A 56964-nucleotide genomic window follows, 5' to 3' on the forward strand; every position below is an offset into this window, starting at 1 on the left:
AATCTGCCCTTTTGAAATGAGTTTTTAGCAGGATAATATAAATGTGTAATATCTAATCTTAAGTTTATGATGTTGAGTTGAACTGGTGGTTGCTAACTTAGCTGATATTGCAGTATTTTTTATGGGATAAAAAAGTGAATATTATACTACTTTGTAATTATTAACTATTATTTGACACAAGCCATCATTTAACAGCTAAAATTTGACATACTATATTTTATTATACCTACTCATGAATATAAATTCAAGGATATTATTGTGTAAAGAAAAAAGTGTATAAATCTGGAATATCTATAGGCTGCTGTTTTCGCTTTGGCGGTGTCGGCGGAAGGACTTCATTCATATAAGGTCCAATCATAGATACGGTATCTATAACTTCCATCCGGGATCTGATACTTCGATCCGCTGTTTTATCTAGTTCTATCGGAAGAATCACCTCAAAATGGCTTCCTTCTCCCAGTTTGCTCTCTACCTGAATGGTTCCGCCCATCATCTGGATGATATTGTGCGTGATCACCATTCTCTACCAAGTGTTCAAACTCTGTTTCATATTCCATCCATAATAAACTCATTTTCGGTCACTCCTCTTCCAAAACATTTTCATATAAAAAACGTCTTTCCTCAAACAGATGAAAAGACGTTTTTGCTCATATCATTATCTTATCAACAGGCATGGAGATGTTATCATTGGACGCAATAAGAGTGCTGTGCAAATTATATATTTCTCTAAACATGCGTCAATACCTCCTTGCTGACTTTTCTTATATATATTTATAAATGGTCATCTTTACTTTCTCAATATCCAAAGGTTTTGCCAGATGTGCATTCATTCCAACAGCAATACATTTTTCAGCGTCCTCCTGAAAAGCATTTGCTGTCATGGCAATGATTGGAATTGTCTCAGCATCAGGATGTTTCAGTGACCGGATTGTTTTTGTCGCAGTAAGCCCATCCATTACAGGCATCATGATATCCATCAGAATTGCGTCAAAATAACCTTCCGGTTTCTCTGAAACATCCTGACCGCCTGCAGTCCATCTTCTGCAACTGTCAGATTTGCACCTTCATCAGACAACAGAGTTTTCGCAATTTCTGCGTTCAGTTCATTATCCTCCACCAGCAATAAGTTTAATCCACTAATATCCATCTGTGCTGCTGTTTTCTTTACTGTATCTGGTGCGGAAGCAAGTTTAAACGAAATTCTGATAATAAAAGTTGATCCGATTCCTTCTTCGCTTTTTATTTTAATTGTTCCGCCCATTTTTTCAATCAGGCCTTTTACAATCGACATTCCCAGTCCAATTCCCTGTTGTGTACTTCCAGAATCATTCCTTTCCTGCGAAAACGGCTCAAATATATGCTTCAGATATTCCTTACTCATGCCAATGCCTGTATCTGTGATCGTCCATTCATATGTCGTAATTCCATCCACTACTTCTGTATAATCCAACACCGTTATTATCTTGCCGCCAATCCGGTTATACTTAATACAGTTTCCATAAATATTAAGAAAAATCTGTCTCATATGCACCGGACTTCCATAAATAAAAGGATATCGAAGCCCTTCTTTTTTTGAACGGAACTGCATTTGAATTCCTCTGTCTTTTGCCCGCTGTTCTATGATAGTCAGAACATCCTGACTTAATTCATCAAAGTTGATGATTTCCTGCGTTAGCGGTACATTTCCATCTTCGATTTTGCTCATCTGAAGAATATCATTAATAAGTGACAATAGATAATCTGCGGCTACCTGCATTTTTCCGAAATTTTCCAGAACCAATTCACTGTCATCAAAATGCTTCTCAGCAATCTTCAGCAATCCGATAATGCCATTCAGTGGGGTTCTCATATCATGAGACATCCTGGAGAGAAAATCAGACTTGCTTTTATTTGCTTTCTTTTCACTTTCCAATGCAATTGATTTGTGCATGAAGTCATTTTTATCCAGCATGAGATTCCAATGTTCAATGGTTCCGTCTTCCTTTATTACTTTCTGTCCACGATCTTCGATGTATTTGTATGTGCCGTCCTTACAGCGTATCCGGTAAATAGTAGCATAATGATCGGAATGCGTATATTGATTTAATGCATCTGCAAGTCCGACCTTTACGTCATCTGGATGAGCAAGACCGATAATATTACCGCCAGAAGCGTCCATCAGTTCCTTCGGTGTTGCGTAACCGAGCATATTTGCAAATTGTTCTGAAACATATTTAAAAGAATATTCCGGGTCATCATTACTGATTTTGACACCGCCAGGGATGGATACGGTAAATAACTCCAGCTGACTTTGCAGTTTCTTCGTTAATTCCTCGATCATAGCCGTATGCTTTTTCTCTTCTTCCAGAAGCTTCGCATACTCTCTGTTTGATTTTTCCAGTGCCCTCTCTTTTTCCTCTAAGCGATAATGTTCTGTACGGTCAAGAACATAATTGACTGCAATGATATCTCCGGTTTCTTCTTCCCGGTACAGGGCCATGTGATCTTCTGCAAGCATGGGCTCAAAAGTAGCAGTCCTGGTCCAATATCGGAATGATATATGCCGTTCACCATTTTCAAAACGCTTTAACAGTCGTTCTCTGTCAAACTCGTGCAGAAAATCTTGAAGACCTTCTTCAGGTATGGTCAATGCCTATGCATCCACCAGACTCTGTAAGCTTGAATTTTCCGGCAAACCTAATTGTTCATTCAGATTATATTTTTTTCCATTAACTACCTGATACATGGAACCACGTACAATATTCTTTGTGAGATTGATCACGCAGTATCCATCGGCAATAGCAAATACCGACTCTTCCAAAAAACGGTTATTAATCATATCCTGACTCATACTTGTTTATCTCCCTGTAAATTCTCTGATACAGATTATATCCTTATCCAAATATATCCGTCAACAAAGAGTTTTTACATTGTAGAATGAAAATTTACACGCTCATCAGTAGTATTTGCAGGATTTAAAAAACAGGAACATTTCATAAATTTCTCAGCTATATGGCAAGCCGAGAAGTCGGGAAAATAGCAATTCAGTAAATGTACTGAAAAAGAGTGGGGTGAGTGGGGATAGTTGCCAATATGGGGATGTTGGGGTAAAAGAAAAGCCATGGTTCGTGCCATGACCTTTCAAAAGAACATTTAATTTCCGCTTGCAACTCCGGCAAGTTTTACTGTCACATCATAAGTAGACGAATCATCTTCAACAGATTTTCCGTTGACGCAATCAGCGTCTGTTCCTTCCATCCAGATATACACATGAACGGCAATTCCATCATATCCTACATTTGTTGTATTTTTCTATTTTATAATGTCAAAATACCCGATAATTCCTATGCATACGTCTTTCTTCATAGGCGACCACAGCGTATGCAATTTCAGTTTATACATCTGACTATTATTTTCCAACGTCGCTTTTATCTGCACAGAGATTTCTTTATTTTGTACAGATGTCTGGTGTAACAAAACCCGAATAGATGCAGAAGATTCTTTAGAGCTGTAATTACATTTATAAATATGCCCCCGAATCCTATCTAAATATTAGGACATTTCAAGAAAAGCAGGAACTCTTCAAAGGAGTTTCCTGCTTATTTTTATTACCATTATTTTTTTACACCAATTAGTAATAGCCATCTATGATCAAACATGATTTGTGAATCTTTATTATATGGTGAAAAACCGGTTTTTCTACCGCCTTCTAATTCAGCTTTCATCAAATTTGTTATCTCTTCTTGCACATCTTCCGAAGTATCAGTCAGTTCCATCCAACTTTTTAGATTCACCGGCACCAGAGTAGTTTCTTCGCATTGCAGTGCAAAATCTTTCTTGAACATTTCTTCAAATTCTTCCCTGCTGAGGATTCTGGTATGAGAAGGATCACGCATATTTTCAATCTTATCATCAATTTCTCGTAAAGGCTCCTCGGCAGCTTCCATATCCCAGACCACCATCTTTCCCCCTTTTTTCAAGACACGTTTCATCTCTTCAAAAGGTTTCTCAGGATTGTCAAAATGATGGAAAGAAAGCCTTGTGATCACCAGGTCAAAGGTTTCGGGTTCGTATGGAAGTTTTTCGGCATTACCACTTTGAAAGTAAATATTTTCTATATGACTTTCTTCGGCAAGTCTGATTCCCTGTGCCAGCATTTCTTCCGTCATATCCAGACAGGTAATATCCTTTACATAAGGAGCCAGAGCCCTGCCACAAATACAGGTCCCGGCAGCTACTTCTAATGCATGTTCTTCTCCTGTTGCTGCGATTTTCTGAATCAGATAGTCTGTATATTCCACTTTTGACATATGATATGCTACAAATTTTTCAGCCTGTTTTTTGAATGACTGTCTGACTATATCATTATGATTCATTTCAAACGCCTCCTATCCTGTTCTTTGTTTTCTTATAATACCATAAAAACGGGATAAATGACTTAACATACAATATAAAATATATTATATTTAAAAAGAATATGTTAAAGCACAGTTTAGGTCCAATAAAATACTGAACGGAGGAATATAAAATGGGTGATGCAAGTATTATTGCAAGACTGCTTGCTAATGGTCATGTTCAATACGGCTGGAGTGGAAATGGAGGGTATTTTAGCATGGGAGGAATTAGATTGCTATTATGGTATCAAGAGCCTAAAAATGTAGAATATCTATTTTCACTTGGGCAGACATCATTAATCGGAAAGATTGGAAGTGAAAAAGGCGGTTTTAACTGGTATGAAACTCATTGCCCTACAGGAGAGCCGTTCTGGCTAGCTAATACGGAAAGAATGATTTTTAGTAGAATAGTTCTATAAGCAACTGCTGATGATCGTCACAAGTTGTTTTTGGGGAGTCCGTGGCAGTAGTTTGGGAAGCTGCTGTCAAAGTGTCCAAAAAGATTTCTCTTAGTATACTGTCACCCCCAGTGGTTACAGATATAATTTTTATAAAATACATTAAGGGCAGACACCAAAAACCGAGGTCTTTGATGTCTGCCCTCTTGTAATTAGAATGAATCACCTGAAGACATATTTAGAATGGATTACTTGAAGCCGGGGCTTTTATTGAAGTGATCAGATCCATCCATTTATACATATACCAGTTTCCGTCCTTAGATGATTTATAAACATCGATCCATTTACCACTGTCAGAAGCCTTGCAATAGATAAAGGCTCTATACTGATCAGGAGATGGTATGGAAGGATTTGCCGGAATGTATATCTGATCTTCATCTACTACAGAATCCTGAGTTAATGTAATTGAATAAGGCTGTGAAGGTGTGTAGTCATTCGCCGGAGTTGCACCATTTAAGAATGCATTTCCAAGATAGAGATACTGTTTACTCTTTTTCATTTGCTCTGCTAATCTCTGCTTCTCATAAACAGATAACTGCTTATTGCATAAATATCCGATCATTTCTTCGCAATCTGTCTGATTTTCCGGTTTCCAGGTCCGAAGTGACATGACATAAAGAGCGAGCACCTTATATCTCCCATCATCACCGCTGATGTTATACTGCTTCAATTCTTCCACGTTTGTTGGAATTGTGCTGAAAGTATAGGTATAAGTATTCAGAGGAATCTCAATCACTACAGATTCGCCAGCTTCATTCTTGACTGACCGCTGCCCTTTTATAACTGCTTTCGAAAGAACTGGTTCAGTCTGAGGCTTTGTTTCCATGGTAACTGTAACTGTGCATGTAAGAACAATCCCTGCATCTACTTTGATTTCTGTTGTTCCAACATTAATTGCATGTACCTTTCCCTGACTGTCTACCTCTGCAATATTCTTGTTTGAACTGGTCCATACGGGCAGATGCTTAGGATCCTGTACGCTAAGCTGATAATATTCACCTTTACGCATGCTTAAAGATGTTGCACTTAGTACTGGTGTTTTTGCTGGAGCTGTGGTAGGTGTTGCTGTAGGCTCTGCCGGCGGATTTACCGGAGCAGAAGGTGTTGTAGGTGCTGGCTTTGCAGGTGCTTTTTTACTCTTAACAGTAACCTTACACTTGTATGTTTTTTTGCCAACCTTAGCTTTAATATATGCAGTTCCTTTTTTCTTTGCTGTAACGACACCCTTTTTATTGACAGTTGCCACTGATTTCTTTGTGGAGGACCATTTCACTTTCTTTTTTGTGCCTTTTACCTTTAAACGGTATTTCTTGCCCTGGGTCAAGGTAAGCTTTGTTTTGTTCAGTTTGATCTTCGCGGCACTTACAGATGTGGTATCCACTGCCAGACACATTACTACAAGTAAGAATGTAGTAAGCAGTACGCTGGCTTTTTTTAATGATTTTTTACCATTTCTCATAAGCATTTTCTCCTTCCTTATAAGCAATACTGTCCTTTTTATTCTTATTATACATAGTTGCTTCTGATTTGCACTAGCACTTCTGACAGTAATCGAAAAGGATTATAAAAATGCTGCTATGCATATATCATTTATTCATCTGCCTGCTCTGCCAATTTATTTCCTCTACAACGTATAACAATCATATCGAATCGCTTTTCCGCTTAACGTATAAGAAGGCTTCCTTCCTGCCAGAAAATCACTTTTCAGCGGTCGTTTTACAATGATCTTATCCGGGTCTGCGCTGATAGCGGCGTCGAAAAGGTCGGTCTCTTGGGAGCATGGGGGCTCCAGCTTCTGGATGAGCTGCAGTTTTTTGTTGATCAGGCTGGACTTTTGTCTTGCGGGGAACATGGGATCCAGGTATATGACGTCTACAGGATCCAGGAGTGCGGGCATTAATTCCACGCTGTTGCCTTCTGTCAGTTTCATGCGGGCAGCGATCTCTTTCAATACGGGATGCTTCTTTGCCCGGCGCAGGGCATCCTTTAAAAGAACAGCAATCACTGGATTCTGCTCATACAGAGTTACCTCATACCCCTGGGCTGCCAGAAGAAATCCATCCTCTCCCATACCTGCTGTGGCATCTATTGCCTTGCGCCCTGGCTTTTCTGATTTGGAAGCCCGTACCAGCATTTCATGCTGTAATCTTCCGTTGGTCACCCGGTGAAGCATATTTTCGAAATCCCCCTGATAAGCCAGACCATATCCGGTTAAAGAAACACCTTTGGAATTAAAAAGCACCGTCAGGTGCTCTCCCGGCTTTTCAGAGATTGGGGTATTTGTGCGCCTGGAAAAAGCTTCAGCCATATCTCTTGCGCCACCTTTTTCAAGGCAAACTACAATTTTCTCACTCATGTTCTCTTCTCTTTCTTTGTATCATATAAGTATTATAATTGTTGGCTTCTTTCATTACATTTTCTCAATCAGCTTGGAGTACACATGTTCTACAAACCATGGTTCTGTAGATTTCTTCAGCGCTTCTTCAGGGGAAAACCAGGCGACACCGCTGTTCTCGTCGGCTTTTATGGAGACAGCTTCCTCAGAATCTGCTTCCAGCAGATATGTTACATTCAGATGTAAATGGCTGGACACATATTTGCCCTTTTTCACATGTCCATCTACTGTAAGGGATTCCAAAGAAAAAATCTCCTCAGATACAGGACTGACATGGGAAATCCCCGCTTCCTCTTTCACTTCCCGAAGGGCAACTGCAAGTAAATCTGTCTCCCCGTCCGCATGTCCTCCCAGCCAGGACCAGGAATTATAAATATTGTGATAGACCATGAGAATTTTGCTTTTATCCTGATTTACCACCCAGGCAGAAGCAGTCATATGTGCTACCGTGTTTTCTCTGGAAAAAGCATTGGTATTATTTCTGATCCAGTTCAGAATAAGCTGCTTATCCGTCTCTTCTTGTTCATTGAACGGGGTATAATACTCAATTTGGTTAAGTAGTTCCTGTCTGTTCATTATAGAGTGCTCCTTTTTATTGGTCTTATACAATAGTATAACATAAGCAGATATTTATTTACACCTGAAAAGGAAGTATCTTTGTTATTCAAAATGCTGTTTAGCGTTTTCAAGATTGGTCTTTCCATTTATCTTTAGCAACACCTTTGTTACAGTCAGCGCAGTGCCAGATTCGCTGCACAGAATTCTTGCCTGGGAGAGCGGGATATAGATCTGATTATCTTCTCCGGGGAGTATTGCAGCAACTTTACAGGGAAGACAGGACACTGGTGAAATATTATTCCCGGGATTGTCCATAGCCGTGAAACTACTGCTGGAAACGGAACTGCTGTATTCAGTAGAACTTTTATTTGAATCGATACTGTCTAAGCATTGCTGCTGTGTCACTCCACAGATTGCCTGGATAGCTGTCCTTCATGCACAGCACAGAAGTAAACAAAAGCATAAAACATGTATATAAAATCGTTACGAATGTAATATAGACAAACTGGCCTAAGAGCCATTTCTTCTTGGTGGTACGGATCAGCTGATAAGGAGTGACTGGTGTCATTTTCGGCAGGTCGGAGAACAGCAAAAGCAAAAGCATGGAACTTAGAAGCACTGCTGTTCCATCCCCGAAGGTCCACAGGAAAGGTTCAATTGCCTGTACAGGCGTATTGTAGTTATCCATAACAACCATGATCCTTCCTGTAAGCAGAAAACTGAGCACAAATTCCAGAAAGAGGGTAAAAATCACTTTGGGATTACGGAAAAAGCCGAAGAAATTGTAGCGAACAATTCCAAGTGTCTGCTTCATATCAGTATCCCAGACTACGGTCTATAATACTTCCGTCTACTGCATTGATGGTAAGAAAGCTCCAGGTAGGCCAATCTGTCGTATCTGAGTAGGTTTCGCCATCATATTCGGAGTCAATCTTGCGGGATCCGAAGAAATCCCAGACAGGAACCAGAAGACCGGTATGGGAATCTGTGGATGGCTCATAAATTCTGGCATAGCCAAGAACGATACGGTCAATATTGAATACCCTGGAATTTTCATAGGTAAGGTTGTCCGCGTTGGTGACGATCATCATTTTTTCGTAGATATTCATGATCTCGCTGAATGGAAGCAGGTTTAAATTCTCAGTCTTAGTTTCTCCGATGGTGTATGGATTACAATAAGTCATGCTGTCGATTCCGTCTGCATTTACATAAAAATAAAGGTTTTCGTAAGCCCAGGTTTCCATAGTACTGTCCATGTCTTCAAGCGCTCCACCTGCATCCATGGTATAGGTAAGTGGAGTTCCATTTATGGTACGGCTGTAGTAGATAACATAACCACTTCCGAGATAACTGGAGTTATCATCTGTTCCAATGGACGTCTGAATCGCATAATCCCATCCGCATTGGTTTAAATCGTCAAGGCCCATGGCATCTGCTTTTTCCTGGGCTAATTTCTTCGCGTCATCCAACGAAATTCCAATAGATTTTTCGGTAGGTTTTTCATATGGACTGCTGCTGGAATAATCGGACCAGACAGCGTCAGAAGGGATTTCTTTACCGTCTTTTTGGGCTATCTTCTGGATTCTTACTTCCAAAGAATAGGCTCCCCAGGAAGAGGTACGATAAGAATATTGGGAGCCGTCATCTAACTGGGCGATACCGGTAAAAGCATTGTCTTCCATAACTTCACCAGTATTGCTGTATGTCTGTACTCCCACGGCAGGTCTTCCTTCTACCAGATTTCTAGTCTCAGGTGCAGATTCATACTGGTTTTCCCAATAATCAATGTCATCGTAAATATCATATATGAGATTGCCATTATCATCGGTTCCCCAATTATTAGGATCCAGATTTCCGTTGGCAACATCTTCTTTTAATTCGTCGATTTTTTTCTTGATCTCATCCTTTGTCTGTACGTAATAGCTGTCTGCAGTGTAAATCTTCGCATTTGAGAAAAAGGCATCTGTGATACCATCAAGAAGATCCTGTGTGACTGCAGCTGGTGTAACAGAAATTGCAGATATCTTTTCCACATCTGGTATTTCTACTGCCGCATCCGTATTTACCACAAGCTTGGATGTGTCGTCTGTTACTTGACTTTTGTAAGTCTCAGGCGCATTGATCAGGTCGCGGATAGTGGTTCTGGCAGCTGAGGCATTATCCGGGTGAACGTCAGTGGAGGCAGCAGTATCACTTGTACCAGTATTTTCAGAAGCAGTTGTCTGATCAGCGGAGGAGGCATTTCCTGCCATATTGACATCCTTGTCATCCGCTTCTTTGTAAGAATCCAGTGCTTTATTTCCCTTCTGCCTTACAAGGGAAGATTCTGGTGTCTGTGCACATCCCGCTAACATTCCCATGCAGAGAGTAAGTCCAATCATTCTTTCTATATTCTTTCTCATTTGTTTGAAGTCTCCCTTTCGATGTTTGAACATAACCGGAGATTTAGGGGAACGGGTGTTTGATATTGCTCATAGTAATCACCGGTCATGTTCTGATATAGATTATAGTACTTGGAATTACACCAAATCTTCCGTAAATTGTAACTGAATTGTAATCTGGCAAGAATTTCTTTACCATTCAATGAATACACAGGTTCCCTTTCCTATTTCACTTTCAATTTTCATTTGAAATCCATGTATATCCGCGATTTTTTTACAAAGTGCAAGTCCCAGACCCACACTTCCATTCGCCCGGGAACGGGATTTGTCAACCATATAAAATGCCTCTGTCACTTTATCAAGGTCTTCAGCTGGGATTCCTTTGCCAAAATCCTGGACCATCAGTTTCTCAGCCGTCGCTTCCAGTATGAGTCTGGAATTGTCCGCGGAGGCTTTTACTGCGTTGTCAATAAAATTGTTTACCAGACTTAACATAAGATCTTTGTCAAAGTTTTTCTTCAGATCAGCAGGTTCACACTGAAGTTCCAGACAGATATTCTTCTCTTTCAGACGGCAGAGGTTAAGCTGTCTGGAATCCTCCAGAAAAGATTTCACTGAATTTTCTGTTGGGGCAAAACGTGCCTCCCCAGTTTCATATAATCCGGTAAGTTCCAGCATTTTTACCGAAAGTCGGGACAGCCTGCGGCATTCACTGGAAATATAGGAGAGAGCTCTCTCCTGCTGCTGTCTTTGCAGGCGCACTGTGAGAAGGGTATCTGCATATCCCAGGATAGAGGTCATAGGTGTTTTCAGCTCATGGGCAAGACTTCCCATTAACTGTCGTTGTGTATGGTTTACAGTGGAAAGGCATTCAATCTGTTCTTTAACCTTGGAGGACATCTGATTAAAGCTTTTGCCAACCTGCGCCAGTTCCGTATCTCCTTCCGCAGGAACTTGTATATCATAGTTGCCTTCAGATACAGAAACCGCAGCTTCCCTTAATTTTGTAAGGGGTGCCATAATTTTCCGCAGGCTGAAAAAAAGAATTGTTCCGGTTAACAGAAGAAGAACCAGCGTCAACATACCCGCCTGATAAAAAAGGATCCTGTTACTCTCCAGAACATCAGAAACGTCTTTATAAGTGACAATCTGATAATTCAGATTTGTAGTTGACTCTGTGGAGGAATAAAAAAAAAGCAACAGTGTTTTACCGTCGGCTTTGCTGATAAGGGGATCACAGATATAAGTATCCGCGTCATACCATTTTCCGTGTAATTCCACTTCTCCCAGTTGTTCCTGGATTCCCTGAACATCGAAGTCATAGGCGGTACCGTTGTAAAGTTCTTCATCATTCTGATATAGAACAGCACTGTCATGGAAAATCTGTCGGAAAGCGTAGATAAGAATTCGGTTTCGGACTTTCTCATCGGAATTAGCGGACTGACTGCTTGTAAGTCTTAATTTCTCCTCAAATTGTAAAAGATTATTCTGAAATTTGGTATATTCATAGTTATTGATATACTGAATACTCTGATTCTTCCAGCGATATGAAGTATAGAAAAAAACAGCGGAGGATAAAATCAGGATCACGCAGGCCACCTGTAAAAAGATTTTTGTAAAAAGCTTCAAAATTCCACCTCCAGTCGGTATCCAATGCGGGGAATGGTTTTGATCCTGTTCTGCCAGCCCAGCTTTTTGCGGATACGTCCCACATGTGCATCTACTGTTCTTGTTTCTCCTTCGAATTCTACGCCCCAGAGACCGGCCAGAAGCTGCTCTCTTGTAAGAGCTTTATTGGGATTGCGGACGAACATCATAAGGCAGTTGTATTCCATTGGTTTCAGGTAAATTTCCTCTCCATTTCTGGTAACGGTATGGCTTATGGTGTCTATGGTAATATTGTTAATCTGTATCTGCTCCTGTAAATTTCCATGACGTTCCAGTACTTTCTCCAGGCGGACCATCACTTCCAGCATCTCGAAGGGCTTTACAATATAGTCTTCGGCACCTTCTTTAAGGCCTTTTACTTTGCTTGTGATGTCGGCTCTGGCGGTGAGAAAAATGACGGGAATGCCGTAGTGATTCAGTTCTGGTAAAAGGGTATATCCATCTTTTCCAGGGAGCATAATATCTACAAGGGCGCACTGGAACTCATGATCCCAGGCAATTCCTTCGCTGGCGTCATTGCCGTCCAGGTAGCTTACGGTCTGGTAGCCGGTGACTTCCAGGTTCATGCAAAGTAAGTTATTGATTGCTGGTTCATCTTCTATTACAAGTATTCTGGCTTTCATTTCGGGTCCTTTCTTGTATACTCTGAAAAATAATCCTTATTTGATGTACTGGTTCTATTATACATGTTTTGGTAGTGATAAATGTAACCATATTGTAAAAAGCAGATATAGGGAAAAGTTGTGTGCGTTATTGATGGAAATGTGGCAAACTTTAAAGCTTTGTAGATATGGAGGCAGTCCTTATACAATCGCCCCACCTGAGATGGGTGGGGCGATTAAAAAATTATAGTATTTATTCAGCAGGTATTATTTCGCGAAGTGGTAACTGAGAAGTACAGAACAGTTACAAATTATTTACATGGAAATCAGTCCAAATGCATTTGCTACAGAGCTAAGCAGGATAATTGCTGCAAATATCGGGCAGAGGTATTTGATCATAAAGTTAAAAATCTTTTTCCTGCGGAAAGTTCCGCCTTCAGCTACTACTTCCTCCTCAATCTTTTCCACTCCCACTTTTCTGGAAATTAAAAGACAGGTTGCAAGTGCGGCAATTGGCATCATTACAGAATTGGTGAGGAAATCAAAGAAATCCAGAAACTGCATTCCAATGATTTTTACAAAGCCAAGCGGTCCATATCCAAGGGAAGAAAGAGTTCCAAGAAGAATCATGATCACACCAACAATAACGGTTGCTTTCTTTCTGTGCCATCTCAGTTCGTCCTGGAAGGTAGATACAGCGCTCTCCGTCAGGGCAATAGAGCTGGTAAGAGCTGCGCACAGCACCAGTACAAAGAACAGAATCCCAATGGGAGTTCCCAACCCCATACTGGCAAATACCTTTGGAATGGTGATGAACATAAGCGCCGGTCCTGCCTGTAAAGTATCCGGATCTCCACCGGAGAATGCAAACACAGCCGGAATGATCATCAGACCTGCCATAATGGCAATTGCAGTGTCAAACACTTCTACATTCTTGGTGGAACCTTCGATAGATACGTCCTTTTTCATATAAGAGCCAAAGGTTACCAGAATTCCCATGGCAATAGACAGGGAATAAAACATCTGACCCATGGCGGCTACCACTGTCATCCAGGAGAAATTCTCAATATTTGGTACCAGGAAATATTTCACTCCTGCAAGGGCACCTGGTCTTGTAACAGAGTAAACAGTAATAAGCACAGATAAAAATACCAGAACCGGCATCATAAATTTGGAAACGCGCTCTACTCCGTTTCGGACTCCTGCATATATGATTGCAACTGTTAAAAATGCAAAAATAAGGAAACAGACCTCTGTGGAGGTACCATTCGAAATAAACTCAGAAAAATATCCGTCTTCTGCCAGCTTCTGGCTGTTACCTTTTATATATTCGATCAGATATTTGATAACCCATCCGCCGATAACGGAATAGTATGGCACGATCAGGACTGGAATGATGGCATTGATCCAGCCACCAAAGGACAGCCATTTAGACTTGCCAAATTTTCCAAAAGCACCTACCGGACTTTTTCTTGTCATTCGGCCAAGGGCGGTTTCGGCGACAATCATGGAGTAGCCAAAAGTAAGTGCCAGAATAATGTAAATCAGTAAAAATATTCCACCGCCGTATTTTGCCGCAAGGTAAGGAAATCGCCATATATTTCCCAGTCCGACGGAAGCTCCGGCAGCAGACAGTACAAATCCCAGTTTACCGGAAAAAGTACTTCGTTCATGATGATGTTTTTCCATAAATTTTTCCTTCCAAATTCGTAAAATTTGTTTTTGCTTTTTATAAACTCCAACTCTTATGATGATAACATGGTTTTGTGTTAAAGGCAAACAATATATATAAAATAACAGCAATAACAAATAATACAAAAACGAGGGAGAAATTATTGATTTTAACAAAATAAGATCTTATAATTAAGATTATCAATTAACATATATATGTTATGGAGGGTGCGGATTATGAATGAAGAATTGTTTAACGAAGCAACGAAATCAAATGTTCTCACAAAGAAACTGATCGACCAGCTTCTTGAGAGCATGACCTACAGCAGCATTTCCTTTATCAACTGGACCATTGAGACTTTGTCTCTGATCAAGGCGCGTCTGCAGCGCGGAGACCGGATTACAGACGAAGTCAGCGGAGAGGTTTATACCTTATACTCTTTCCAGCAGTTTGTGGAGAAGAATTTTTCTACTTATATAGCAAGCCAGGTATTTAAAGAGACTTCTAAGCCGGAGAAAATTTACTTCTCTCTGAAACCGTGTGAAGAGGGATACAGTCTGGTTGCTGCTGATTCTGACAGTAATAAAACCTACTCCTGGATCTCAAGCCTGAGTAAACGTTTCTCATTGGTAGAAATGATCGCCACAGGAATTGTATATGTGAAAGATACACGTACGAATACTTATCAGCCATTTATTTCCGGAAATGGCAAATATTGTAAGTATGATAAAGAGAAGGGAATTCTTGTAGAAATTTAATTATATTAACTGCCAGAGCGTGTTTGAAAAGGGCTTTCTGCAAAAGCTCCCGCAAAGTGGGGCGTGCAGATTACGGGAATGATTTATCAAATACGCTTTAGGGTATCAGACATAACAGACGGACACAGATCGCAAGGACTGCTTTTCTGAAATTTCAGAAAAGCAGTCCTTGCAATCTGTGTCTATTTTATTACATTCTAAGTTTTTTATGAAACTCCCGAATAGTATCATTGCTGTTAAAAATAAACATTCCTGCAAATACCAGCAGGCTGATTCCTGTGCATACCACAGATGGGTATGGAAAACGGATCAGGTGAAGAAACATAAGGATCAGCGGTACGAGACCAGCAAAAGCAGCCTGAACAAGATAAAACAGATACTCTTCTTTTTCCAGCTTTTGTACTTTTACGATCACGGGTATAGAGCCAAGTACTGCAAGAGCGCCAAATGGAAGGACAAAATCCAGAGACCAGCCATGCCATCCGGTATATTTGTCCCACAGAACAGCGATAACAGTTACCAGGATCAACTGTATGATCTCGTTTTTTAAGATATTCCTCCGTTTGGCATAAGCAACTGCTACGATCAGCCATCCGCAAAGACAGCCAGCTGCGGCGAACCAGAACCAGTCCAGTTTTTCCCGTGTAAGGTAATTGATCATGCCGCAGAGAATTGCTGCTGCAATACAGACAAAATTGAAAACCTGCACGATTCTCTGCTCCTCCTTTTTCTCTTTCAGGGAACAGCCGGGGAAATTATTGGTTTTTTCTGTATAAGGAATTTCTTCTTTTTTCAGCATGTTCAGAAAATTTCGCTGAATATTATCCTTGGGAAGCTTGGAGGTAAATCCAAGAACCATTTCGTTTTCGTAAGAACAGGAACAAAGCTGCATGGAGTTGGTACTTGCGAAAATTCCGAAACGGTCAATGTACTGGTTATACTCCTTTGGAAAACGAAGAATTCCAATATTGGAATAAACAGCCGTAATGCTTCTAGAGCTTAGGTTTGCTCCAAGCATAAGGAAATATTTCTTTATTTCCAGGGGAACTGCACGGATGACCGGATTTTTCTCTAGACGGACATAGCTATTCATATGTCTGGCAATTTTCTCTTCTACCAGTTCCGCGGCAAACTGCTCTTTCACGTGAGCCAGAATTTCTGTAAAATCAGAAGTTTGGGAAAAATCATGTCCCACTTCTATCCAGCCAAAAAAATTTGCCATAGACTGTGAGGGAAAATAATTCCGCAGATTTACAGGAACCATAAGGGCAATGGGGCGATTTTGCCTGCTCTTGGGAATTTCCTCATGGATGGAACAAAGAAACATGGCTGTGATCAGAATGGTTATGGAGACACCGTATTCTTTTGCTTTTGCATGAAGCTCTTTTACCGGAAGTACAATCTCTGTAATATGCATATCCTCATGAAGCAGCCGTTCTCCCGGAAGTCTGACAGCGCGAGGTTTTTTCTCAGAATTTCCGGGAATATCCGAGGAATAATACTGGGAAAAGCTATCCTCCTCCTGATCACCGGGGGTGCTCATATCCGTGACTGGAAGAGAAGGCAGATCCTGTTTCGGGTGAGCCTTTTTCAGATAATTGCTTACTAGTTCCTGGAGAAAATGCATTGCCCCGGTACCATCTGTCAGTGCATGGAAAACTTCAAAATTGATTCTTTTTTCATAATAGCTGACCTGGAAAAGAAGATTCTTTTTGTCCGGAATATACAGCCTGCTGCATGGAGGCTTCTTCTCTTCCTTTACAATTGGACGAATATCCCTGTGTTCCAGGTAGAACCAGAATAATCCTTTTCGGAGAACCATCTGAAACAGAGGATATTTTTCCATGGTTTTTTCAAGAGCGGCCTGGAGAAGCTCCGGTTTTACATTTTCCTTTAGTTCACAGTAAAAACGAAATACTCTGGTATCATTTTTGCCAGTTACCAGAGGAAAAGCAAGGGCCGCGTTATCCAGTTTTCTCCAGTTCGAATATCCTTCTTTCAATTTTCACACTTCCCTTTTTAAGAATTCGTTCATATAAGAAAAACTTTCCTGCACATGGAAAAAGCGGATTCCAAGAGCAAAAAAGCCGTGAAGTGCATCTTTGATCCGGTGTACTTCTACATAATTACCAGCCTCTGCCAGTTTTTTTCCATAATCTTCGCCTTCATCACGAAGAGGATCAAACTCTGCTGTGAGAATCAGGGTTTCTGGCATATTAGAAAAATCTCTTGCCAGAAGAGGTGCAAAATAAGGGTTGACCCGATCCTCCGGACAGCTCTCATACAGATTCAGATAATCCTGCATTTTCACTGCAGTAAGCAGGTAGTCGGTGCCGTTCTTTTGCACAGAGGCATAGGGAGATGCGGTTGTATAGGTATTATATAAGGCTGGATAAATAAGAATCTGCCGGAATACCTGAAAGTCGCCCTTGTCTCTTGCCATAAGAGCAACTGCGGCTGCAAGATTTCCTCCGGCACTGTCACCCATGATAGTGATTTTACGGGGATCAGTATTCAGGATCAGCTTATTGGTGTAAAGCGCTTTCGCTGCTGCATAACAGTCCATCAGAGCCGTTGGAAAACGATATTCAGGAGCAAGCCTGTATTCCACGGATACTACAATATGACCGGTAGACTGGGACATTCTGGCACATACACGGTTATAGGTATCCACACTTTCTGTCACCCATCCTCCGCCATGAAAAAATAGAAGAACTGGAAAAGTATGGCCTTTTTCCACCCCGTTTGTCATGGCTTCTTCAGTAGGAAAATAAATCCGCAGAGGGATTTCGTAGTCCTCGTTGAAAATCTGGATATCCATTTTTTTCAGAAAAATATTCATGGCATCCAGCTTCTTAATGTCCACCAGTCTGCGGGAGGATTCCACTTCGATATTGCCGTAGGAAAGGGTGTGGAGAATTGCTCGCATGGTTTTGGAAATCATGGCCTGTATTCCTTTCTGGTTTTAAAATCAAGCTTCATCAGACTGTTCTGTTATGGAAAAATCAGTCTTCTGCATTAGCTGGCAGGCATCAGATAGAACGGAAGCCTTTTCCAATGATCTCGCTGCTGTTTACAATGGTAATAAATGCATGGGGATCAATCTGTCTTAAATGAATACGAAGACGGTTGGTCTCGCTTCGGGTAAGCACAGTCATCATTACCTTCTGCTCCTTCTTGGTATAGATGCCAAAGGCCTTCTGCTCTGTGGCAGAACGATGCAGGTCATTGATGATGAACTCTTCTACCTGCTCCGGATATTTGCTAATGATCGTACATACCTTTCTCAGATTCAGACTCTCAATAGCACTGTCTACTACAGTGCATTTCAGGATCATTCCAAGAATACAGTAAAGTCCGGTCTGGGCACCGTAAAGGTAAGCAGCGATCAGTACGATTCCCAGGTCGCTGACCAAAAGGGCACGCCCGATCTCAAGGCTGGTATATTTGTGCAAAATCATTGCCACAATATCAGTACCACCAGTGGAGGCACCGACATTAAATACCATAGCAGCTCCCACTGCTGGGAGAATAACTGCAAAACACAGCTCCAGGAACACGTCATGTGTAAGTGGCGAACTAAGGGGATAAATAGCTTCACAGGCACTTACATAGAAAGACAGGGCAAAAGAGGAATAGACAGTCCAGCCCATGGAGCGGATTCCAAGGAAGAAAAATCCAAGTACAACAAGTGCTGCATTGACGATCCACATAAATGCACCTACATTCCATTTCGGAAATAAGGTAGAAAGGATAATAGACAGACCAGATGTACCACCAAATGCGAAATGGTTGGGTGTTTTAAAAATAGCAATTCCAACCGCTGTAAAAATCAATCCCAGATTTAGAATGATAAAGAACATCAGGTTGTCTTTTGTAAATATATTCTTTTTCATAAAACGAGTCCTCTCCTTCTTTCAGTGAACTCAGTATAACGTAAAAAATGAGTTCTGTAAAGAAACGGAATCAAAGAATCCCGCAAGGCAGAATTATACAAATTCTGCCTTCCCGCTCTTCTTCGCTGCATCTATAAGCTCTCCTAACCGCTTATTGCAGCTTCCAACCGGCACAGCCGTGCAGATTATCCTCTCACAGCTTTCCATGGCTTTTTGCGCCTTCTGGAAGGCTTCTTCGCTGATTTCCATGAAGGGTTCTTCCGTGATCACCTGTGAAGCCAATAGTCTTGCCAGGCGGTAATCTACGTCGTTTGTGTAAAGAATACCTGCAATAAAAGGTGTATGCTCTTTCTGCAGCTGACGGAATATGGGAATACCAGTGCCGTTCCCACAGATTACGAAAGTTTTGGCTTCTCCGTCTGGTTTCGGAAGCTCAATACTTCCAAACAGGGGATCAAAAAATCCATTATTGATCTCATACAGCTCCTTGATCATGTTCTCTTCAAAAATATCTTCCGGCTTTCCAAAATGAGAAATAGTATCTCCCTTTACGCAGATGATTTTATCTGCAATTTTCTGTGCCAGATCGATTTCGTGAAGAGACATGATAACTGTGATCTGCTTCTTTTTTGCCATATCCCGAAGAATAGATAAAAGATCCAGCTTATGTTTGATATCAAGGAAAGAGGTTGGCTCATCCAGAATAATAATATCCGGCTCCTGGCAGATCGCACGGGCAAGAAGCACTCTCTGACGTTGCCCGTCACTGATGTTGTTAAAGTCACGACTGCCAAGCGATTCCGCATGCACCGCTTTCATGGCTTCCTCTACCTTTTCCTCATCCTCTCTTGAAAGGATACCGAGTCTGCCTGTATAAGGGTAGCGTCCGGTTGCCACAATATCATGACAGGTCATAAGCTCCGGACGCATTCGTTCCGTAAGAACTACTGCCATGCGTGTGGAAAGCTCTTTATAGGAAAAAGAATTCAGATTGCGATCATCAAAGTAAACTTTTCCACCAATGATCTGCAGCTGTCTTGTGATACTTTTCAGAATCGTAGATTTACCAGAACCATTTGGACCAATGAGAGTTACAATCTCCCCTTTTTTTATTCCAATACAGATATCATGAATTAAGGCCTTTTTATCATAACCGACAGAAAGGTTATCCATATGAAAATAGTAATTATCCATTTCAGTTTCCTCTCTTCTTTCGCAACATCATGAAAATAACAACAGGTGCTCCAAAGATGGAGGTAACGGTACTGATATTCAGCTCCAGAGGGGCAAAAGCCATTCTGGCAATCAGGTCACACATCATACAGAAAACTGCACCGCCCAGGAATGTTCCCGGAATGATTATAAGTGGTCTGGATGTGCCGAAGCTTCTTTTCATCAGAAATGGGACTGCAATTCCAACGAAAGAAATCGGTCCTGCAAAAGCAGTTACAGTTGCTGATAAAATACTGGAAAGCAAAATCAAAGCAACGCGGAAGAATTTGATGTTTACGCCCATGCTTTGTGCATAAGCTTCTCCCAGCTGATAAGCACCGATGGGCTTTGACAGCAGGAAAGTCAGGATCAGGGTAATTCCTACCACCACACAGGAAATGTAAACGTTACTCCAGCTCATACCGGAGAAGCTTCCCTGTGACCATCCGTGAAGATTTACAATATCGGAATCATCTGCAAAAGTTACCACAAAATCAGTTACTGCAGAACAGATATAGCCGATCATGATTCCAGCAACCAGAAGGGTGGCCATGTGCTTGATCCTTTTTGAAATCAGAAGAATAAAACCAATGGAAATCAGGGAACCAATAAAAGCTGCAATGATCAGAGTGTAAGAAGTTACGTTTACAGCTCTGCCAAGATAATAAATCATGGTAAGAGCTACTACCATTTTCGCACCGGAAGAAATTCCCAGAACAAAAGGTCCTGCAATGGGATTTTCAAAAAAGGTCTGAAGAAGAAAACCAGATAGGGATAAGGCACCTCCAAGAATGGCAGCCATCAGGATCCTGGGAAGACGGATTTTCCAGATGATGCTGTATTCTTTTGTATCTGTGGCTTTTTTCAGCAGGATATCTATGATCTCAGACAGAGAAATATGAACATTTCCTGTGTTGATATTCAAAACTGTGATCAGGCCAAAGGCCAGGATCAGCAGAATGAAAACCATAGCGTAACGAGATCGTCTCTTAAAATTTTCCATGTGGAAGCTGGTTCCAGCGGATTGATTGCTCATTTTATTTTTCTCCATTTTTGTTTCATTTACAACAGAACCTGCTGTCAGCTCAGCTTATGAAGAAAAGTCATATCCTCTTCACTTCCGCCGGTAAGCATCAGGTTCAGATCTGTGATCAGTTCACCAATTGTATCTGTATGCTGGTACATGGAATCATCAGTTACCCAGACATTTCCCTCTTTTACGGCTTTAAAATCAGCCATCAGACTTTCTTTTGCAAGAAGATCGTCTATGCTTTTTACAGACGCATCAATACTGGAGTTGTAGATCAGATAATCTGCATCTGCCGCAGTATTATAGAATTCCTCCATGGTAATGGCAACGGAAGTTTTTCCACTGTCATCCTGAAGATCTGCGAATACATTTCTTCCACCGGCAATCTCGATCATACTGGAAATATAATCTTTAGGATTACGTACTACAGGAGAACCGCTGGTATTGATGTAGAAAAACGCAACTGTTTTTTCCGTATTTGTAAAGTCCTTTAGCTTCTCAATAACCTGTGCCTGCTGGTCAAAAAAGGTCTTTGCCTCCTCTTCTTTGTTCATCATTGCGCCATAAAGCTTGATCCACTCTGTACGTCCAAGGGGCTGGCTCTCATAGCTGGAGCGGTCAGTGAAAACAGGAATTCCAAGAGTTTCGATCATCTCCTGTACCTTCGGTGCATGAAGGATCATAGTAGACTCTATTGCAAGATCACAGTCGTCACCTACCAGAAGCTCGTAATCCGGTTCATCGTATTTTCCCGCAAAAGTCATTTCGCCGTTATTGATAGCATCAGCTGCTGACTGGATATACCAGCCGGAAGCATCAAGACCTGACAGCTTAATGGAGTCTACACTTCCGATTGCATCGAACAATGCCATTGGGGAAGTGGCTGCCATGTAGATGGTGTCAAGTGGCTGCTGAAGGATCTGGATTTCAGGATCCAGATCATCAGGTGCCTCTTTGCCCTCTGGGACGATCAGATATCTGGCATCATCATGGATGTCCAGAAGTTTGTAACCGTCATTGTAATAATACACGTCAAAGCATTCTGCAAAAGACAGATCCATGGCGGATTCATAGGTCAGACCTGCAATTTCAGGTGCAGCATTTTCTTCTGATGTGTCAGAAGAAGTCTCCCCGGAAGCATCTGCTTCCAGGTTCTCCTCTTCTGCCCATACCGGAGTAATGGCAGTAAATGTCATAACTGTTGCTGCAAAAATACTTAAAATTTTATATTTCAGCTTTTTGTCATACATTTTTATTTTCTCCTGCTGATTATTCTTGCTACTGTGCATATGGTGAAGAATAATAATTTATTCTTCCTCATCAGTTACAAAAATTGCTTCGTAAGCTTTTTCCCACTCAGCTTTTGCATTGTCATCCTTTTCATCTGCAGAACGGTCCACGATAAACGGGATTTTCAGAGTAGAATATTTTTCTGCGGAATCTTTCAGAAGGTTTTCTTTTGCTTCTGTGTCTGCTTCCTCTGTCGGGAGAATATCAGAAGAAAGGATAGAAATACCGCACTGACTCTTTACAAGAGCTTTGTAATCTGTATCTTCATCTTTTCCTGCAAAAGTTACGGAACCATCTTCCAGAGCCGCTGTAAGGCTGTCTACCGTACAGTCCCCTTTTTCCATTCCAAGAGCAGTAACTTTGTCTGTAAGATCAAGCTTATCCAAAATGTTAAGAGCATCTGTGGAAGCCACATAAGCAGATTCTACCGGCTGGTTGATCACGATTACATCTTTATCAAGTCCTGCAGGGATAACAGCACCCTCAGGTACGATCAGGTATTTTACAACATTGCCCATGTAGAGCTTTTCTGTACCTGTAAGTTCCTGGGAATCAGCAGCTTCTGTTTTTGCATTTTCTTTTCCGGAATCAACAGTTTCCGGTTTTCTTGCAGTATCTGTTGTCATATCTACTTCAAGAAGGGTAATGCCCTTTGCGTAGTGATAAAGCTTAAAGTATTTTGCATGCTTAAGAGTAGTTTCGTCTTTATACTCAAGACCTGTGATCTCTGGTGCAGAATCATCCAGCTTCTTGTTTCCTGTGGAAAGCATGCTGTTGTCCTCTGCCGGGTTATCCTTGTCTGTTTTCTTCGGATCGTTTGCACCCTTTAAAGCGATATAAATGGTGTAAGTGATTTCATGAGCCTGGGACATTCTGGTTGTCATACCAATGATCGTATTATTCTGGTTCAGTGCTACCGGAATTGTGAAAGTAGAAGTTCCGCCGCCGCATGCACCGTAGTATTTATTTCCATTGGCTTTTACATAACCGTAATATTCACTGCTGAATACAATAGTCGCATATGCCTGACCATTTGTTACCGTAACTTTGTTACAGGAAATATTGACCTTTCCAGAGCCACCAGACCAGGAGAAGCTGTCAGGAGTATAGGTTCCATCTGCTAATGTAGTAGAACTGTTTACAGATGCTGTTCCGCCGCTTAAGTCAGATTCGTATTTGGATTCCTCTTCCGGTTTCTTGTCTGGCTTTGGAGTTGCTGTTGGTGTAGGGGTTGCTGTCGGTTTTTTATTTGGTTTTGCAGTGGGTGCAGGAGTTGCTGTGACTGTTGTGTCAGGAGCAGTGTCTGGCTGCGGATCATCCTGTACGTCACCTATTTTATTCAAAGTGCTGGACTGGAAAGTCAGGATCCTGTCATACCAGATCTGGTTTTTGTGGGAAAAAGCAGCAACTGCAATTCCATTGTCCAAGGCTTCAACAGGAATCTCATATGTATATTTGCCATTTGCGTCTGCCACATATGGAACCCAGGTGGAGGAATCAGCTGCGGCAGCTTCTTCTTTTGTTCCCAGACATAGATAGTCGTAACCAGTTCCGCTTAAAGTAAGAACAGCTGTCATTTTTCCGTTTTTGGAAGTGAGGACACAGTCAATTACACGGAACATAGATGAGCTGGAGTTAACTGTAACATTATAAATTCCGCTTGCACAGCTGCCTGGAGCTGGGGTTGCTGTTGGCTCTGGGGTGTTGGCTGCTTCCGGAGTTGTGCTTGGCATTGGAGTTTCAGTTGGAGCAGGTGTTCCGGTTGGTGCCGGAGTCTCAACCGGTGCTTCGGTAGGCGCCGGAGAAACAGTTGGTTCTGGTGTTGGAGCAGCCTCTCCATATCCTGGAACTGCCGGTACGGTAATCGTCAATATACCCTTTGCGTACCAGTTCTGGCTCTTCTTGGAATGAGGAACGACTGCTATTGTCTGAGCTTCCTTGCTTGCAGTAACTTCAAAGGTGTAGGTATAGCCTCCTGCACTGTTTTCAACTCCTTTGATGGCATTTGCTTCTTTATCGGAGTCATTGAAACTGCCAAGATAGATCATGTCATAATTCTGTTTTGCGGTAGAAAGTGTGACAATATATTTATCCTCCGAAACCTTTACAGTGGAACCGGTGATTACGAACATTGCAAATTCATCACCGTTTTCTTTTACAAGCTTGATTCCGGCATCTGTAATCTCATTCTGGGCTGGTGCCTGGGTTGGAGCTGCAGTTGGCAGTGGAGTGGCAGTTGGCTCAGGGGCTGCAGTTGGCTCTGGAGTAGCTGTTGGTTCCGGGGCTTTCATTCCTGGAACGTTCAGTTTCAAAGCCATATTTGTGTACCATTTCTGATTTTTCACAGAAAATGGTACGATGCTGAAAGTCTGGACCTGTTCACTGGCAGGAACCTCAAAAATGAAAGTATAACCATCTTCATTTTCTGTACCAACGATTGCTGCTGCATTTTTTGCTTCGTCAGGATCTTCTTTAGAACCAAGATAAAGCTTCTCATAGTTCTTTCCGTCAGTATTGAGGGTTATCTTAATTTTATCACCATTTAATTCAGCAGAAGAGCTTTTGATTTTAAGCATTTTATATGCACTGTTATCTTCCTTGTCAATGGTCATGTTGGAACCATCTGGGTTCAGATCCTCTGGCTTTGTTTCTGGTTTATCTGTCTCTTCGGTTTTGCCCTCTTCTGTTGTTTCTGGTGCAGCTGTAGGCTGTGGAGCTTCTGCTTCCTCATTTTTGCTTTCTTCAGCAGGTGATGCAGTAACCTCAGGAGTGGTCTCAGAGGCAGGTGCTTCTGTAACTGCAGGTGTCTCTTCCACAGCGGAGGCGTCCCCGGCTGCCGGAGTTGCTGTAGTTTCGGTGTTTTCTTCTTCAGTTGTTACGTTTTCCTGCACAGGAGTCTCTGCAGCAACTGCAGTCTTCTCCGCTTCTGTCTCTGGAGTTGGTGTAACAGAAATCTGTACATTTGCATCCTCATTCTCTGCCTGTGTAAGTACAGCAGGAGTGACCGTCATGGCGACGGAAAGGAACAGTGCAAGAAAGCGTTTTGAATTTCTTTTCATTTCTTTTTCCTCGATTCTTCCTATTATTTTATAATTTGAATAAATCCCAATTGCTTCTGGAGCCTGTTTGTACAATGGGCAATTCTGACAGGATTATTTCAAAAAAATGCCTGCTTCCTCTGAGAAAACAGGCACTAAAAATTCAATATATTGTATTATCAAATATATTAATGAGAATGAAGTACTTTCTTCGGAAGCTTTCATTAAACGAATTCAGCAGGTTTCCTGACTTACAGATCAACACAGAATCCATCCTTCTCAGCAATATGCCAATGGTTTCACTGGATTCTACTCCCTGTTTACAGTGACCGGATCGTTCAGGACTTTCACCTGATTCCCTCTTAGAGCGTGTTGAAAAACAATCTGTACGCTCTAGCAAACAGATATGTCTGGCACTGAAAACGGATTTATTCAATTCACCTCATTATAGCAGACCGTTATGTCGAAATCAATAGATTTATAGGGTTATTGCTTGTATTTACTGTACCCAACTTCATCCGTACGGAGAAGTGTTCCATTCTCATCGTAGACACTGCGGTAGGTTTTACAGGTGTTTGGATCGGAATGCTCTGTAGTAATTTCTACCGTATTATTGTCAGTTTTGGTTCCGTAAATGGATACCGTTACGGCTTCCTCTTTTTCATCGTAAGAGGCTTCAATTTTAATTGGATAAGCAGTATTATTCTGAAAACGGAAATCCTGACCTCCCCACACCACTGCTGCGTCCAGACCGTCCTCAACATAATCAATGCGGGCAGCGTGATTATGACGCTCAACAATGGTCAGATCAGACTGCAGGCATGCCATAAACAACGTAGTGGAAATCTGGCAGATTCCGCCTCCGATATCCTGGGCGTGTTCGCCTCCTACAATTACAGTTGCTTCCCTGTACCCCCGTTCCTCTGTACGGGGACCTAAAGTATCGTTGTAGGAAAAAATCTGCCCTGGCTGAAGCTCCACCCCATCACAGGCTTCCACGGCAAGCTTCAAATTGGCAACACGGTTTTCGGTACCGCCACCATATGTAGTATAAGTACCAAGAAGGTTCAGATAAGGAAGGGCTTCTATCTCTTCTGTAGAAACTTCGGGCAGGGTAATTTCAAGGGGAATGGTGATCTCTGCACCTTCTTTTGCTTTTTCCAGCTTCTTTGCAGCTGACTTTACATCAAATGAAATTCCGGTAACTGCCGGAATAATTTCATTATTTTTCCCCAGAGAAGCATCTGTGGCTTCTGTATGTACTTTTTCATAATAGGCTTCCAGATTCAGTTCCTCTGGCGGTGTCTTCATAGTAGGACATTCGATAACAGCTTCATAATCTTCTATGGAAATTGCTTTTAGAATCGCTTCTTTCAGTGCATCCATATCCGGACCGATTCCGGTTTTTCCCTTAGTGATAACCAGCTCTGTATCTGTAAGTTCACAGGAAGTCTGTATAGTGGTGGATCCCTTTGAAATTCCGGCATCCTCCAGAATCTTGTCCAGTTCGTCTTTATTTCGGGCTTCCGGCATAAGGGTGACTTTTTCCTTTGTCTTGCTGTTCATCAGTTCGATGCGGTCAGTTCCATGAGTAAACCAGGAACCATGCCCAAGAGCATAGGCACTTTCTACAATTGATTTTACATCAAGACCGAGAACTGGATAGATGGATACCTTAAAGTTCTTTCCGTTCAGGGTAATGGTCATCTGTGTGTCCTTATATTTTTCCTGAAAATCTTTTGAAATTGCGTCAATGGCTTCTTCTTTGCTCATTCCCTGAATAGATATGCCGTTTATTTTAAGCTTCTTCCAGATTACATTATCTGTGAGAAAATGACACCACAACCCATACGCACCTGCGAGAATCAGAAACATGACCAGAACTTTGATCACACCGTTTTTCACTTGTTTTTTCATGTAATAATTTTACCTTTTGCAGTCTTTTTTAGAGCGTGTTTGAAAAAGGCTTTCTGCAAAATATACCGCAAAGTGGGTGTGCAGATTGCAGAAATGTTTTTTCAAACAGGCTTTAGAGCAATGGGGTAAAAAAGCATGTCCGGTTTCCGGTATGGCATGCAGCCCCTACCTGCTCTACTTTTGCCAGAATTGTATCATTATCACAGTCAATAGTCAATGATTTCACATACTGAACATGACCGGAGGTTAGTCCTTTGGTCCAGAGCTCGTTGCGGCTGCGGCTCCAGTAAGTCATTTTTCCCAGCTTCAGAGTGGTTAGATATGATTCCTCGTTCATGTACGCAAGCATAAGAACTTCGTCTGTTTTGTAATCCTGCACAATAACCGGAACCATGCCGTCACTGTTTAATTTAAAATCTGACCAGGACATTTTGGACTTTAATTGGTTCTGTTCCATATTTTTAATACTCCTTTATGAAAAATTTTTCTGCAATTATGCCACCTGCTTTCATGCTCAATTGGAAAAAATGAAAACAAGTGGCATATATCATATCGTCTTAATTGTATTTCTGTTTATTCTGCCCTTAGAGACTTCCCTTCGTAGAAAGCACATCTGTAATACGAGGATCATAAGCTGCCGCCATATCCAGCGCCTTTGCAAAGCTTTTGAACATGGCTTCTGCCATATGGTGATTATTTCCCGGTGTTAGAACCTTAATGTGAAGATTCATGGCTGCCGTATAAGAAATGGCGTAAAAGAATTCCTTCACCATTTCTGTGGACATATCTCCAATTTTTTCACTGGTAAACGCACCTTCGAAGGAAAGATACGGGCGTCCCCCAAGATCAATGGCGCAAAGCACAAGACACTCATCCATTGGAAGGATGCAGCTTCCGTAACGCCTGATTCCTTTCTTGTCTCCAACCGCTTCTTTAATAGCTGTGCCAAGAACAATTCCCGTATCTTCAATGGTATGATGATCGTCAACCTGAAGATCACCCTTTACCTTTATATCCAGATCAAAAAGTCCGTGACGGGTAAAGCCATCTAACATGTGATCGAAAAATCCCACACCTGTATCCAGACAGCTTTTTCCGGATCCGTCCAGATTCAGCTTTATGGCAATTTTAGTTTCCTTTGTATTTCGTTCAACAGTAGCTTCTCTTGTCATGGCTGCTCCTTTTTATTTTCCTCTTCAAAGCGGACTGCAATGGAGTTGGCGTGTGCAGTTAGCTGCTCTGAGGATGCAAACTGGATGATGTCCTTGTGGATTTCCTGTAATGCAGACTTGGAATAATATACAATACTGGATTTCTTAATAAAATCGTCAACGGAAAGTGCGGAGAAGAACTTAGCTGTTCCGTTGGTAGGAAGAACGTGATTCGGTCCCGCAAAGTAATCACCAAGAGGTTCAGAACTGTACTCTCCAATGAAAATAGCGCCTGCATTTCGTACCTTCATCATTACCTCAAAAGCGTTTTTAGTGACAATTTCCATATGTTCCGAAGCAATCTCATTCGCTGCTTCAATTGCTTCATCCATATCTTCTGCAATAAGGATATATCCAAAATTCTCCAGAGATTTTTCGATGATCTCTTTTCTGGAAAGAACCTTCAGATAACCTTCAATCTCTTTCTCTACATTCTGTGCCAGTTCTGTACTGGTAGTAATGAGGATTGCAGAAGCCATCTCATCGTGTTCTGCCTGAGAAAGAAGATCTGCTGCTACATAGTGTGCATTTGCAGTTTCATCTGCAAGGACAAGGATCTCACTTGGACCAGCGATGGAATCAATGCTCACATGTCCATAAACAGCCTTTTTTGCAAGGGCTACAAAAATGTTGCCAGGTCCTACGATCTTGTCTACCTTTGGGATACTTGCAGTACCATAAGCAAGTGCTCCGATTGCCTGTGCACCACCAACTTTGTAGATCTCATCAGCGCCTGCTTCTTTGGCAGCAACCAGAGTGGATGGATTTACTTTACCGTCTTTTCCAGGAGGTGTGGTCATAACGATGTGAGGTACTCCTGCCACTTTTGCCGGCACAATATTCATTAAAACAGAAGAAGGATAAACTGCTTTTCCGCCTGGAACATAAACACCTACACGATTTAATGGTGTTACTTTCTGACCAAGCATGGTGCCATTTTCGGTACTGGTAAACCAGCTGTTCTGACGCTGTTTCTCATGGTAGCTGCGGATGTTTACAAGTGCCTTGCGGATAACTTCTAATAAGGATGCATCAACTGCTTTATAGGCTTCTTCGATTTCCTCTTCGGTTACACGTATGGTTTCCGGAGTTACCTCTACTTTATCAAATTCTTTTGTGTAAGAAAAAAGAGCTTCATCCCCTTTTTCTTTTACATTTGCAAGAATATCTGCTACTGCTGCTTCGAACTTGCCGTAATTATTAGGGCTCCGTTTTAAAAGATTTTCCAGGATATCTTTGGTAGATTCTTTTGTTAATCTTACTGTACGCATTGTGATCGATCCTTCCAATTTTATTTTATTCCAGAAAAAACAGTAATTTCAGATTACCTTTCGTAAATCTTCAATCAGCTTACTGATTCTTTCATTTTCCATTTTCATGCTTACCTGGTTTACAACCATTCTTGCAGAAAGAGGGCAAACTTCTTCTAACACCTTCAGTCCATTTTCACGTAGTGTGCTTCCGGTCTCAACGATATCCACGATCACTTCAGAAAGACCTACAATAGGTGCAAGCTCAATAGAACCATTCAGCTTAATGATTTCCACAGTCTGATGCTTCTTATTATAGAAATAATCTTTGGCAATGTTTGGATATTTGGTTGCCACACGGATCAGCTGGTTTGAATTCAGAAGGGGTTTTGCACTTTCAGGTCCGCAAACGCACATGCGGCAGGCTCCAAATCCAAGATCCATTACCTCGTAAAGCTTACGGCCTTCTTCCAGGATCGTATCCTTTCCGACAATTCCGATGTCAGCTGCGCCATATTCTACATATGTAGGTACATCTGGTCCTTTGGCAAGGAAAAAACGAAGCTTTAATTCTTCATTTACAAAAATCAGTTTACGGGAATCCTTATCTTTCATCTCTTCGCAGGTGATCCCGATTTTCTCAAGCATGGCAAGGGTTTTGTCTGCAAGTCTTCCCTTGGTAAGGGCAAAAGTCAGATATCTCATAATTCCACCTCACAAACCTTAGTTACTTTCTCTGGACGAAGGGCTACATTTCTGCCCTGGGCGCGAAGCTCTTTGGCCTTCTGGATTGCCTGGATACGGTTTTCTTTGCGGTAAGTGATAACCGTAACGCCCTCCTCTTCCTCCATTTCGATTTTTTGTCTGGAAAGAGCCATCAGAAGGTTATCTACTACAATGGCAAACCCGATGGATGCAGCAGGCTTGCCGAAATGTTTCATCAGCTGGTTGTAACGGCCGCCCTTGATCAGCGCTTCTCCTGTACCATAGGTATAAGCCTGGAAAATGATTCCGGTATAGTAATGATATTTGCTTAACATTGCAAAATCAAAAGTAACGTATTTCTCATAGCCGTAAACCTTCAGAAGCTCATAGATTTCTTCCAGACGAGCAACAGCCTTTAATGCCTGTGGATTGTCCGTAAGGGATTTTGCTTTTTCCAGAACTTCTGTCGATCCGAACATCTGAGGAAGCTGGGAAAGAACTCTTGCAAGGGATTTATCCATGTTCTTATTCTTTACAAGCTCTTCCACACCGAAGTAATTTTTCTGGGAAATCAGCTCCCGAAGCTCTTCTTCCTCTTCCTGACTCATGCCTGTCTGGGCAAAAATCGCTTTATAATAATCAACCTGTCCAACGCTTACCTGAAATTCGGTAAGTCCTGTTGCAAGCAGACACTCTACCGTCATAGCCAGGATCTCTGCATCTGCTTCCGGTGAATCATCGCCCATACGCTCAACGCCCATCTGGGTTGTCTCTTTCAATCTTCCGCGAAAGCTGGAATTATTGATAAAAGTGTTGCCTGTATAACACAGACTTACTACTTCTTTTTCAGGGTTAAAATAGGTAGCACAGGCTCTGGAAACGGACGGTGTAAAGTCCGGTCGAAGAACAAGGGTATTACCTTCTCTGTCAAAAAATTTATAAAGCTCCCTGGAGGGAATGGTTCCCACTTCTTTACTAAACACTTCGAAATATTCAAATGTGGGAGTTTCTATATCTTCAAAGCCATACTGATGGAATACACGGTGAAGCTTTTCCTGAAGCTTTTGTTTTCGGCTGCATTCCTGACTGTAAATATCCCGTACACCCTCCGGCGTATGAAAAATTCTCTGCATATCATGTTTCCTCCATGTTGTTTCTTGCTTGTTAATTACATAACGCTTTATCACGCTACTACGATAATGCGAAATCAATGTTGATTATAGTGGAATATTCCAAGATTGTCAAGACGAAGTGTTGCGTGGTTACTGTTCACTGGTAACGTTCCGCGAGGTGTTTTTTGTGAACAAAGTTCACAGAAAACCCGAGAATTGCGGCGCGAAATCATGCTTTGCATGATTTCTGTGCATCGCGAAGCGCGTTACTGTGAACGGAGTGAACAGTAACGTTGCGTGTGTTATGGTAACACGCGTGTTTCCAGATCCAATTTTAATCCCTCTAAATAAGGAACCAGAAAGCCGCTCTTTTTCGGCAGGTAATACTTCTCATCCAGTTCCTCCCTGCGGAAGCTTTTCCGTCCGCCCTCTTCCATCCGTCTCCAGTATGCCAACAGTTCCCGAAAAGGCAGATAATAAAATAAGTTCAACTGACTGAAAAATATAAGAAAAAATGCCACGCCATTCTGTTTTTCAAAGTCCTCCATAAATTTCACCTGATGAGGATGAATATTTGCCAGAGGAAACGTCTGGGCGCTGCATTCCTTTGCATCAAAGCAGACAGGAATTCCCTGTACTGCACCTATATAGTCAACAGTACTTCGCTGGTCAAAGTATGCCAGAGTAATGTGACGATTTTCTTTGTCCATGCGTACCGGAGTGATGGGGGTGGGAATCTTCTGTATCAGAGCAAGTCCCTTTTCCCTGTACTGCTCGTTTGTTCGGTTTACAAGGTCCTCCAGGGTAGAACCCCGGAGACCTCTGCTGTTCCATGTCGCCATTCTCACGGTTCCTCGTAGCCAAGAAGCTTGATGGATGGATAATATCTTACAACTGCTTTCCCTATGATCTGGTCAAATCGGACGAACGTGTTTTTCCAGAAGCGGGAATCCTTAGAATCATTTCGGTTATCACCCAGCATAAAATAGCAATTATCCGGAACGGTATATGGCCCGAAGCTTCCCTGCATTTTCTCTGGAATAAAGGAATCATCAAGAGCAGTCTCAGAACCGTCGATGTATACCTTTCCGTCCTTGATTTCAACAGTCTCTCCCGGAAGTCCGATTACACGTTTAATGAAAAGCTGGCTTTCATCATCCGGATACTTGAAAATTACAATGTCAAAGCGCTCTGGATCCTTGACCTTCTTGGAAATCTCATGTCCAAACAGATCCAGATTGATACCATATGCAAGACGGAATCCAAAGATACGGTCGCCTGTCATAATAGTCTTCTCCATGGACGGAGAAGGGATTTTTGCGTTGATCAGTACTACATTGTTGATAACCAGGACTATAGCAACTACAATGATGATCATTTTTACATAGTCCCATACTTCATGCCAGATTTTCATATTATTTATTCTCCTCTACGTGTTCCTCTTTCAGGATTTTTTGAAACAGATAAGGCAAAGGGGCCGTGAACTCCTTGCCAGACAGATAGGAAAGACGCCCTTCAATTTCCGGAATTTCCAACCTGTATGCGTGAAGCAGCTGCGATTTCAGACCATACTTTCTGCGGTATTCATCGTTTAAGGTACGCCTGCCGTACTTGTAATCTCCAATAAGGGGATGATCAGTTCCTGCAAGGTGTGCCCTGATCTGATGTGTGCGTCCGGTGATCAGCTCCACCTCAAGAAGGGTAACGATTCCGTTATCTCCAAGGGGACGGTATCTGGTCTCAATGGGAAGTGCTCCGGATGTTTCCGTTTCCTGTACTGTTACTTTATTACATTTTTCGTCTTTATGCAAATATCCTTTGATGTATTTTTCATTTTTTATAACACCATTTACCAGGCAGCGGTAAAATTTGTGAAGGCTTCGATCATGAAACAATGAAGAAAGCTCCTGAAGTCCTGTCAGGGATTTTCCTGCAGCCACAAGTCCGCTGGTATTACGGTCCAGACGATTGCAGACAGATGGGCGGAAGGTATGTAAAGACGCTTCCGTAACCGCTCCGCTTTCAAGAAGATACCCCGTCAGATATTCTACCAGTGATGGTTCCTTATCATCTGCAGGCTGGGAAAGCATTCCCACAGGTTTGTTGATCAGAAGGATATTATCGTCTTCATACACAATATCAAGCTTCTGATGAGCTCTTGCTGCAGTTTCCTGTACTCCTGCAAATTTTCCGAAAGTTTCATCCGAAAGGAAAAGCTTTACGTGGTCACCAGTGGAAAGCTTCTCATTTCCAGTGGCTCTGCCACCGTTTAAGGTAATATTTTTCTTGCGGAGCATTTTGTAAAAAAAGCTTTTGGGGGCTTCACGGAGAAGCTTTCCTAAATATTTGTCAAAGCGCTGTCCCGCTTCATTTTCATTAATAATAAATTCTTTCATGTTGGATATCCTCTTAGATACACAAATTCAGGATCACATGTTTCACCATTTCATCTCTGGTAAAATCCGGATATCTTGGATCTGGTGTAAAGCGAAGCCCTTCTTCTAAGGATTCCTTGTGTTCGTTCATAGAATCAAGACGTTCCAGGAAAGGGCGAAGCTCTCCCAGAATTTTCACATCTACTTTATAGCCGTTTTTGCGAACCAGTTTCTGGGCTTCTGCAGCCATAAAATTTGTATCTGCCTTCGGATCACTGGTATAACCGACTACGGTATTTCCGCATACTGCAATGGCATCTATGGTGCATTTTTTTTCATAGAAAGTCATATACATCTCGTACGCCATGACAAGATCACCCTGATGTGCATGGATCTTCTTGTACAGGACCGGATCTACAGGCTTTGCCAGATAGACCATGATCACATCTACCACAGCCTTACAGCCTGGAAGAGATCCTACCAGAGCAATGATCGTCCAGACAGAATTTCTGGTACCAAGGTAGATCCACATGCTGATGAAAATAAAAATGGGGACACCAAGCATAATGGCAGCAATTATAATCCTGCGCTTTCGTTCACGCTTCAGATATCCGAATTCTCCTTTGTTTGTCTGCATTAATTTCATGAAAACACTCCTATTTCTGCTTTTTTCTTGTGTGATGATTGCGGATGGTTTTCTTTGGTGCCGGACCATGCTTTGATTCTCTGTTACGCCCGGCATTCTCTGTATATTTGCTGTCACCATGCCCTTTTCTGACAGGCCGGATCAGACATTTTTCTCCATACCCAACCAGATCCATACGCCCTGCAATTTTCAATCCTTCGAGAACCAGTTCTCTGTTGACCGGATTCTTATATTGCATAAGTGCACGTTGAATGGCTTTTTCATGGGCGCTCTTCGGCACATAAACCTCTTCGCCTGTAAGAGGATGGATCCCCGTGTAATACATACAGGTAGACAGTGTAGAAGGTGTTGGGTAAAAGTCCTGCACCTGCTCCGGAGTAAAGCCAAGATCACGGACATATTCTGCCAGTTTCACAGCTTCTTTCATGGTACATCCCGGATGGGAGGACATAAAATATGGCACGGCAAACTGCTGTAAGCCAGCCTTCTTATTTGCCTTGTCAAATTCCTTCAAAAACTTCTCATACACTTCGTGGGACGGTTTGCCCATATATTTCAGCACCTGATTGGAAACATGCTCAGGAGCTACACGAAGCTGTCCGCTTACATGATATTTGGCAAGTTCATTAAGAAAAGTCTTGTCCGGGTCTGCCAACACATAATCGAAACGCACACCGGAACGGACAAATACTTTTTTTACTTTTGGAAGATCCCGGAGCTTACGAAGAAGAGAAACGTAATTTTTGTGATCCGCGGTCAGATTCTTACATGGCTCCGGAAACAGACAATGACGGTTCTTGCAAACGCCTCTGGTCAGCTGTTTCTGGCAGGAAGGCTGGCGAAAGTCTGCTGTAGGTCCGCCTACATCGTGGATATATCCTTTGAAATCTTTCTCCTCGGTCATGTGGACCGCTTCTTTCAGAATTGATTCATGACTTCTGGTCTGCAGGATTCTCCCCTGATGAAAAGTTAATGCACAGAAGCTGCAGCTTCCGAAACATCCCCTGTTGCTGGTAAGGCTGAATTTAATTTCCTCTAATGCAGGAATTCCGCCGTCTTTCTCATACATGGGATGATAATTTCCCGCATAAGGAAGATCATATACATCGTCCATCTCCTCCTGTGTAAGAGGTAATGCAGGTGGATTCTGGATCACGTAACCCTTTGTTCCGTAGAATTCGGCCATGGTTCCTGCTGTAAAAGGATCTGTATTCTGATACTGGATGGCAAAGCTTCTGGCATAAGCCTGCTTATCCGCCTGTACTTCATCAAAAGAAGGAAGTATGATCGGCTCGTAAGTGCGGGACAGATCCCTACATTTATAGACGGTTCCTGCCACATAGGTAATTTCGCTGACAGGGATTCCGCTGTCAAGAGCCTCTGCAATCTCAATAATAGAATGCTCTCCCATTCCGTAAGAAATCAGGTCTGCGCCGGAATCTATGAGGATACTGTGCTTCACCTTATTTTCCCAGTAATCGTAATGTGCCATACGTCTGAGGCTTGCCTCGATTCCACCAAGGATTACAGGAGTTTTCTTAAAAGTCTGACGAATCAGATTACTGTATACAATAACAGCACGGTCCGGCCTCAAACCCATTTTACCGCCAGGAGAATAAGAATCCTTCTGGCGGTGCTTTTTTGCAACGGTATAGTGATTAACCATGGAATCCATATTGCCGGCACTTACAAGGAAGCCAAGGCGAGGCTCTCCAAATACGGCAATACTCTCCTTCCTGCGCCAGTCGGGCTGTGGGATAATTCCCACTTTATAGCCCCGGCTCTCCAGAAGGCGGCTGATAATAGCAGTACCAAAAGAGGAATGATCTACGTAAGCATCTCCTGTCACGTAGACAAAATCCACCTGATCCCAGCCTCTGTCCTCCATGTCTTTTTTTGTAACTGGTAAAAATTGTGACATCTATATTTTTCTCCTATGCACTGCTCATTCTGTAAGGCGTGTTCCAAGAATGATGTGAACAAAATGAACAGTAACGTATTTTCGGACAGATTTATGAAATACAGCTCTTGCCTGGCTGATGTCCGATATTATGGTAAACAGCCTGGGCGCGGTAACCTTCCGCGATAATATCAAGCTGTCTGTGAAAACGCTCCAGCTGTTTCAAATCTTTGGTATGGAAAACACGAAGAAATTCTGTTTGAATTTTGGTAATCTCCCGTTCGCTGGATACGCGGTAAAGATTTTCTATATTATTGAGAATATCTTTTACAAGATTGGACTGCATCTGGGAAGAATTCTGGGCATCCATGATTTCATCGCGCACAGAAGACATTTCCTGATCCAGCAAAATAATAGCATCCGCGGCATTCGTCAGACGCTCTGCCACATGCGGCGGCATGTCCCCTTTATATTTGTACTGAAGGGAATGTTCGATCGTTGCCCAGAAGTCCATAGCCATGGTGCGGATCTGAATTTCCGCCTGCAGCTTCCGGGGACCATTTAATGTTTCTACTGTATAATAAATGATCAGATGGAGACTTCTGTAACCACTCTGTTTCACATGCTTCAGATAATTCTTCTCACTCTTAATGGTCATATCTGACCGGTTTTGGATCAGGGATGCTACTGTCTCAATATCTTCCTCAAACTGACAGATAATACGGATTCCAGCAATGTCTTCTACTTCTTCCTCCATGCGTTCCATAGGAATATGCTTGCGCTGCATTTTCTCCAGAATGCTGGATACACTTTTCACTCGTCCGCTTACCTGCTCAATAGGGGAATACAGATCATTTTCTCGATGTTCGCTGATAATGTGTTCAAATTTGACAATCAGTTCCCTGACTGCCAGTTCGTAGGGGCATAAAATGCTTCTCCATAACTGTATTTCCATATAAATCGCTCCTTACAGAATATGGGCATTGTATTATGAAAAATATTCTGCAGTTAAATTTAAGTGTGTCTACCCATATGTTTAATCATTATAGCATATATTTCAAAAAATTTGTTATCAATAAGTGTATTTTTTTACTTTTTTCTCCATTGCCTGTAAGACATAGTAAGGGTTTACACTCAGTTCCTCTTTTCCCTGTGGATTTATGTAGATTCCCAGATGAAGATGAACCGGAAATTTTCCGGACATTCCTTCTTCTCCGTATCCGGTATCTCCCATGAATCCAAGGATCTGCCCCGCTTCCACTGCTTCACCTGTCTGAAAATATTTTTCATAGGATGCAAGATGGGCATAATAAAAATACCCTCCATGAGGAGAACGGATTCCGATCCGGTATCCGCCAAGAGGAAGCCATCCGATTTTTTCTATTTTGCCATCAGTCATGGAAATCACAGGATAAAATCCGGATTGAGAAACCCTGCCAAAGAGATCGCAGCCTTCGTGCGTCCGGCTTCCACCATAGCTTCGGGCAGCGCCAAAGGTGTTTTCATAAAAAATCTCTTGCCATATTTCTCTATCGTTTCTGATCGGAATGGGAAAATTTTCCAGGTCTTTCCAGACAGCCAGATAACAGCTTCTCAGGTCATAATAGGCTTTTGGTTTGAAGCGCAGATATGCTTCCCTGTTCCCGGAAAGATATTTGGGGAAAAATTTTCCATTCAGCATAGTTGTTGTAAGAAGATCGGCAAATTCTCCATCTGAAAGCACTCGTTCTTCTAACTCTGCATATAGCACAGACGACAAAGCCTGTTCCCGGAAGCTTTCTGTAAAACAGGTGTCCGGTTTTAACAGGGAGGCCTGGCTTCTTTGCTGAATAAAATTCTGAAGCAAGATAAGCAGCGGCAAAAGAAAAAGAAGAAGGAGTAAGTGTTTCCCGGTCTTTCTTTTCATGGCATTTCCTCTCTTTAATATATGGGAAAAGGTGGATGATTTTTTGTTACCAGTAAATAGTAACGATTTTTTCACCCTCAGATAATATATGGAAAATCAGAAAAATTAGAACAAAAAATCAGCTGTACGGAAAGTATTTTTCCAAATACAGCTGATTCGAATTATGAAAGTCTATGGTATCCATAGCTGCAATTTGCCATGAAAGTTCTGGAAGGCAGCTGCGATGCAACTGACATTTATCAGTCTTTCAGGTTTTTTAATACTTCTGTCAGATATTCCCAAACCCGTTTCACGGAAGCCATATCAAGGCGTTCTTTGCTGGTGTGGATGTCCAGAATATCCGGTCCAAGAGAGGTGCAGTCAAGGTTTTCCATTCGCTCATAAAAAATACCACATTCCAGACCGGCATGAATGGCAACTACCTCCAGGTCTTTACCGTACATGTTTTTATAAATTTCTACCATCTTGTCACGAAGAGGAGAAACTTTACGATACTCCCATGCAGGATAAGCCCCCTCGGTCTCATATTCACCTCCCAGAAATTCTGTCAGATATTGGATTTTATGGGAAAGAGCCTCTTTGGCAGTTCCTACAGAGCTTCGGATACTGGTCTGTACAAACAACTCGTCCCCATACAGCTTCAGAATTCCGGGATTGCAGGAAGTTTCCACCAGATTTTCTATGGTACCACTCATTTTCTTAACACCAAATGGCATGTTCATCAGATAAAAAAGCACTTTTTCCTGGCTGGTGGGATGAAGAACCTGTGCATCCATATCCTCTTCTTCTGTTATCTGAATTGTAATAGTATCATCTGTACCAGTGTATTCTGTCCGGAAATCCTTCTGCATTTTCTTTGCAAGGGAAGTGATCTGAGAAATTTCTTCCGGAAGCACAAGAAGAACCGCTTCGCATTCTTTGGTAATAACGTTGTCCTGCTGACCACCTTCTAATTCTTTCAATGCATAGCCACAGACATGGGAAAGTTCATAAAGGAACTGTCCCATAAGAATATTGGCACTTGCGCGGTTTTTGTGTATTTCAGCTCCGGAATGGCCTCCCACAAGTCCACAGACTTTTACGTTAACTTTTCTGCCGGAAGCGTCCACACGCCGGACTGGCAGATAAGAATTTCCAGCGACACCACCGGCACAGCTTACCCACAGACAGCCCTCTTTTTCAGAATCCAGATTGATCATTCTTCTTCCTTTCAAAAGGCTGCAATCGAATCCGTCAGCGCCCAGAAGCCCCGTCTCTTCATCAACTGTGAAAACAACCTCCAAAGCCGGATGCGGCAAATCTGTGCTGTCTAAAAGCGCAAGGCCATAAGCCACTGCAATTCCGTCATCGCCGCCAAGAGTAGTGCCCTCGGCTGATAAAAAGCCATCTTTCACAACCAGCTTTAGTCCATCCTTTGTAAAATCATGTTTGATTTCCGGGCATTTCGCACAAACCATATCCATATGTCCCTGAAGGATGACTGTGGGCGCGTTTTCGTAGCCAGGTGTTGCAGGTTTATAAATCACAACATTATTCATGTCATCCTGAACATATTTCAAATCATGTTCCTTTGCAAAATTCATCAGATAATCACTGATTTGTTTTGTATTTCCTGAACCATGTGGAATACCACAGATTTCCTCAAAATAGTGAAACACATTTTTGGGTTCGAAGTTTTCTAAAATTGCCATATGGGTTACCTCCAAAATTTTATATATGGTTTGTATTTATCTTTTCGGCATTTTGAGACAGAAACAGAATATAAATTTTATATAATGATTTTTTAAACATACTTCAAGCTGCTGAACACAACCTGACTATAACTTCACATGTTGGGCTTTTATTTTTAATAACGAGGTCAAAATGAAGAAAAAAATGATCCTGCTTTCTGTTATCCTGCTTTTACTCTTCCTTCTGTGTTACCCGGCCGAAGCTCTTGCTGCGGCAAGAAATGGACTGAAACTGTGGTTAGAGACCTTACTGCCTACCCTTCTTCCGTTTATGATCCTTACAGGAATTCTGGTGCACACAGATTGGATTACAAAAATTTTACAACCAACTGCTCCTTTTTTCAAGGTCGTTTTTGGGCTTTCTCCAGGAGGAGCCTATGTATTTCTTCTGGGACTTCTCACCGGTTACCCTATGGGGGCAAAATTAACCGCAGATTTGTATTATGCTGGAAAAATCAGCCGGCAGGAGGCCGAATATCTGTTGACTTTCTGCAATAATCCAAGTCCGGCCTTTCTTATTACTTATGTGGGACATATCTGTCTTGAGGGAAAATTACATATTGGTTTTCTTGTGGGGATTCTGTTTCTATCAGACATGATCTGCATGTGTTTTTTTCGCTTTACAGTCTATAGAAAAAACTCACTGCTTTCCTTTTGTACGCCAAAAACATCTGAGCAGGAATATACTTCTGCCGGGCTTCTGGATTTTGTCATTATGAATAGTTTTGAAACTATGGCAAAACTGGGTGGTTATATTCTTATGTTCTCTATTCTGTCCGCTGCCATAAGTCATTTCTGGTATCTTCCAGCACAGGGAAAATATATTCTTCTCGGACTGATAGAAGTTACCACTGGTCTTCATGGGCTTCTGCTGTCCGGGTTTTCTTATTCACTTCGTGTACTTCTTGCCCTGTGTATAAGTGCATTCGGAGGATTCTGTATTATGGCGCAAACAAAAAGCGTACTTGGAAAGGAACTCTCCCTTCATCCGTACGCTTCTGCAAAATGTATGAATGCAGCAGTTACTGCTGTTCTCATACTTATATTCTTATAAATATGATCACTGCTCACATAAAACAATTATAGAATAGTTTTAGTGAATTGCAATCAGATAAAGTCTGCTATATTTCGCGTGGCAAAATTAGTTATCGCCAATCTCGTCCAGAAGAGCTTCATCTTCCTTGGAAGCCTCTGTATCAGCCGGCTGATAAGAGCCGGACATTGCAGCTGCCTGAGCAGTCTGTGGCGCAAGCTCCTGACGATTATGGTTTACAACATCCATGCATGCCTGAAGAGCATCGATGAATCCTTTATATTTGCCACCAGCATCCTCAAGAGTCTGGGTAAGTACGGAACCGATGTTTGCCATCATGTCATCTGTGTATGTGATCGCGCTGAGACGAATGCTGTTAGCATCCTGTGTAGCGGAATCCAGAATCTCCTGAGCCTGACGATTCGCTGCATTGATAGTCTCGTTTGCCTGCGCATATGCTTTCTGCATGATCTCATGCTGGGTAACAAGCTCCTGAGCTTTATTCTGTGCATCTGCGATCAGTGCATCTGCCTTGGTCTGTGCATCCTCAAGAATGGCGTCCTTATTGCTGATGATCTTCTGATAACGTTTGATCTCGTCTGGAGTCTTAAGACGAAGTTCACGAAGAAGCTCTTCAATCTCTTCTTTATTCACTACAATCTTAGTTGTAGAAAGTGGCTGATATTTACAACTGTCTACATATTCTTCGATTTCTTCAATGATCTGTTCAATTCTGCTGCTCATAGTAAACTCTCCTTATTCTATTTCTTCAAATCGTGCATCTTTTTCTTAACAGCTTCGGTAATTTCCGGCGGAGCAAATTTGCTCAGGTCGCCATCATAGCCTGCTACTTCTTTCATAATAGTAGAGCTAAGATATGCATATTCCAGGCTTGTCGTCAGAAACACGGTGTCAATATCCGGAGCAAGCACCCGGTTTGTCTGTGCCATCTGCAGTTCAAATTCAAAATCTGTAACTGCACGAAGCCCGCGCACGATCACCTGTGCATGATTTTCTCTGGCAAAGTTCACAGAAAGACCCTTGAATGCCTTGATTTCTACATTCTCCATGTCTTTTGTTGCCTTTTCTAGTATATTAACACGTTCTTCAACAGAAAACAACGGACTTTTTGCAGAATTATGCAAAACTCCTACGATTACTTTGTCGAAAGATACGCTTGCACGCTTGATTATGTCCAGATGACCATAAGTGGCCGGATCAAAACTTCCTGGATAAACAGCTATTACCATGTATTTTTCTCACTTTCCCCGGCATAAAAAGATATGCTTGTTAGTTTTGTATTCTTTGGAACGCAACTGTCTGTAGCCAAGATCTTCCACATAACCGAAATCTGTAGCAAGGTCAGCTTCCACGATGATCAGTGTATTCTCATCCAGAATACTGCTGTCCTGAAGGTATTCCAGAACCTGACGCTCCAACTCATGGTTATATGGGGGATCCATAAATATGCAGTCAAAAACGCCCTTTCCTTCTAAGGAACGAAGGGCCTGCATCACGTCCATATTCAGCAGTGTACCACTATCTGCAAGTTTTGTAAATGTCAGATTTTCTCTTATGCATGTGCATGCCTTGGGATTTTTTTCAACAAAAACAGCCCGAGCTGCTCCGCGGCTTAATGCCTCAATGCCGATTGCACCGCTTCCGCTGAACAGATCAAGGAAGTGACAATCCAGAAGTTCAGGCTGAAGAATATTAAAAAGAGTTTCTTTGATGCGGTCTGTGGTGGGGCGTGTGTCCATACCCGGCACAGTCTTAAGGTTCAGTCGTCTTGCTTTTCCTGCGATGACTCTCATTTCAGATTCAGTCTCCAATCCAGATCACCACGAGCCAGTCCAAGAATAAGAAGTTCTGCAGTAGCGATATTGGTCGCCACCGGAATATTATACTGGTCACAGCGCTTTACAATAGCTGTGATGTCTGGCTCCTTCGGATCTATCATAACAGGATTATAGAAAAGTATTACCATATCCAGATCCTGCCGCTCTACCATTTCCATGAACTGCTTATCGCCTCCGATACTGCCCGGTAAAAACTTATGGACATGAAGACCGGTGGCTTCCTCAATTCTTCTTCCTGTAGTGCCGGTAGCATATACTTCATGCTTGGCCAGGATGTTCTTATAAGCGATACAGAAATCTTCAATGAGAACTTTTTTACTATTATGTGCAATGATACCTAAATTCATAGTTCACCTCTCCCATTTCTTTCTGTTTATTGTATTAATTATAGCAAATTGACAAAAGAAGTGCAACAAAAACGTTTGAATATATACAAAATTCATTATTTGTTAAGAATTTGTTTTTAAATGACGTATTGATTTATCTGGTTTTTTTATATTTTATTGTGCAAATCAGCTCCGTATTCTACCGATACGCTTCATTTTTTAGCCTTATTACATGAATATTTTTCTGTATAAGTATATGAATACGCACAATTTTCATAATTTTCGCACATTTGAAGATAAAAATTTCACAATTTCTTTTTATATGTAAAAAAATATATGGAATAGTTATTTTTGTATATTTTTATATGAGAAGCGTATTGTTTTCGATAGTTTTCAATAATCTTCACAGCTGATTTTTGTTTGTTTACACCACTTTTACACCATTTTATTTTCCTCCAAATCATCCCAAGGTTTCAGACCCATTTCCTCCCAGGTGATACCATACGGTGCACCTCCGGAGGTATAACCGGCAATAAAGAAAAATCGGTCATCTTGCAAGATCTCTTCTTTAGCCAGATTATCTCTTGTTTCTTTTTTCAGTTTTGCTCTCATCTGTTGTTTCTTTTGTTTCGCAACAGCTGCTTTTTCTTCCGGTGTTTTCTTATGTTTTTTTGTCATAAGTATTTCTAGTGTAATTCCATTCTGAATGCCTTCTTTCATCAGCATAATCATTGTATCAGGATAAAGTTCACAAAGTATCCGCAATACGTTCCCATAAGTTCATGTCATTATTGAAATCGTACATATTTCAGTATAAAAAGTTCACCATTCAAATTCTGATTATTATTTCTCCACATACTCTTCTGCCATATGTACTGCCATAGCACCATCTGCCACTGCTGTTACTATCTGACGAAGTAACTTTGTTCTGACATCTCCTACAGCATAAACACCCGGAATACTCGTTTCAGTGTTTTCACCTGCCACAATATATCCTTTATTATCCATTTCTATCTGATTATCTAAAAAATCTGTTGTCGGTTTTCTTCCTATACTCACAAACAGGCCGTCACATTCTATAATGTTTTCTTCTCCTGTAACTGTATCTTTCAACCGCACACCAGTCAATCGTTCTCCATAAATCAGTTCATTTACTGTATTGTTCCATCGAAACTCTATATTTTCAGTTTTCATCAGCTGGTCATGGTAGATTTTCGTTGCACGTAATGTATCTCTTCGATGAACAATGATGACTTTCTTAGCAATTCGACTTAAAAGAACAGCATCTGATACAGCAGAATTTCCACCACCAACCACCACCACGATCTTATCTTTATAAAACATACCATCACAGGAGGCACAATAAGCAACCCCATGACCTATCAATTCTTTTTCTTTAGCGAGACCAAGTTCTCTTGGATTTGCTCCAGTAGCAATCACTACTGTTTTCCCAATATAAATTCCCGAACTAGTTTCTACTCTCTTAAGCTTTCCTGTTAAATCCATATTAAAAACTTCAGCATATTCACTTTTAGCGCCAAATTTTACCGCCTGTTTTTGCATTTTCTCTGCCAATGAAAATCCGTCAATTCCATTTTCAAAACCAGGATAGTTATCAATCTGCCAGGTCAATGACATCTGACCACCTGCAGATAATTTTTCTAAAACAATGGTATCAAATCCTGCTCTGGCTGCGTATAATGCTGATGTATACCCTCCAGGTCCTCCCCCCACGATAATCATATCGTAAACATGATTTTCATTCATACAGCAGTCCTCCTTTTATTTTTCCAATGCTTCATTAATAAAATTCTCTATCATTATTTTTGATTCAGGTGCAACAATAGAATCTATTGCCTTTCCATTTCGATATAAAACCAGCGTAGGAATCACCTCAATCTTTTCAGCTTCTGCAATCTGTGGTTCTTCATCAATATTCACTTTTCCAGCAATAAGAATATCGCTGTATTCTTCACTTATTTTTTCATAAGCCGCTCCAATTCTACGGCAATAACCACACCAAGGTGCCCAGAAATCAACCAAAACCGGTTTTTCCTTATGAATTAATTGTCCAAACTTTTCTTTATTTATATTTATAGATGTCATATTTTTCAACTCCTTCTCCTATTTGAACTTAATATACCCCAAATAAGTGCTTGCTTCCGTGATGATATCACAGAAAAGATAATTTACTTTATTACACTTCTTTTTATTTCTATTTATGGCATATGCCAGTTATATAATTGACGCATCTAAAAAAAGCAAGTATACTATGTTCGTAAAGGAGATAACGGTTATGAACTTCGAAAATTGTTTTCCACTATGGAATGACTTAAATACAACACAGAAAAAAATAATTTCAGACAATTTAATCACACAGTATGTAAAAAAAGGGACAATCATTCACAATGGAAACCTGGATTGCACTGGATTATTACTGGTTAAATCCGGGCAGCTTCGAACCTACATACTTTCAGATGAAGGACGAGAGATTACACTTTACCGTCTGTTCGATATGGATATGTGTCTTTTATCCGCCTCATGTATCATACGCTCCATTCAATTTGAAGTAACCATTGAAGCAGAAAAAGATACTGATCTTTGGATCATCCCTGCTGAAATCTATAAGGGCATTATGAAGGAATCTGCTCCCGTCGCAAACTATACCAATGAGTTAATAGCCACCCGTTTTTCTGATGTCATGTGGCTGATTGAACAAATCATGTGGAAGAGTTTGGATAAGCGTGTTGCTTCATTTCTTTTAGAAGAGACCTCTATCGAAGGAACAAACGAGCTGAAAATCACTCATGAGACGATTGCTAATCATCTTGGTTCCCACAGGGAAGTTATCACTCGAATGCTTCGATACTTTCAAGGCGAAGGTCTCGTCAAACTCTCCCGCGGCAAAATCACAATCCTTGATCCAAAAAGACTGGAAACACTCCAAAGATCATAAAATTGTTTTTCTGTAACATATAAAGAAGAATCCTCCATTTATCAGAATTATGAAAGTCATTCTAATAAATGGGGGATCTTTTTATGCTATAAGAAAATTATAAAAATATTATGATTATTTTTAATAATCCATACCACATGCATATGCCTTTTCAATCAGCGCACGGTCATTGACAACTGCATCATAGAAGCGGAATCCGCCGGAGAAGTTGTATGTTTCATATCCATTTCCTTCCAGAATACGACTGGCAATATAACTTCGCAGCCCACTCTGGCATATCAGGTAAACAGGCTTTCCCTTCTCAATTTCATTGATACGTTCCCTTAGTTCATCTACAGGAATGTTTTTGAATCCATCCATATGCCCCCTGTTAAATTCACCTACAGTTCTCACATCCAGCAACACAACACTTTTATCTCTAGAAATCTTATCCATATCTTCCAGATGCCATTGTTTTAAGGTACCTTTTGCTATATTGTCTATCATGAATCCTGCCATATTTACAGGATCCTTGGCAGAGGAATAAGGCGGTGCATATGCGAGATCCAAATCCTTCAGCTGGGTTGCCTTCAGCCCTGCATGGATTGCTGTTGCCAGCACATCAATACGTTTATCAACTCCTTCATATCCAATAATCTGAGCACCAAGCAAACGATAGGTCTCTTTTTCAAAAACCACCTTCATTGTCATCACTTTTCCACCAGGATAGTAACCGGCATGACTCATAGGAGAAAGAATTACTGTATCTACCTCTAATCCTGACTTTTTGGCATTGGTTTCATTGATACCTGTAGTGGCTGCTGTCATATCAAACACTTTTATAACGGAGCTTCCCTGACTGCCCAGGTAACGACTATCACCGCCACAAATATTATCAGCGATGATTCTGCCCTGTTTATTGGCTGGTCCTGCCAAAGAAATCAGCGCATCATTACCCGTAACATAATGTTTTACCTGAACTGCATCACCTGCAGCATAAATATCCGGTACAGAGGTTTCCATTCTGTCATTCACTATAATACTTTCCTTGATGCCAAGTTCCAGACCGGCTTCTTTTGCTAATACTGTGTCTGGTGTGACTCCGATTGCCAGAACTACCATATCAGCCTGAAGGGATGGATTATCTTTCAACAGGACCTCCACTCCGTTGTCTTTTTCTTTAAATCCTTCTACTGTATAGCCCAGTACCAGTTTTATCCCATGCTTTCTCATTTCATTATGGATCATGGATGCCATATCCGGGTCAAAAGGGTTCATCAGCTGCTTAGGCCGCTGGACAATCGTAACATCCATGCCAAGCTCCCTCAAATTTTCTGCCAGTTCCAGACCAATAAAACCGCCACCTGCCAATACAGCCGATTTTGGATGATTCTTATTTATATATTCCTTTATCCGAAAAGTGTCTTCTACAGTACGAAGTGTAAAAAGTTTATCAATACCTACTCCGGGAAGTCTCGGCTGTGTTGGCTTTGCACCTGGAGAGAGGATCAGCTTATCATATTTTTCTTCAAATATCTCACCATTCTCTAAATTTTTCACTGAAACCTTTTTACGTTCCGGATGTATGGAGATAACTTCATGATGAATTTTCATGTTAATACGGAAGCGTTTAAAAAAACTCTCTGGTGTCTGTAGTGTAAGTTCTTCCGGGTCTGTGATCACGTCTCCAATATAATATGGAAGTCCACAATTTGCATAGGATATGTATCCGGATCTTTCAAACACAGTAATTTCAGCATGTTCATTCAGTCTGCGTATTCTTGCTGCGGCTGTAGCTCCTCCGGCTACACCTCCTACAATTATTACCTTCATCTTATTTTTCCACCTTTCCTGAGTAAGCTGCAATGCCACCGATATTATTTACTTTAGAATATCCCATTCGTTGCAGTATCCCAGTTGCCTGGCGGCTTCGTGAACCGGAATAACAGTATACAAACAGTGGGATATCCTTATTCTTCGCTACAGAAGCAATATTGTCAAGTTGCTGCAACGGCACATTTTTACTTTCTGGTATATGTCCTCCCTGATATTCCTGCGGTGTACGTACATCCAGCAGAACTGCATCATCAGTCCTTTTATATTCTTCTATGCCTTGATTAATATTCGACTGTTTAAAGAGATCAAAAAATCCCATTAGCACACCTCCCTAAAGCATTTCTAAAATCGCATTCTTAGGTCTCGCCCCTGAAACCTGCTGTACAATCTTCCCATTCTTCATAACCACTAAAGTCGGAATGCTCATAATACTGAACTTATTTGCCAGTTCAGGCTCTTCATCTACATTAATCTTTCCAACTTTAATATCTCTACGCTCACTTGCAATCTCCTCTACAATAGGTACTACCATGCGGCAAGGTGCACACCAAGATGCCCAAAAATCTAAAAGAACGGGTTTATCGGAATTCAGTACTTCGTTCTGAAAATTATTTTTATTGATATTAATAGCAGACATTTTACAGTCCTCCTTATCTTTTTCTTTTTGTAGATTTATTATGGTCTTAATTTCATTTATTTTCCGTGATTACATCACCATACCTCATTAACTTAACTTCTTGCCATACCATCTACACTTAATATAACACCTGTAATGTAACTCGCCTCATCTGAAGCAAGAAACACAAACGCATTTGCAATATCTTCTGGCTGTCCAAGACGACGCAATGGAATTCTTTCAATCATAGGTTCGATAACTTCCTTTGGCACGGCCTTCATCATATCAGTTTCTGTAATCCCAGGTGCAACAGCATTAACACGAATACCTTTAGGTCCTAGTTCTCTTGCTAATGATACAGTCAATCCGTTTACTGCAAACTTCGATGCCGGATAAGCAAACCCACTTGGCTGTCCCGAAATACTCACCATGGAAGAAGTTGAGAGAATGACCCCCTTGCCTCTTGCCACCATACATTCTGCTGCTACACGAGTAGTATTAAATACTCCTTTTACATTTAGATCCATGACTTTATCAAAAGTCTCCTCTGTATAATCCATAAATGAGGTGTTTTCTGAAATCCCTGCATTATTTACCAGTATGTCGACACATCCATATTTTTCAGTTGCCTCTTTAAAAGCCTTTCTGACAGACTCCATGCTTGCCAGATTTGGACTAATTCCAGCAACTATTGCATTGGGATATTTTTCTTTTAATTTATCTACAGCAACATCTGCCGATTCCTGTGAACTTGCTGCCAACACAACTGAAGCACCTTCCTTCAAGAATTTATCAGCTGTAGCAAATCCTATACCACGGCTTCCACCCGTAATGATTGCAACTTTATCTTTTAATCTCATTTAGACTACCTCCTTACTTTGTTTGTAGTTACATTATAAGCAAAAGGTAAATCATTTTCTGTGATATCATCACAAACTATCGCAATAAAAAACCCTGTTGCTCACACGCACCAGGGTTTCAGACTGTAGACAAAGGGGGATGTGAAATAAGTCCCCTTTTGTGTGTTTCAAATCAGTTCTGTTAATACTTTAATGAAGAAGATCACGATCACCACAATCATAACCGGTTTTACGATCTTGTGACCGTTTGAAGTAAAGCTATGACTTCCAAGATAATTCCCTGCCATGTTACAAACTCCTGCTGCAATTCCCAGTGGCAAAAGCACTTTGCCATTGATCAGAAATACGACAAGTGCTGTGATATTGGTTGTCAGATTGATTGCCTTTGTGGCACCTGCTGCATCGTTTAATGTCATATGACAGAAACCGGTAAATAAAAGCATCAGAAATGTTCCTGTTCCCGGTCCGTAAATCCCATCATAAATACCAACTACAGCTGCGATCAGAATACTTTTAAAAATCAGCATTCCATTGATTACTTCTGTTGCATTTTCGTCTTTTCCTTTCAGTGCTTTGCTTCTCAGTACATAAAACAAAATGACCGGAAGCACAACCAGCATGGCGATCTTTAAAGCTTTCTCCGAAATCAGAAGAGCCAGATGAGATCCTATCCAGGATCCGGCAATTGCACCAAAAACTGCCGGAATACAGATTTTCCATTTCATAAAGCCTTTTTTCATGTAGTGAAAAGATGCCACGAAAGTTCCCATGGAGCTGCTCATTTTATTTGTTGCAATTGCAGTATGTACCGGCAGTCCCGCAATCATATATGCCGGAAGTGAGATCAGTCCGCCTCCTCCGGCAATCGAATCCACAAATCCTGCCAGAAATACAAAAAAACATACTACCAGATAAACTAAAACCACATTTTCTCCCACATTCCCTGTCCTCAATTTCCTTTTGTATTTTTATTATTTTTTCATCGCAATCAATGTCGGGCGAAGAATCTGTACGTATTCTTCATACATTACTTCTCGCAGAAAATCTACATATTCCCAGAAAGTCAGCTCACCGTCCGGTGTAAGGATTTCAAAATCTGTATCATACACATTTACAAACAATCCCGTCTCCTGAAGTCCGTTCCGAAGATAAAAAGCCTTTCTTTTTTTGCGTTCTTCAGCATTTTCTGCTTTTTCATCCTGTGTTTCTATTTCAAAAATATATTTATGATTTTTGAACTTTTTAAGTAATGCCTCCAGTCCCCTGCTTCCATATCCGTAATTTCTTTTCTCCGGTACAATTGCATAATAATCCAGAAGCGCCCTATCCTGCTCCGCATCGATCAGATTGATTGCCAGTCCTACGAATTCATCTTCGTCAACCATTGCAAGCATCTCCATCTTTCCATCTGCTACCAGGTTTTCCATTACCTGCAGGGGCTTTTTCTCCTGTTCCGGAAATGTTTTATCATACAGATCATAAAGCTGCCATTTATATTTTGCGCCTTCATCGGCAATGTTTACAAGTTTCATTTTTCTCTCCTGCTTAATTATTGATCATATCCGGCCATGACAGAATTTCTCCGGCAATCTTTTCTTCATAATCGCCCTCAATATCCTCACTTCTGCCTGCCTCATAGATATTTGTCTCTGCACCCCAGACTCCATCGTGATATTCCCACACATGGAATTTCAGTCCGCGGAACATAAAATCCAGACTTCCGCATCCGTCTTCTTCGGTATATTCAAACCTGATATTTTTTTGATTCAATGCATCCTGTACTGTCTGCAATCTCATATTCATTCCCCCGTCTTGCATATTTATTAGTTATTGCTGTTCACAACAACACCTGTTTGTTACTGTTCACTCCGTTCACAGCAACTTGGTCAAAATCCATTCCAAAACACCTCGCGGAATACTGCCTGTGTTCACAGCAACACCTGTTTTTCTAGTATAACACATCTTCGGCGGTTGTCTATTGTAAAAAACGCTTCGATGATTTATTATAGTAAATAGCGAAAAAATGAGGAGTGTAACCTTATGACTACAAAAATGGTTTTTCATGGAAGTGACATAGAAAAAATATGTGACTACTATCATTTAAATAAAGAAGATATCGTTAAATTCGGGGCAAATGTCAATCCTCTTGGCCTCTCCGCCTCTGTAAAAAAAGAAATTGCAGAAAATGTCGATCTTTTTTCTTCTTATCCGGACAGAGATTATGTATCTCTCAGAAATACGATCTCAGAATACTGCAGGATTCCCGCTGAATTTATTTTACCGGGAAATGGTTCCAGTGAACTGATCTCACTTCTGATTCAGGAACGTGCGCCGAAACACACCCTGATTCTCGGACCGACATATTCCGAATATTCCAGAGAACTTTCTTTCTCCGGAAGCACACAGGAATATTATCATCTGCGAGAAGAACGAAATTTCACTCTCGATGTAGAGGATCTGTGCAAAACTCTGGAAAACGGTTATGATTTCCTGATTCTCTGCAATCCGAATAATCCGACTTCCTCTGCGATCATGCAGGAAGATCTCCGCAAACTGATCGCATTCTGTGCAGATAAAGATATTTTTGTCATGATCGATGAAACTTACGTAGAGTTCGCACCGGATGTCGAAGAAATAACTGCAATTCCTCTGACCAGAGAATTTACCAATCTTATGGTACTGCGTGGTGTTTCTAAATTTTATGCTGCACCGGGCATGCGTCTCGGTTACGGAATTACCGGAAATATGGAATTTCTTTCCAAAATGCGAGAAAAACAGACGCCATGGTCACTGAACAGTCTTGGTGCCTTTGCCGGAGAGCTGATGCTCCGTGACCACGACTACATTCAGGAAACGCGTGATCTGATCCTCGATGAGCGTGACCGCATGGAGCAGGAACTTCAAAATATCCCTACTTTTAAAGTTTATCCTGCCTATGCCAATTTCATCTTATTAAAAATCCGCCGGGACGGTCTGACTTCCGCCGATGTCTTTGAGGCCTGCATCAAAAAAGGCCTGATGATCCGCGACTGTTCTTCCTTCCAGTGCCTGGACGGCGAATTTGTCCGCTTCTGCATCATGATGCACGACGATAATACAAAACTCTTAAACGTACTGAAGCAGCTGTAATCCAGCTGCTTCAGACTGTAGACAAAGCCCTGCTTTTGCAGGGTTTTGCTATTGTTGGAACCGCTTTTCTGATATAATAAATATCAGAAGGGCGGTGTTTTTTATGATGACGAAAAATGCAGATAAAAACAGAGAACAAATGATGATGTTTTCCATGGATGACATGGTACCTCAAAACCATATGCTGCGATTGATTGATAAAGCAATCAATTGGAATTTTATTTATGATCTGGTTGAAGAAAAATACTGTCCGGATAACGGCAGTCCCAGTATGGATCCCGTCATGCTGATAAAGATACCATTCATTCAGTATCTCTATGGGATAAAAAGCATGCGTCAGACCATGAAAGAGATCGAGGTAAACGTTGCATACCGTTGGTTTCTCGGACTAAACATGTTAGATCCAGTACCTCATTTCTCTACATTTGGAAAGAATTATACCCGCCGTTTCAAAGATACAGACCTTTTTGAGCATATCTTTTCAAAGATTCTGGAAAAAAGCACGGATGGAAATGAAAGCCGGGCTTACCTTTGCATGCATGAATTTGAAAAAACTGGCAAAGATCCTGGAAAAACGAGGTTGGAACACAGCCAGATTTTTGTTGATTTTGAAGAAAATAAAAAGAAAAGAAGTTTTAAAAGAAAAATGGTGCTGGGCATAACACCCAACACCAAGTTTGTCTACAGTCTGAAACCCTGTTGCTCACACGCACCAGGGTTTTTGTTTATCTATCTGTATTTAAATAATCAGAATTTTATTCAACTTCTGAAAACTGATCTTTTCCAACATTACATAATGGGCATTCAAAATCTTCTGGAACGTCCTCCCACTTTGTTCCTGGTGCAATACCACCTTCAGGATAACCTTCCTCTTCATCATATTCCCATCCGCAAACGTCACATACATATTTCATTAGTTTGTTCCTCCTTCTATTATTATAATAATCAATATTACTGATTACCTTTTATTTAAAATAATCATTCAATCATCATTTTTTCCGTTCAAAAACATATTCTGCATCTGATGATAAATCAGAGCGGAATGAATAGCCTAGTCTATCAAATTTCTTAATATCCTCAGGATTTTCAATTCTGTTTTCAGCCATGAACCTAACCATTTCACCACGGGCCATCTTAGCATATGTACCTTTTGTCACCAGTTTATCTCCTGATAACTCACAAAATGTAATCGTAATGTATCTATCCTGTCGTGTCAGATATTTTTCTATGCACTTAGAGTATTCTTTCGATGCCAGATTGATTATAATCCTGCTGTTATCAATCACTGAGCGGTATAATAAATCTCCCCAGTACTCATACAGATTTTTTGTTTCTCCTATTCCAACCTTCGCCTGCATTTCCAAACGATAAGGCGTCACACCATCCCTTGGTTTTAACACACCATAAAATGCAGATATTATTCTCAAATGCTTTTGTACATACTCGAACTGACTGTCCTCAAACACGGATGGAGCCATATATTGAAAAGCAATTCCTTCATATGATAAGACAGCTGGGGTAAGTAAATGATAAAGATCCATGTTTTCCAATCTATTGAAGTTCTGTTCTGTAATTTTGTCATTACATTTCCAGATAGTCTTCAGTTCTTCTTTTGACTTACTTTTCAACCAACTTTGTATCTCTGTCGTCTTTTCAATAAATTCAGGCAATCCATCCGGCGCTATGCTGTCAGTATCTGTAATCATCTTTTTAGCAGGGGATAATATTATCTTCATTAATCTAATTCCTTGAGCATATTTTCAGGATCATCTGCAGCCTTGACTTTATCATTTGCCTTTATAATAATCCCCTGTTCATCAATAAGATATGTGGTTCTTACTACTCCCATAGAGACTTTTCCATAATTTTTCTTTTCTTTCCATACATCATATGCTTCAATAACTTTCCGCTCTGGATCTGCTAAAAGTGTAAATGCCAATCCATATTTTTCCTCAAATCTCTTATGAGAGGATACAGAATCCTTACTGACTCCAAGAATAACTGCTCCTTTTTCGGTAAACTGCGGGTATCGCTCAGAAAACCCACATGCCTGTTTCGTGCATCCCGCTGTATTATCCTTGGGATAGAAATATAAAATCACTTTTTTTCCTGTATAATCCGATAATCTATGTATTTTCCCATTTTGATCTGGCAACTCAAAATCCGGTGCCTTAACCCCTACTTCCAACATTATTTATCCCTCCCTTTCTGTATCTTTCTCTTTATTCGCCTTTTTCTTCCTATTCCCGGTAATCATTTTATGACCTGTATATATCGCCATTACCATACATAACATAGAACTTAAAGCAAAGTATTTGTGACTTGATTTTTGCTTTTTATATCCAGTGTAAAAAGTCCCAAGCATTGTGATCAATGCTCCTACTGACCAATATTTATGTGCTTTCATGTAATTCCTCCATTTTTCAGTGTATTCAATTCTAATTATACGCTACCATATTCCTATGTCAATTTGATAATAGAGCATTCCTATAAAATTTTTCAAAATATCATTGTCAAAACTATGTATTGTTATCCTTTAATTTTTCTTTGAAATAATTGACAAAAAGCTTGCTTTCAGGAGATTACTATTTAATCTCTTTTCCATCTATATATAGTTGAAATTTATCAGGATTATTGACAACATCATAGTCCTTTCCGTATTCTACAAGTCTATATTCGGCTGTCATTACCGATTCCCCGTCTTCAATATCTTCTTTCCATAAATAGATGTTCATATCAATGCTCGTCGCATATCCTCTGTCTGTGGAGAATTTTGTCGAATGAAAAGAATCATCCTTGTACATCTGCAAAAGTTTTCTTGCAAACGCTTCTCTATCCTCAATATCTTCCCTATTTGCGACCACGGTTATATTTTCATCCCGATTTACAGAAAAAGTTCCAACTACATCTGGTTCGCCTTCTTTATGACTGGATTCAAATTTCCCATAAATACTTCCTACAGCAATTATCAAGATTGCTGTTCCTGAAATTAGTGCAATTATCTTTTTCTTCATATTTTTAATTTCCTTTTAATTTTTTTACTGCGTAATTGATTACTTCTTCCGGTGTGGGCCTGTCTCCTTTAAGTGTCATTTTCTTCCATTCTTCCTGCACTGCCGGGTCAGGATTAACAAATCCTGCATCTATGGCTATCTGCATTTCTCTGCGTACTTCTTCTGGTGTTGTGTTATACTTTTCTGCAATCTTCTCATATATAGTTTTCTCTCTCATTCATTTTCCTCAGATATATAAGTGGAATTATATCTTGTTCTATAAAATCAATTTAGCATATTTCTGTTGGCATGAAAAGAGACTTTACAACTTAAAATTGGATAAAAAGGACAAAAAAAGAAGAGCTGCTTGCTCTTCCCATATAGTAGTAGTAAAATAATTTGTCATGCCAGCGCAATATATTACCTAGAATATCGCTATAACAGGAAAGGGGCTGCATTATGACAGCCCCTAGTTTACTTCATCACGTTGTCTACATTCTGAGTGAACTCGTTCCCTGGTTTATTTTAGCATCGATCTGGATTTTGTTTCATAAAGATAAATTTTGCCACAGAGCGGTCGTATGTTTTAATGTGTCCAAACAGCCAGTCGATTACATTTTTCTGTACAAGTTCACTGAACCGATCTGTTGGTCCTTCATACTCCTGAAGGTATTCATACAGTTCCTGAATTGTCTTTTTAAACTCTTCATGTTTTTCATAATGTTTTTCACGCTCTGGATAACCGGCTTTTTCCTGAAGTGCTTCTTCTTCTTTAAAATGAAAGTCAGTATACTCGTTAAGATAATCCAGAAGTTTGATCGCCTTTACCTTGCTGTCGCCATTTTGACAGGCAATTACAAAGTTCTGAATACGGTCAATCAATTCTTTGTGCTGTGTATCGATTGTTTTATTTCCTGTTACTAAATTGTCATCAAAGGTAATGTTTAAATCGTAAGTCATAATTTGACCTCCCATAATAATCTTTGTTTTTCTCTTGTTAACTCGCTTTTTCTCACATTTTCATTTTTTCATAGAGATTACTTCTAAGTCTATGTCATTCCCCTTGGCCATAAATCATGGATATACGGATGTTTAGGGTACACAAAACAAGACGTCGTCTTATTCTGCTATGATCGGCCTCTCTTCCCCAACTCCTTACGGCAGCCTAACCTCCCATATCATACGGGATCTCCTATAACTTCAGGGTCCTTAATTCCTTCGTTCTGCTTATCCATAAAGGGGTGTCATGATGCTCCATTGCTGAGTCTCTGCTCTGATGGTAAAAAATCTGACT

The 56964-nt window shown here is 41.0% G+C and carries 61 protein-coding genes, 2 pseudogenes and 1 riboswitch; of the genes and pseudogenes, 8 read left to right on the forward strand and 55 right to left on the reverse strand.

Features of this window, described 5'->3' with window-relative positions:
- Positions 1 to 253: 253 nt before the first annotated feature.
- The 5 genes from AB5618_RS16160 to AB5618_RS16180 form a co-directional block, all read right to left on the reverse strand.
- Positions 254 to 520: a hypothetical protein gene (locus AB5618_RS16160; protein WP_148463375.1), complete on the reverse strand. Its 267-nt coding sequence runs from the start codon at positions 518 to 520 to the stop codon at positions 254 to 256.
- Positions 521 to 761: 241 nt separating this feature from the next.
- Positions 762 to 977: a response regulator gene (locus AB5618_RS16165; protein WP_148463376.1), complete on the reverse strand. Its 216-nt coding sequence runs from the start codon at positions 975 to 977 to the stop codon at positions 762 to 764.
- Positions 977 to 2629 carry a hybrid sensor histidine kinase/response regulator gene (locus AB5618_RS16170; protein ID WP_148463377.1) on the reverse strand — a complete coding sequence of 551 codons (1653 nt, stop codon included), beginning with the start codon at positions 2627 to 2629 and terminating at the stop codon, positions 977 to 979. The genes AB5618_RS16165 and AB5618_RS16170 overlap by 1 nt, the downstream gene beginning before the upstream one ends.
- A gap of 3 nt (positions 2630 to 2632) precedes the next feature.
- On the reverse strand, positions 2633 to 2830 hold the full coding sequence (locus tag AB5618_RS16175; RefSeq protein ID WP_148463378.1) for a hypothetical protein: 198 nt from the start codon (positions 2828 to 2830) through the stop codon (positions 2633 to 2635).
- Between the two features lie 763 nt (positions 2831 to 3593).
- Positions 3594 to 4355 carry a class I SAM-dependent methyltransferase gene (locus AB5618_RS16180; protein ID WP_148463379.1) on the reverse strand — a complete coding sequence of 254 codons (762 nt, stop codon included), beginning with the start codon at positions 4353 to 4355 and terminating at the stop codon, positions 3594 to 3596.
- A 152-nt stretch (positions 4356 to 4507) separates the two neighbouring features.
- Here AB5618_RS16180 and AB5618_RS16185 point away from each other — a divergent pair, with 152 nt between their 5' ends.
- Positions 4508 to 4792, forward strand: coding sequence for a hypothetical protein (locus tag AB5618_RS16185; protein WP_173736063.1), 285 nt, complete (start codon positions 4508 to 4510; stop codon positions 4790 to 4792).
- 217 nt (positions 4793 to 5009) lie between these two features.
- Here AB5618_RS16185 and AB5618_RS16190 read toward each other — a convergent pair whose 3' ends face one another.
- The 8 genes from AB5618_RS16190 to AB5618_RS16225 form a co-directional block, all read right to left on the reverse strand.
- Positions 5010 to 6290, reverse strand: coding sequence for an Ig-like domain-containing protein (locus tag AB5618_RS16190; RefSeq protein WP_118583507.1), 1281 nt, complete (start codon positions 6288 to 6290; stop codon positions 5010 to 5012).
- 165 nt (positions 6291 to 6455) lie between these two features.
- Complete coding sequence (locus tag AB5618_RS16195; protein WP_148463380.1) at positions 6456 to 7187, reverse strand: class I SAM-dependent methyltransferase; 732 nt, start codon at positions 7185 to 7187, stop codon at positions 6456 to 6458.
- A gap of 54 nt (positions 7188 to 7241) precedes the next feature.
- Positions 7242 to 7802: an NUDIX hydrolase gene (locus AB5618_RS16200; protein ID WP_118583503.1), complete on the reverse strand. Its 561-nt coding sequence runs from the start codon at positions 7800 to 7802 to the stop codon at positions 7242 to 7244.
- 346 nt (positions 7803 to 8148) lie between these two features.
- On the reverse strand, positions 8149 to 8598 hold the full coding sequence (locus AB5618_RS16205) for a hypothetical protein (protein ID WP_226836664.1): 450 nt from the start codon (positions 8596 to 8598) through the stop codon (positions 8149 to 8151).
- Between the two features lies 1 nt (position 8599).
- The gene (locus AB5618_RS16210) at positions 8600 to 10186 is read right to left on the reverse strand and encodes a DUF6034 family protein (protein ID WP_148463381.1); all 1587 of its coding nucleotides are present in this window, start codon (positions 10184 to 10186) and stop codon (positions 8600 to 8602) included.
- Positions 10187 to 10357: 171 nt separating this feature from the next.
- Positions 10358 to 11794 (reverse strand): HAMP domain-containing sensor histidine kinase, encoded by a 1437-nt coding sequence (locus AB5618_RS16215; protein ID WP_148463382.1) that lies wholly within the window; start codon positions 11792 to 11794, stop codon positions 10358 to 10360.
- A complete protein-coding gene (locus AB5618_RS16220; RefSeq protein ID WP_148463383.1) occupies positions 11791 to 12456 on the reverse strand; it encodes a response regulator transcription factor in 666 nt (221 codons plus the stop codon). Before AB5618_RS16220 ends, AB5618_RS16215 begins: the two co-directional genes overlap by 4 nt.
- A 294-nt stretch (positions 12457 to 12750) precedes the next feature.
- Positions 12751 to 14124, reverse strand: coding sequence for a sodium-dependent transporter (locus AB5618_RS16225; RefSeq protein WP_148463384.1), 1374 nt, complete (start codon positions 14122 to 14124; stop codon positions 12751 to 12753).
- A gap of 219 nt (positions 14125 to 14343) precedes the next feature.
- Between AB5618_RS16225 and AB5618_RS16230 the strand changes: the two genes are divergently transcribed.
- Together AB5618_RS16230 and AB5618_RS16235 are read left to right on the forward strand one after the other, a co-directional pair.
- Positions 14344 to 14865 (forward strand): hypothetical protein, encoded by a 522-nt coding sequence (locus AB5618_RS16230; protein ID WP_118583489.1) that lies wholly within the window; start codon positions 14344 to 14346, stop codon positions 14863 to 14865.
- A 48-nt stretch (positions 14866 to 14913) separates the two neighbouring features.
- Positions 14914 to 15015 (forward strand): annotated as a pseudogene (locus AB5618_RS16235) (DUF6783 domain-containing protein); the annotation flags it as partial.
- A gap of 40 nt (positions 15016 to 15055) precedes the next feature.
- Here the strand turns inward: AB5618_RS16235 and AB5618_RS16240 are convergent.
- The 21 genes from AB5618_RS16240 to AB5618_RS16340 form a co-directional block, all read right to left on the reverse strand.
- Complete coding sequence (locus tag AB5618_RS16240; RefSeq protein ID WP_148463385.1) at positions 15056 to 16867, reverse strand: DUF6320 domain-containing protein; 1812 nt, start codon at positions 16865 to 16867, stop codon at positions 15056 to 15058.
- Positions 16868 to 16870: 3 nt separating this feature from the next.
- Entirely contained in the window at positions 16871 to 17809 is a 939-nt protein-coding gene (locus AB5618_RS16245) for an alpha/beta hydrolase (RefSeq protein WP_330602489.1), read from the reverse strand.
- Between the two features lie 88 nt (positions 17810 to 17897).
- Positions 17898 to 18761 (reverse strand): YitT family protein, encoded by an 864-nt coding sequence (locus AB5618_RS16250; RefSeq protein WP_118583485.1) that lies wholly within the window; start codon positions 18759 to 18761, stop codon positions 17898 to 17900.
- A gap of 93 nt (positions 18762 to 18854) precedes the next feature.
- Complete coding sequence (locus AB5618_RS16255; RefSeq protein WP_148463386.1) at positions 18855 to 19955, reverse strand: ABC transporter ATP-binding protein; 1101 nt, start codon at positions 19953 to 19955, stop codon at positions 18855 to 18857.
- 1 nt (position 19956) lies between these two features.
- Positions 19957 to 21009, reverse strand: a complete 1053-nt coding sequence (locus AB5618_RS16260; protein WP_148463387.1) for an iron ABC transporter permease — start codon at positions 21007 to 21009, stop codon at positions 19957 to 19959.
- Positions 21010 to 21053: 44 nt separating this feature from the next.
- Complete coding sequence (locus AB5618_RS16265; protein WP_148463388.1) at positions 21054 to 22253, reverse strand: ABC transporter substrate-binding protein; 1200 nt, start codon at positions 22251 to 22253, stop codon at positions 21054 to 21056.
- 57 nt (positions 22254 to 22310) lie between these two features.
- Positions 22311 to 25352, reverse strand: coding sequence for a hypothetical protein (locus AB5618_RS16270; protein ID WP_148463389.1), 3042 nt, complete (start codon positions 25350 to 25352; stop codon positions 22311 to 22313).
- A 197-nt stretch (positions 25353 to 25549) separates the two neighbouring features.
- Positions 25550 to 25752, reverse strand: a riboswitch (cobalamin riboswitch).
- 65 nt (positions 25753 to 25817) lie between these two features.
- Complete coding sequence (locus AB5618_RS16275; protein ID WP_148463390.1) at positions 25818 to 27248, reverse strand: VanW family protein; 1431 nt, start codon at positions 27246 to 27248, stop codon at positions 25818 to 25820.
- Positions 27249 to 27360: 112 nt separating this feature from the next.
- Entirely contained in the window at positions 27361 to 27705 is a 345-nt protein-coding gene (gene hisI / locus AB5618_RS16280) for a phosphoribosyl-AMP cyclohydrolase (protein ID WP_148463391.1), read from the reverse strand.
- Between the two features lie 127 nt (positions 27706 to 27832).
- Positions 27833 to 28420, reverse strand: a complete 588-nt coding sequence (gene hisB / locus AB5618_RS16285; protein ID WP_148463392.1) for an imidazoleglycerol-phosphate dehydratase HisB — start codon at positions 28418 to 28420, stop codon at positions 27833 to 27835.
- On the reverse strand, positions 28417 to 29730 hold the full coding sequence (hisD, locus tag AB5618_RS16290) for a histidinol dehydrogenase (protein ID WP_148463393.1): 1314 nt from the start codon (positions 29728 to 29730) through the stop codon (positions 28417 to 28419). The genes hisB and hisD overlap by 4 nt, the downstream gene beginning before the upstream one ends.
- 48 nt (positions 29731 to 29778) lie before the next feature.
- Positions 29779 to 30414, reverse strand: coding sequence for an ATP phosphoribosyltransferase (gene hisG, locus AB5618_RS16295; RefSeq protein ID WP_148463394.1), 636 nt, complete (start codon positions 30412 to 30414; stop codon positions 29779 to 29781).
- Positions 30411 to 31547 carry an ATP phosphoribosyltransferase regulatory subunit gene (gene hisZ / locus AB5618_RS16300; RefSeq protein WP_118583465.1) on the reverse strand — a complete coding sequence of 379 codons (1137 nt, stop codon included), beginning with the start codon at positions 31545 to 31547 and terminating at the stop codon, positions 30411 to 30413. The genes hisG and hisZ overlap by 4 nt, the downstream gene beginning before the upstream one ends.
- Before the next feature lie 281 nt (positions 31548 to 31828).
- Positions 31829 to 32368 carry a Holliday junction resolvase RecU gene (locus tag AB5618_RS16305; RefSeq protein ID WP_118583463.1) on the reverse strand — a complete coding sequence of 180 codons (540 nt, stop codon included), beginning with the start codon at positions 32366 to 32368 and terminating at the stop codon, positions 31829 to 31831.
- A gap of 2 nt (positions 32369 to 32370) precedes the next feature.
- Positions 32371 to 32940, reverse strand: a complete 570-nt coding sequence (gene lepB / locus AB5618_RS16310; protein WP_148463395.1) for a signal peptidase I — start codon at positions 32938 to 32940, stop codon at positions 32371 to 32373.
- A 1-nt stretch (position 32941) separates the two neighbouring features.
- A complete protein-coding gene (locus AB5618_RS16315; RefSeq protein WP_148463396.1) occupies positions 32942 to 33922 on the reverse strand; it encodes an RluA family pseudouridine synthase in 981 nt (326 codons plus the stop codon).
- Positions 33923 to 33935: 13 nt separating this feature from the next.
- Complete coding sequence (locus tag AB5618_RS16320; RefSeq protein ID WP_173736057.1) at positions 33936 to 34547, reverse strand: hypothetical protein; 612 nt, start codon at positions 34545 to 34547, stop codon at positions 33936 to 33938.
- Between the two features lie 10 nt (positions 34548 to 34557).
- Positions 34558 to 36468, reverse strand: a complete 1911-nt coding sequence (locus AB5618_RS16325) for a YgiQ family radical SAM protein (protein ID WP_173736056.1) — start codon at positions 36466 to 36468, stop codon at positions 34558 to 34560.
- Between the two features lie 91 nt (positions 36469 to 36559).
- The gene (locus AB5618_RS16330) at positions 36560 to 37402 is read right to left on the reverse strand and encodes a GTP pyrophosphokinase family protein (RefSeq protein WP_118583092.1); all 843 of its coding nucleotides are present in this window, start codon (positions 37400 to 37402) and stop codon (positions 36560 to 36562) included.
- Between the two features lie 117 nt (positions 37403 to 37519).
- Positions 37520 to 38353, reverse strand: coding sequence for a M23 family metallopeptidase (locus AB5618_RS16335; protein WP_368366916.1), 834 nt, complete (start codon positions 38351 to 38353; stop codon positions 37520 to 37522).
- Positions 38354 to 38592: 239 nt separating this feature from the next.
- Positions 38593 to 40044, reverse strand: a complete 1452-nt coding sequence (locus tag AB5618_RS16340) for an aminoacyl-histidine dipeptidase (protein ID WP_148463399.1) — start codon at positions 40042 to 40044, stop codon at positions 38593 to 38595.
- A 172-nt stretch (positions 40045 to 40216) separates the two neighbouring features.
- On the opposite strand from AB5618_RS16340, the gene AB5618_RS16345 reads away from it, so the two are divergent.
- Complete coding sequence (locus tag AB5618_RS16345; protein ID WP_148463400.1) at positions 40217 to 41137, forward strand: hypothetical protein; 921 nt, start codon at positions 40217 to 40219, stop codon at positions 41135 to 41137.
- A gap of 87 nt (positions 41138 to 41224) precedes the next feature.
- Here the strand turns inward: AB5618_RS16345 and AB5618_RS16350 are convergent, their stop codons facing one another.
- From AB5618_RS16350 to AB5618_RS16380, 7 genes are all read right to left on the reverse strand, one after another.
- Positions 41225 to 41860 carry an ATPase gene (locus AB5618_RS16350; protein ID WP_118583101.1) on the reverse strand — a complete coding sequence of 212 codons (636 nt, stop codon included), beginning with the start codon at positions 41858 to 41860 and terminating at the stop codon, positions 41225 to 41227.
- A 17-nt stretch (positions 41861 to 41877) separates the two neighbouring features.
- On the reverse strand, positions 41878 to 42366 hold the full coding sequence (gene coaD, locus AB5618_RS16355) for a pantetheine-phosphate adenylyltransferase (protein WP_118583104.1): 489 nt from the start codon (positions 42364 to 42366) through the stop codon (positions 41878 to 41880).
- A 9-nt stretch (positions 42367 to 42375) separates the two neighbouring features.
- The gene (gene rsmD, locus AB5618_RS16360; protein ID WP_148463401.1) at positions 42376 to 42930 is read right to left on the reverse strand and encodes a 16S rRNA (guanine(966)-N(2))-methyltransferase RsmD; all 555 of its coding nucleotides are present in this window, start codon (positions 42928 to 42930) and stop codon (positions 42376 to 42378) included.
- Complete coding sequence (locus tag AB5618_RS16365; protein ID WP_021926957.1) at positions 42927 to 43322, reverse strand: methylglyoxal synthase; 396 nt, start codon at positions 43320 to 43322, stop codon at positions 42927 to 42929. The genes rsmD and AB5618_RS16365 overlap by 4 nt, the downstream gene beginning before the upstream one ends.
- A 414-nt stretch (positions 43323 to 43736) precedes the next feature.
- Positions 43737 to 43979 carry a hypothetical protein gene (locus AB5618_RS16370; RefSeq protein ID WP_118583170.1) on the reverse strand — a complete coding sequence of 81 codons (243 nt, stop codon included), beginning with the start codon at positions 43977 to 43979 and terminating at the stop codon, positions 43737 to 43739.
- Positions 43980 to 44144: 165 nt separating this feature from the next.
- Positions 44145 to 45068 (reverse strand): thioredoxin-disulfide reductase, encoded by a 924-nt coding sequence (trxB, locus tag AB5618_RS16375; RefSeq protein ID WP_148463402.1) that lies wholly within the window; start codon positions 45066 to 45068, stop codon positions 44145 to 44147.
- A gap of 15 nt (positions 45069 to 45083) precedes the next feature.
- Positions 45084 to 45407 (reverse strand): co-chaperone YbbN, encoded by a 324-nt coding sequence (locus AB5618_RS16380; RefSeq protein ID WP_055057012.1) that lies wholly within the window; start codon positions 45405 to 45407, stop codon positions 45084 to 45086.
- 115 nt (positions 45408 to 45522) lie between these two features.
- On the opposite strand from AB5618_RS16380, the gene AB5618_RS16385 reads away from it, so the two are divergent.
- Positions 45523 to 46257: a Crp/Fnr family transcriptional regulator gene (locus AB5618_RS16385; protein WP_347562194.1), complete on the forward strand. Its 735-nt coding sequence runs from the start codon at positions 45523 to 45525 to the stop codon at positions 46255 to 46257.
- Between the two features lie 120 nt (positions 46258 to 46377).
- On the opposite strand, the gene AB5618_RS16390 is transcribed toward AB5618_RS16385, so the two are convergent.
- The 7 genes from AB5618_RS16390 to AB5618_RS16420 all read right to left on the reverse strand — a co-directional run bounded on the left by AB5618_RS16390 (position 46378) and on the right by AB5618_RS16420 (position 51345).
- On the reverse strand, positions 46378 to 48069 hold the full coding sequence (locus AB5618_RS16390; RefSeq protein ID WP_173773781.1) for an FAD-dependent oxidoreductase: 1692 nt from the start codon (positions 48067 to 48069) through the stop codon (positions 46378 to 46380).
- A gap of 1 nt (position 48070) precedes the next feature.
- Positions 48071 to 48391, reverse strand: a complete 321-nt coding sequence (locus AB5618_RS16395; RefSeq protein ID WP_148463573.1) for a rhodanese-like domain-containing protein — start codon at positions 48389 to 48391, stop codon at positions 48071 to 48073.
- 12 nt (positions 48392 to 48403) lie between these two features.
- Positions 48404 to 48709 carry a thioredoxin gene (gene trxA / locus AB5618_RS16400; RefSeq protein ID WP_005421612.1) on the reverse strand — a complete coding sequence of 102 codons (306 nt, stop codon included), beginning with the start codon at positions 48707 to 48709 and terminating at the stop codon, positions 48404 to 48406.
- A gap of 92 nt (positions 48710 to 48801) precedes the next feature.
- Entirely contained in the window at positions 48802 to 49548 is a 747-nt protein-coding gene (locus AB5618_RS16405; protein ID WP_005421611.1) for an SDR family NAD(P)-dependent oxidoreductase, read from the reverse strand.
- Between the two features lie 167 nt (positions 49549 to 49715).
- Complete coding sequence (locus AB5618_RS16410) at positions 49716 to 50474, reverse strand: TSUP family transporter (protein ID WP_118583172.1); 759 nt, start codon at positions 50472 to 50474, stop codon at positions 49716 to 49718.
- Positions 50475 to 50519: 45 nt separating this feature from the next.
- The gene (locus AB5618_RS16415) at positions 50520 to 51080 is read right to left on the reverse strand and encodes a GNAT family N-acetyltransferase (RefSeq protein ID WP_148463574.1); all 561 of its coding nucleotides are present in this window, start codon (positions 51078 to 51080) and stop codon (positions 50520 to 50522) included.
- Between the two features lie 13 nt (positions 51081 to 51093).
- Positions 51094 to 51345, reverse strand: a complete 252-nt coding sequence (locus tag AB5618_RS16420) for a kinase (RefSeq protein WP_118583122.1) — start codon at positions 51343 to 51345, stop codon at positions 51094 to 51096.
- Positions 51346 to 51588: 243 nt separating this feature from the next.
- Between AB5618_RS16420 and AB5618_RS16425 the strand changes: the two genes are divergently transcribed.
- The 3 genes and pseudogenes from AB5618_RS16425 (at position 51589) to AB5618_RS16435 (ending at position 53339) form a co-directional block, all read left to right on the forward strand.
- Positions 51589 to 52677, forward strand: coding sequence for a histidinol-phosphate transaminase (locus AB5618_RS16425; protein ID WP_148463575.1), 1089 nt, complete (start codon positions 51589 to 51591; stop codon positions 52675 to 52677).
- 103 nt (positions 52678 to 52780) lie between these two features.
- Positions 52781 to 53176 (forward strand): annotated as a pseudogene (locus tag AB5618_RS16430) (transposase); the annotation flags it as partial.
- Between the two features lie 7 nt (positions 53177 to 53183).
- Positions 53184 to 53339, forward strand: a complete 156-nt coding sequence (locus AB5618_RS16435; protein ID WP_173770323.1) for a hypothetical protein — start codon at positions 53184 to 53186, stop codon at positions 53337 to 53339.
- A 93-nt stretch (positions 53340 to 53432) separates the two neighbouring features.
- Here the strand turns inward: AB5618_RS16435 and AB5618_RS16440 are convergent, their stop codons facing one another.
- The 7 genes from AB5618_RS16440 to AB5618_RS16470 form a co-directional block, all read right to left on the reverse strand.
- Entirely contained in the window at positions 53433 to 53591 is a 159-nt protein-coding gene (locus AB5618_RS16440; RefSeq protein ID WP_005339874.1) for a rubredoxin, read from the reverse strand.
- A gap of 75 nt (positions 53592 to 53666) precedes the next feature.
- Positions 53667 to 54413, reverse strand: a complete 747-nt coding sequence (yaaA, locus tag AB5618_RS16445; protein ID WP_148463576.1) for a peroxide stress protein YaaA — start codon at positions 54411 to 54413, stop codon at positions 53667 to 53669.
- The gene (bcp, locus tag AB5618_RS16450; protein ID WP_055060581.1) at positions 54413 to 54868 is read right to left on the reverse strand and encodes a thioredoxin-dependent thiol peroxidase; all 456 of its coding nucleotides are present in this window, start codon (positions 54866 to 54868) and stop codon (positions 54413 to 54415) included. The genes yaaA and bcp overlap by 1 nt, the downstream gene beginning before the upstream one ends.
- A gap of 3 nt (positions 54869 to 54871) precedes the next feature.
- A complete protein-coding gene (locus AB5618_RS16455; protein WP_005421604.1) occupies positions 54872 to 55084 on the reverse strand; it encodes a DUF6219 family protein in 213 nt (70 codons plus the stop codon).
- A 178-nt stretch (positions 55085 to 55262) separates the two neighbouring features.
- Positions 55263 to 55691 (reverse strand): hypothetical protein, encoded by a 429-nt coding sequence (locus AB5618_RS16460; RefSeq protein ID WP_148463577.1) that lies wholly within the window; start codon positions 55689 to 55691, stop codon positions 55263 to 55265.
- 4 nt (positions 55692 to 55695) lie between these two features.
- Positions 55696 to 55908, reverse strand: a complete 213-nt coding sequence (locus AB5618_RS16465) for a sporulation initiation factor Spo0A C-terminal domain-containing protein (protein WP_148463578.1) — start codon at positions 55906 to 55908, stop codon at positions 55696 to 55698.
- Between the two features lie 287 nt (positions 55909 to 56195).
- Positions 56196 to 56630, reverse strand: coding sequence for a bacteriohemerythrin (locus tag AB5618_RS16470; protein WP_019161195.1), 435 nt, complete (start codon positions 56628 to 56630; stop codon positions 56196 to 56198).
- Between the last annotated feature and the right edge of the window lie 334 nt (positions 56631 to 56964).

Source organism: Ruminococcus sp. J1101004sp1_RTP21198st1_B9_RTP21198_201120 (genome assembly GCF_040924245.1).
Taxonomy (GTDB): Bacteria; Bacillota; Clostridia; order Lachnospirales; family Lachnospiraceae; genus Blautia_A; species Blautia_A faecis.

Excerpts from the sequence above, each read along its gene's own strand:
- AB5618_RS16160 (WP_148463375.1), bottom strand. The coding sequence starts at position 520 with ATGGTGATCACGCACAATATCATCCAGATGATGGGCGGAACCATTCAG.
- AB5618_RS16165 (WP_148463376.1), bottom strand. The coding sequence starts at position 977 with ATGGATATCATGATGCCTGTAATGGATGGGCTTACTGCGACAAAAACA.
- AB5618_RS16175 (WP_148463378.1), bottom strand. The coding sequence starts at position 2,830 with ATGAGTCAGGATATGATTAATAACCGTTTTTTGGAAGAGTCGGTATTT.
- AB5618_RS16180 (WP_148463379.1), bottom strand. The coding sequence starts at position 4,355 with ATGAATCATAATGATATAGTCAGACAGTCATTCAAAAAACAGGCTGAA.
- AB5618_RS16185 (WP_173736063.1), top strand. The coding sequence starts at position 4,508 with ATGGGTGATGCAAGTATTATTGCAAGACTGCTTGCTAATGGTCATGTT.
- AB5618_RS16190 (WP_118583507.1), bottom strand. The coding sequence starts at position 6,290 with ATGAGAAATGGTAAAAAATCATTAAAAAAAGCCAGCGTACTGCTTACT.
- AB5618_RS16195 (WP_148463380.1), bottom strand. The coding sequence starts at position 7,187 with ATGAGTGAGAAAATTGTAGTTTGCCTTGAAAAAGGTGGCGCAAGAGAT.
- AB5618_RS16200 (WP_118583503.1), bottom strand. The coding sequence starts at position 7,802 with ATGAACAGACAGGAACTACTTAACCAAATTGAGTATTATACCCCGTTC.
- AB5618_RS16205 (WP_226836664.1), bottom strand. The coding sequence starts at position 8,598 with ATGAAGCAGACACTTGGAATTGTTCGCTACAATTTCTTCGGCTTTTTC.
- AB5618_RS16210 (WP_148463381.1), bottom strand. The coding sequence starts at position 10,186 with ATGAGAAAGAATATAGAAAGAATGATTGGACTTACTCTCTGCATGGGA.
- AB5618_RS16220 (WP_148463383.1), bottom strand. The coding sequence starts at position 12,456 with ATGAAAGCCAGAATACTTGTAATAGAAGATGAACCAGCAATCAATAAC.
- AB5618_RS16225 (WP_148463384.1), bottom strand. The coding sequence starts at position 14,124 with ATGGAAAAACATCATCATGAACGAAGTACTTTTTCCGGTAAACTGGGA.
- AB5618_RS16230 (WP_118583489.1), top strand. The coding sequence starts at position 14,344 with ATGAATGAAGAATTGTTTAACGAAGCAACGAAATCAAATGTTCTCACA.
- AB5618_RS16245 (WP_330602489.1), bottom strand. The coding sequence starts at position 17,809 with ATGATTTCCAAAACCATGCGAGCAATTCTCCACACCCTTTCCTACGGC.
- AB5618_RS16250 (WP_118583485.1), bottom strand. The coding sequence starts at position 18,761 with ATGAAAAAGAATATATTTACAAAAGACAACCTGATGTTCTTTATCATT.
- AB5618_RS16255 (WP_148463386.1), bottom strand. The coding sequence starts at position 19,955 with ATGGATAATTACTATTTTCATATGGATAACCTTTCTGTCGGTTATGAT.
- AB5618_RS16260 (WP_148463387.1), bottom strand. The coding sequence starts at position 21,009 with ATGAGCAATCAATCCGCTGGAACCAGCTTCCACATGGAAAATTTTAAG.
- AB5618_RS16265 (WP_148463388.1), bottom strand. The coding sequence starts at position 22,253 with ATGTATGACAAAAAGCTGAAATATAAAATTTTAAGTATTTTTGCAGCA.
- AB5618_RS16270 (WP_148463389.1), bottom strand. The coding sequence starts at position 25,352 with ATGAAAAGAAATTCAAAACGCTTTCTTGCACTGTTCCTTTCCGTCGCC.
- AB5618_RS16275 (WP_148463390.1), bottom strand. The coding sequence starts at position 27,248 with ATGAAAAAACAAGTGAAAAACGGTGTGATCAAAGTTCTGGTCATGTTT.
- hisI (WP_148463391.1), bottom strand. The coding sequence starts at position 27,705 with ATGGAACAGAACCAATTAAAGTCCAAAATGTCCTGGTCAGATTTTAAA.
- hisB (WP_148463392.1), bottom strand. The coding sequence starts at position 28,420 with ATGACAAGAGAAGCTACTGTTGAACGAAATACAAAGGAAACTAAAATT.
- hisD (WP_148463393.1), bottom strand. The coding sequence starts at position 29,730 with ATGCGTACAGTAAGATTAACAAAAGAATCTACCAAAGATATCCTGGAA.
- hisG (WP_148463394.1), bottom strand. The coding sequence starts at position 30,414 with ATGAGATATCTGACTTTTGCCCTTACCAAGGGAAGACTTGCAGACAAA.
- hisZ (WP_118583465.1), bottom strand. The coding sequence starts at position 31,547 with ATGCAGAGAATTTTTCATACGCCGGAGGGTGTACGGGATATTTACAGT.
- AB5618_RS16305 (WP_118583463.1), bottom strand. The coding sequence starts at position 32,368 with ATGGCGACATGGAACAGCAGAGGTCTCCGGGGTTCTACCCTGGAGGAC.
- lepB (WP_148463395.1), bottom strand. The coding sequence starts at position 32,940 with ATGAAAATCTGGCATGAAGTATGGGACTATGTAAAAATGATCATCATT.
- AB5618_RS16315 (WP_148463396.1), bottom strand. The coding sequence starts at position 33,922 with ATGAAAGAATTTATTATTAATGAAAATGAAGCGGGACAGCGCTTTGAC.
- AB5618_RS16320 (WP_173736057.1), bottom strand. The coding sequence starts at position 34,547 with ATGAAATTAATGCAGACAAACAAAGGAGAATTCGGATATCTGAAGCGT.
- AB5618_RS16325 (WP_173736056.1), bottom strand. The coding sequence starts at position 36,468 with ATGTCACAATTTTTACCAGTTACAAAAAAAGACATGGAGGACAGAGGC.
- AB5618_RS16330 (WP_118583092.1), bottom strand. The coding sequence starts at position 37,402 with ATGGAAATACAGTTATGGAGAAGCATTTTATGCCCCTACGAACTGGCA.
- AB5618_RS16335 (WP_368366916.1), bottom strand. The coding sequence starts at position 38,353 with ATGAAAAGAAAGACCGGGAAACACTTACTCCTTCTTCTTTTTCTTTTG.
- AB5618_RS16340 (WP_148463399.1), bottom strand. The coding sequence starts at position 40,044 with ATGGCAATTTTAGAAAACTTCGAACCCAAAAATGTGTTTCACTATTTT.
- AB5618_RS16345 (WP_148463400.1), top strand. The coding sequence starts at position 40,217 with ATGAAGAAAAAAATGATCCTGCTTTCTGTTATCCTGCTTTTACTCTTC.
- AB5618_RS16350 (WP_118583101.1), bottom strand. The coding sequence starts at position 41,860 with ATGAGCAGCAGAATTGAACAGATCATTGAAGAAATCGAAGAATATGTA.
- coaD (WP_118583104.1), bottom strand. The coding sequence starts at position 42,366 with ATGGTAATAGCTGTTTATCCAGGAAGTTTTGATCCGGCCACTTATGGT.
- rsmD (WP_148463401.1), bottom strand. The coding sequence starts at position 42,930 with ATGAGAGTCATCGCAGGAAAAGCAAGACGACTGAACCTTAAGACTGTG.
- AB5618_RS16365 (WP_021926957.1), bottom strand. The coding sequence starts at position 43,322 with ATGAATTTAGGTATCATTGCACATAATAGTAAAAAAGTTCTCATTGAA.
- AB5618_RS16370 (WP_118583170.1), bottom strand. The coding sequence starts at position 43,979 with ATGACAAAAAAACATAAGAAAACACCGGAAGAAAAAGCAGCTGTTGCG.
- trxB (WP_148463402.1), bottom strand. The coding sequence starts at position 45,068 with ATGAATGAAAATCATGTTTACGATATGATTATCGTGGGGGGAGGACCT.
- AB5618_RS16380 (WP_055057012.1), bottom strand. The coding sequence starts at position 45,407 with ATGACATCTATAAATATAAATAAAGAAAAGTTTGGACAATTAATTCAT.
- AB5618_RS16385 (WP_347562194.1), top strand. The coding sequence starts at position 45,523 with ATGGCATATGCCAGTTATATAATTGACGCATCTAAAAAAAGCAAGTAT.
- AB5618_RS16390 (WP_173773781.1), bottom strand. The coding sequence starts at position 48,069 with ATGAAGGTAATAATTGTAGGAGGTGTAGCCGGAGGAGCTACAGCCGCA.
- AB5618_RS16395 (WP_148463573.1), bottom strand. The coding sequence starts at position 48,391 with ATGGGATTTTTTGATCTCTTTAAACAGTCGAATATTAATCAAGGCATA.
- trxA (WP_005421612.1), bottom strand. The coding sequence starts at position 48,709 with ATGTCTGCTATTAATATCAATAAAAATAATTTTCAGAACGAAGTACTG.
- AB5618_RS16405 (WP_005421611.1), bottom strand. The coding sequence starts at position 49,548 with ATGAGATTAAAAGATAAAGTTGCAATCATTACGGGTGGAAGCCGTGGT.
- AB5618_RS16415 (WP_148463574.1), bottom strand. The coding sequence starts at position 51,080 with ATGAAACTTGTAAACATTGCCGATGAAGGCGCAAAATATAAATGGCAG.
- AB5618_RS16420 (WP_118583122.1), bottom strand. The coding sequence starts at position 51,345 with ATGAGATTGCAGACAGTACAGGATGCATTGAATCAAAAAAATATCAGG.
- AB5618_RS16425 (WP_148463575.1), top strand. The coding sequence starts at position 51,589 with ATGACTACAAAAATGGTTTTTCATGGAAGTGACATAGAAAAAATATGT.
- AB5618_RS16435 (WP_173770323.1), top strand. The coding sequence starts at position 53,184 with ATGGAAATGAAAGCCGGGCTTACCTTTGCATGCATGAATTTGAAAAAA.
- AB5618_RS16440 (WP_005339874.1), bottom strand. The coding sequence starts at position 53,591 with ATGAAATATGTATGTGACGTTTGCGGATGGGAATATGATGAAGAGGAA.
- yaaA (WP_148463576.1), bottom strand. The coding sequence starts at position 54,413 with ATGAAGATAATATTATCCCCTGCTAAAAAGATGATTACAGATACTGAC.
- bcp (WP_055060581.1), bottom strand. The coding sequence starts at position 54,868 with ATGTTGGAAGTAGGGGTTAAGGCACCGGATTTTGAGTTGCCAGATCAA.
- AB5618_RS16455 (WP_005421604.1), bottom strand. The coding sequence starts at position 55,084 with ATGAAAGCACATAAATATTGGTCAGTAGGAGCATTGATCACAATGCTT.
- AB5618_RS16460 (WP_148463577.1), bottom strand. The coding sequence starts at position 55,691 with ATGAAGAAAAAGATAATTGCACTAATTTCAGGAACAGCAATCTTGATA.
- AB5618_RS16465 (WP_148463578.1), bottom strand. The coding sequence starts at position 55,908 with ATGAGAGAGAAAACTATATATGAGAAGATTGCAGAAAAGTATAACACA.
- AB5618_RS16470 (WP_019161195.1), bottom strand. The coding sequence starts at position 56,630 with ATGACTTACGATTTAAACATTACCTTTGATGACAATTTAGTAACAGGA.